This is a genomic window from Streptomyces sp. NPDC001617, assembly GCF_053596855.1.
This window is the reverse complement of record NZ_JBSFHA010000021.1, coordinates 1-57399: the sequence shown is the minus strand read 5'-3', so window position 1 is coordinate 57399 and position 57399 is coordinate 1. Positions and strand designations below refer to the sequence as shown.

The window sequence follows — 57399 nt, the reverse complement described above, 5'->3', positions numbered from 1 at the left end:
CACCAACCTGGTGGGCTGGTACGCCCAGGGCGCCTCCCCCGGTCAGGCAGGTACGGCGATCATCGCCGGGCACGTCGACACGACGACGTCGGCCGCCGTCTTCGCGGACCTGCGTGAGCTCAAGGAGGGGGACGTCTTCTCCGTGTCGCGCGCCGACGGCCGTACCGCTTCCTTCCAGGTCGACAGCGCGGAGACCTTCGCCAAGGACGACTTCCCCAGCGCTCGGGTCTACGGCGACACCGACCAGGCCCAGGTCAGGCTGATCACCTGCGCGGGCGACTACGACCGTACGGTGCGGGACTACACGGACAACCTGGTCGTCTTCGCGCACCTGGTGTGAGGCCACTGTCACCCACCCAGTGCACGCAAGTCGCGCGCCGAACAGGACGGGCACAGGATCGAGGAACGCCGACGTCGCTCCCCACGGCCGACGTCCACCTTCCGCCCAGACCGAGAAGGCCCCGCCCGAGAAGGAGATGTGTCCAGGATGACCACCACGTCCGAACGTACCCCGGGTCAGCCGACCCCCCAGGTGACGCCCCGTGTGTCCCAGTCCGTGTTCGACGGCTCCAGGCTGCGGGTCGTCCTGCTGGTGGACGTCTACGACGGCGCCCAGCAGCAGTTCCTGCAGGCGTACGAGCAGCTGTGCCACCAGGTCGCCTCCGTTCCCGGGCACGTCAGCGACCAGCTGTGCCAGTCCATCGAGAACCCCTCGCAGTGGCTGATCACCAGTGAGTGGGTGAGCGCCCCCCCGTTCCTCGCCTGGGTCAACAGCGAGGAGCACGTGCGGATGGTGGAGCCGCTGCACAGCTGTGTCCGGGACACCCGGTCGCTGCGCTTCCACGTCGTCCGGGAGACCGGCGGTCCGGCGTCGGACAACGATGTCGAGCGCCGGCTGCAGACCTCGCCCCGGATCGGCGACGGCATGATCCGCCACGCGCTCACCTTCACCGTCAAGCCGGGCAGCGAGAAGACGGTCGCCAAGATCCTCGCCGACTACGCCTCGCCTGAGCCGCGGGTCGACGACACCACCCGGCTGTGCCGCACGTCTCTGTTCATGCACGGCAACCGGGTGGTGCGGGCCATCGAGGTCAGGGGCGACCTGCTCGCCGCGCTGCGGCACGTCGCCCGCCAGCCCGAGGTCCGCGCCGTCGAAGAGCTCATCAACCCCCATTTGGAGCAGAACCGGGACCTCGACGACCCCGAGTCGGCCCGGATGTTCTTCACCCGTGCGGCCCTGCCCGCCGTGCACCATGTGACGGCGCAGCAGGATGTGCAGGCCGAGCGGCACGCCCTGTACTACCCGGCCCGGCCCGGCTGCGGCATGCGGCTCGCCGAGCTGCTCGCCCGGCACGACGAGGCGGCGGCCGGCGACCCGCGCAGCACCGTCCTGCGCAGCACGATCTTCCAGCGCGACGACGTCGTGGTCCGGCTGATCGATGTGCACGGCGCGCTCGACACCGCCGCCCCCGTGCCGTTCCTCGGTCTCACCGAGCCCGGGCAGGTGGCCGAGCTGACCACGTTCCCGGACGGCGATCTCACGCGGGTGCTCGAAGCGGCCCGTATGGACTTCGTCACCGACCGCCGTTCGCCCGACGCCTGATCGCCGGGCCTGCGACGGCCACGCCACCCACCTGCCCGTGCAGCGCATGATCGGAGCAATGTCGTGACTACATCCCGGCCCAGAATCGTGGCCTTGAGCGAGATCGAGCCCAACACCCGCCGCGGCGGCGATCTGCGCGCCCTGCTCTCCCCCGCGACGGTCGGCTCCACCAGCGGTTTCATGGGCGTGGCCATCGTGCAGCCCGGCGACCGCATCGGTGAGCACTACCACCCGTACTCCGAGGAGTTCGTGTACGTCCTGTGCGGGCAGCTGGAAGTGGATCTGGACGGCGAGCCGCATCCGCTGCAGCCCGAGCAGGGTCTGATGATCCCCGTCCATATGCGCCACCGCTTCCGCAACGTCGGCAAGGTCGAGGCCCGGATCGTCTTCCACCTCGGCCCGTTGGCGCCGAGCCCGCCGCTCGGTCATGTGGACACCGAGGGGACGGACGCCGCCCCGGTGGCGGGCCGAGAACAGGTCGCCTCATGAGCCGGCGTGTGGCGGTCACCGGCATAGGCGTCGTCGCCCCGGGCGGCATAGGCGTACCGGCGTTCTGGAACCTGCTGGCCGAGGGGCGGACCGCGACCCGGGGCATCACGTTCTTCGACCCTGCCGGACTGCGTTCACGGATCGCCGCCGAGTGCGACTTCGACCCCGCGGCGCACGGGTTGGACACGGAGCAGATCGCACGGAGCGACCGCTACATCCAGTTCGCGCTCGTGGCCGGGGAGGAAGCGGTCCGGGACGCCGGCCTCGAACTCGACCTGGAGGACCCCTGGCGCGTCGGGGTCTGCCTGGGCACCGCGGTCGGCGGCACCACCCGGTTGGAGCACGACTACGTCCTGGTCAGCCATCGCGGTCAGCTCTGGGACGTGGACCACCGGGAGGCCGACCCCCATCTGCACCGTGCCTTCGCGCCCAGCACGCTGGCCTCGGCGGTGGCGGAACGGTTCGGGGCGTCCGGGCCGGTGCAGACCGTCTCCACGGGCTGCACCTCGGGTCTGGACGCGGTGGGATACGCCTTCCACACCATCGAGGAGGGCCGGGCCGACGTGTGCATAGCCGGTGCGTCGGACTCGCCGATCTCTCCGATCACCATGGCCTGCTTCGACGCGATCAAGGCCACGTCCCCCAACAACGAGGACCCGGCCCACGCCTCCCGCCCCTTCGACGCCGACCGCAACGGCTTCGTCATGGGTGAGGGCGGCGCCGTACTGGTCCTGGAGGACCTCGAGCACGCGCGGGCCCGCGGCGCGCGCGTGTACTGCGAGCTCAGCGGCTACGCCACCTTCGGCAACGCCTACCACATGACCGGTCTGACCCGCGAAGGGCTGGAGATGGCCCGCGCCATCGAGCACGCCCTCGACCACGCCCGCCTCGACCCGACGGCGATCGACTACGTCAACGCGCACGGGTCGGGCACTCAGCAGAACGACCGGCACGAGACCGCCGCCGTGAAACGCGCTCTGGGCCCGCACGCCTACGACACGCCCATGAGCTCCATCAAATCCATGGTGGGCCACTCCCTGGGCGCGATCGGGGCGATCGAGGTCGCCGCCTGTGTGCTGGCCCTGGCCCACCAGGTCGTACCGCCCACCGCCAACTACGAGACCCCGGACCCCGAGTGCGATCTGGACTACGTCCCCCGCACGGCCCGCGAGCGCCGCCTGGACAGCGTGCTCTCCGTCGGCAGCGGGTTCGGCGGCTTCCAGTCCGCAGTGGTCCTGTCCCGGCCGAGGGAGCAGACACGATGAGCGAACCCCATCCACGACGTGTCGCCGTCACCGGAATCGGCGTGGTCGCGCCCAACGGGAACGGCACCGACGCCTTCTGGAAATCCACCGAGGCCGGCATCAGCGTCCTCGACCGGGTCACCCGCGAGGGCTGTGAACACCTGCCGCTCCGGGTGGCCGGCGAAGTCCGCGACTTCGAGGCCTCGTCCGCGGTCGAGGAGCGGTATCTCGTCCAGACCGACCGGTTCACGCACTTCGCGCTGACCGCTGCCGACCGGGCGCTGGACGACGCCGGGCTCGGCCGGGCCGACACCGAGGCCGCGCCGTTCTCCGTCGGCGTGGTCACCGCGGCCGGTTCCGGCGGCGGTGAGTTCGGCCAGCGGGAGCTGCAGCAGCTGTGGGGCAAGGGCAGTCGCTTCGTCGGCCCGTACCAGTCCATCGCCTGGTTCTACGCCGCCAGCACCGGCCAGATCTCCATCCGCCGCGGTTTCAAGGGCCCGTGCGGTGTGGTCGCCTCCGACGAGGCGGGTGGCCTGGACGCCCTCGCGCACGCGGCACGCGCGGTGCGCCGCGGCACCGACGCGGTGGTGGCCGGCTCCACCGAGGCGCCGCTCGCCCCGTACTCCATGGTCTGCCAGCTCAGTTATCGGGAGTTGAGCACCGAGGACGACCCGGCGCGCGCCTACCGCCCGTTCACGGCCGCGGCCTGCGGTTTCGTGCCCGCCGAGGGCGGCGCCATGCTGGTGGTGGAGGCCGAGCGGTCGGCCCAGGAGCGCGGCGTCGAGGCGCGGGCATGGCTGGCCGGGCATGCGGCGACGTTCACCGGGGCCGGCCGCTGGGAGCAGTCCCGGCACGGCCTCGCGCACGCCATCCGCGGCGCCCTGGCCGAGGCGGGCTGTGCCCCGGAGGAGATCGACGTGGTCTTCGCCGACGCCCTGGGAGTGCCGGAGGCGGACCGTGCCGAGGCCCTGGCGATCACCGACGCGCTGGGCGGGCACGGCCGGCGGGTGCCGGTCACCGCGCCGAAGACCGGGATCGGCCGCGGCTACGGCGCGGCGCCCGTCCTGGACGTCGCGGCGGCGGTGCTCTCGATGCGGCGCGGCGTGATCCCGCCCACCCCGAACGTCTTCGACGTCTGCCATGACCTCGACCTCGTGACCGGCCGCGCCCGCGCCGCCGAGCCGCGCACGGCACTGGTCCTCAGCCGAGGACTCATGGGGTCGAACTCGGCGCTGGTGCTGCGGCACGGCGCCACGAAAGTCCCGTGACGAACCGTCAAGGAGCAAGGGAGAACAACCGTATGAGTGACACCATCACGGTGGAAGAGCTGGCCGAACTGATGAAGAAGGCCGCCGGCGTCACCGTCACACCCGAGCAACTCCAGCAGAACTACGACTCCGGCTTCGACACCCTCGGCATCGACTCGCTCGGTCTGCTGGGCATCGTAGGAGAGCTGGAGAACCGCTACGGCACGCCGATGCCGCCGGACGCCGAGCGCAGCAAGACACCCCGGCTCTTCCTCGACCAGGTCAACAGCGCTCTGATGGCGGGGGCGTGACATGAGCGGGCACACCGAGAACGAGATCACCATCGGCGCGCCGGTCGACCTGGTGTGGGACATGACCAACGACGTGGCCGACTGGCCGCGACTGTTCAGCGAGTACGCCTCGGCCGAGATCCTGTCCCGGGAGGGGAACAAGGTCACCTTCCGGCTGACGATGCATCCGGACGAGAACGGCACGGTGTGGAGCTGGGTCTCGGAACGGGAGACGGACCGCGACGCGCTCACCGTCAAGGCGCGACGGGTCGAGACAGGGCCCTTCGACCACATGAACATCCTGTGGCGGTACGAGGAGGTCCCCCAGGGCACCCGGATGGTCTGGACGCAGGACTTCGCGATGAAGCCCGAGGCGCCGGTCGACGACGACTGGATGACCGACAACATCAACCGCAACTCCAAGGTCCAGATGGCCCGGATCCGGGACCGGATCGAGAAGGCCGCCGCCGAGCAGGGCCTCACGCCCGGCCTGGCCGACTGAGCCGGACGGAGGACATCCCATGCACCAGGCGTTGATCGTCGCCCGGATGGCCCCGGGCTCGGCCCCGGACATCGCCAAGATCTTCGACGAGTCCGACCGGGGAGAGCTGCCGCACCTCGTCGGGGTCGTCCGGCGCAGTCTGTTCCAGTTCGGCGACGTGTACCTGCATCTCATCGAGTCCGAGCGCGAGCCCGGACCCGCGATCGCCAAGGTCACCGACCACCCGGAGTTCCGGGGCGTCAGCGAGCGTCTCGCGTCGTACGTCAGCGCGTACGACCCGAAGACGTGGCGTTCCCCCAAGGACGCCATGGCGCACCGCTTCTACCTCTGGGAGCGCGACCCGGCCGGCTGACGACGCACCTCACCGGTCGCCGGACCCGCAGCGTCGCGGGTCCGGCGACCGGTGAGGTGACGAGGTTCAACCGGAGACGTGGCAGTCGAAGGCGTGCAGGTAGGGGTTGACGGGGCTGATGTCGTCGATGACCAGACCCGCCGCGGTCAGCCGGCTCACCATGCTGTCGGTGGTGTGCTTCGCGCCGCCGACGTTGAGCAGCAGCAGCAGATCCATGGCGGTGCTGAACCGCATGGAGGGTGTGTCGTCGACGAGGTTCTCGATGACCACGACCCGGGTTCCCGGGCCGCCCGCCTCGCGGACGTTGCGCAGAGTCCGGGCGGTGCTCTCGTCGTCCCATTCCAGGATGTTCTTGATGACGTAGACATCCGCCTGCACCGGGACGGCCACCCGGCAGTCGCCGCCCACGATGTCCACCCGGTCCGCGAGGGCGCCGCCGGGCCGCAGCCGCGCGTCGGCGTTCTCCACCACCCTCGGCAGGTCGAGCAGGGTGCCTCGCATCGACGGGTACTTCTCCAGCAGGCTGGCCACGACGTGCCCCTGGCCTCCCCCGATGTCGGCCACCGACGCGCTGCCGGACAGGTCGAGGAGCTGCGCGACGTCCTTGGCCGACTGCACGCTGGAGGTGGTCATGGCGCGGTTGAAGACGTCCGCCGATTCGGGGGCGTCCTCGTTGAGGTACTGGAAGAACTCCTTGCCGTACAGCTCCTGTACGACGTTGCGGCCGCTGCGCACGGCCTCGTCGAGTTTCGGCCAGGCGTCCCAGGTCCACGGCTCGGTGCACCACATCGCGATGGCGCGCAGGCTGTGCGGGTCGTCCTCGCGCAGCAGCCGGGACAGGTCGGTGTGCGCGATCGTCCCGTCCGGCTGCTCGGCGAAGACGCCGTAGCAGGACAGCGCCCGCACCAGCCGCAGCAGCGGCCGGGGTTCGGTCTTCACCGCGGCTGCGAGGTCCTGCACGGCCATGGGGCTGTCACCGAGGGCGTCGGCGACCCCCAGCCGGGCCGCCGCGCGGAGGGCGGCGGCGCAGGCCGCCCCGAAGACGAGTTCTCTCAGCCGCATGGACGGCGGGGTGGTGGTCTGTGCGGTCGTCATGTGCCGCCTCCCTTCCTGGGGTTGTGTGGTGCGGTCGGTCAGCACAGGCCCGCGGGCCTGGACGCCCGGCAGGTGTTGCCGTCGAAGGTGTTGTCCTTGCCGGTGTCCGTGTTGACGAGGTCCGCCGGGGCGTTGCCGTCCAGCGTGTTGTCGCTGATCCGGTTCCGGTCGCTGGTGACGCCCACGAAGCTCTTGAACAGGACGATGCCGCCCGACAACGGGGAGTTGCCGACGTTGCCGGTGATCGTGTTCCGGGTGACGAGCGTGTCCTCGGCGCCGGTCAGGACGATGCCGGAGCCCTGGATCGCGGGCAGCCGCTCGGTCTTGGGGCAGGACTTGTTGTTGCGCACGATGTGGTTGTCGCGCACGGTGAGGTCGCCGGCCTTGGGCTTGTTCTCGTCACCGACGACGAAGACCGCCGCGCAGTTGCCGGTGAGGTGGTTGCCGGCGACCGTGAGGTCCCGCAGGCGGCGGACGGTGATGCCGATCCGGTTGCCCTCCAGCCGGTTGCGTTCGACCACCGTTCCGAGGGTGTCGGTGGCGCCTTCCTCGCTCTTGATCGTGTTGGCGAGGAAGAGGCCCGCGTCGCCGTTGTCCTGGGCGTTGTTGCCGCGGATGACGCCGCGCACCGAACCTTCCTGGGCGATGCCCCACACCCCGTTCTTCACCGCGTTCACGTTCCGCACGGTCATCCCGTCGGTGGCCGTGCCGAACACGCCGGTGCGGGTGAAGCCGGTCACCGTCAGGGAGGCCACGGTGACGCCCTCGACGGCCTTGCCCTTGGTGCCCACCACGCAGATGCCGTTGCCGCCCTCGGCACAGCTGCTCGCGGCCTTCGTCGTGCCGGGTTCGACGACCGTCCTGCGGCCCACGCCCCGCAGGGTGAGGTGCGACGTGGTCACCGTCACGCTCTCGTGGTAGATGCCGGATGTCACCAGTACGGTGTCCCCGGGACGGGCGGCGTCGACCGCCTTCTGGATCGATTGCCCGGGGAACACCAGGTGGGTCCGGGGCACGGAGACCGGCGGAGCAGCACCGAGCCCCGCTACTAGGATCGCTGCGGTGCACGCGAGATACGCGATGCGGCATTTAGTCATATTCGACACGCTATGACCGTATGGTTCGCAGGCATGCCGGATGGGCCATCCGGCGGCGTGTCACGCGTGCACGGTGTGTCCGACGGCCGCCGCTCAGGACACGCCGGGCCATCTCGGGCAGCGCCGAGGCGTACTGTCCGCCGCGCTCCGGATCGTTGAGCGCCGAAGCACGGCGGAGGTCACTTTCGGTTTCGGTTCAGGCTCGTGCGGCAAGCGCCCGGGGGTACCCCCCGGGCGATGCGTCACAGAGTCGCGGTCGTCGCCTCCCCGGACGCACTGCCCGTGAGCCACTGGCTCCAGCTCAGATTGAAGTCGGCGTAGCCGTTGTCGGCCGGGGCCTTGCCGCGGGGCGAGCCGGTGATGGTGACGGGGTCGCCCTGCTTGACCTGGCTGTAGAACCACTTGGCATCCGACATGGACAGGTGGACACAGCCGTGAGAACCGCGGGCGCTGCCGCTGCCCGGATACGGGTCGCCGGTCGAGTAGTGCACGTACGTACCGGACTGGGTCAGGTGGACGTCCCAGGGCAGCGTCAGGTCGTAGTAGTTGGCGCTGCCCTTGTCGCAGCTGATGCCCACGCTGCAGGAGGTCATGTGGACCTTCTCCTGCTTGTCGATGACCGCCATGGTGCCGTCCCACGTCGGGTACTGAGCGCTGCCCGCGTTGATCGACAGGGTGCGCACCGCCGTGCCGTTCCGGGTCACCTTCATGGTGTGGCCGGTCACCGAGACATCGGCGCGCACATCGTCGCCGATCTTGAAGGTGTGGGTGTAACTGTGCACGCCGTAGCGTCCGTTGCCGTTGCTGACGCCCGTCATGTCGGCATCGATCTTCACCGTCGTACCGGAGGGCCAGAACGTCTTCGGCCGCCAGTCGGCGCGCCGGTCGCCCATCCAGTGCCAGGCACCGGCCACCGACTGCGAGGCGCTCACCTTCAAGTGCTTCTCGACCGTGGCCCGCGCCTTGGCCGCCACCGGGTTCGTGAAAATCACCGAGATCGGCATCGCCACACCGACCGTGGTTCCCGTCTGCGGGGTGATCGTGTCCAGCAGCATCGGCGGGCCCGCGGGCTTCGTCGGTGACGGAGAGGCGCTCGCGCCCGGCTTCCCCGACGCCTTCGCGTCGTCGCCGCTCGCCTTGTCGCTGCCGCCTCCGCCACAGGCGGTCACACCCACCAGCATCGCGACCGTGCCCAGTGCGACCCCTATGCCACCAGCCTTGCGCCGTCCCACGCTCTGCCTCACTCTCTCACCCTCGTCCTTCGGCCCCGACGGGCCCGACTCCCTGTCAGACAACGACGGAGCGGGTCGAAGTTCCCTGCGGCACGTAAAGCGTGCCTCAAGATTCGGAACGCAACACTCGATCACGGACCGTGAGGAGCGCACCGCTCGAGACGTCAACAGGTCTGGCGGACGTAGCCGCTGGAGCCCTTGGGCACGAGCAACTGGTCGCGGCGGACGACGCTGAGCGTGCCGGCCCAGACGGAGCACGCCTTCGAGAACCCCTTCGCCGTGTACTCGACCACGAACACGTTGTTGCCGAACGCCTCCGCGTACGCGCCGCACTCGTTCCACTCGGCGCACTCCTCCACCACGGCGAAGTCCAGACCCACGGAGGCTCGGTCGGCCACGAGTTCCACCGTGTTCTTCTGCGCGATGGCCAGGTGCCTGTCATGGGCGTGCGCCGACAGCAGCTTCATCAGCGCCTCGGCCTGGCCGGACTTGAGGTAGGCCGGGTAGCGCGTGAAGGTGTCGTAGTTGTCGGGCTCGACGGCCTTGAACCCCTTGGACGCGCACTCGTCGATCCAGCTGTTCAGCTTGGCGGCGATACGCTGCCGCTTGACAGCCGTGCGGATGTCCAGGATCGCCTCGTGCCAGTCCTTGTCGTAGACGACCTTCCCGTTGGCGTCGCGCAGCAACAGGTCGGCGGCCCAGTCGCCCTCCTCGTCCTCCTGCGCCTGGAAGGCGTTGATATTGCAGATGCTGTAGACACCCGGCGCGGGCGCGTCGTCATGGTCCCGGCTCACCACCCGCACGCCGGAAGGCAGGGGATACACGCCGCCTATCTGGTAGTCCCACGGCACGTGCTTCGGCGGCAAGGTCACTTGAGCGGACGCGGGGGCGGTGGGAGCAAAGGTGGGCGACACGGCGGCGCCGGACGTCGGTGCGGTGGACGACTGGGCGGAGTCCCCCCGGTCCGACGCGGCCTTCACCACCGCGATACTCACCCCGGTGACGGCCAGAGCCGCGGCGAGGCCGACGAGGACGCGCCGCTTTCGGCGCCCGTCACGGATCCGGGTGCTGTCCCCTCCCCCGTTCCCGCCGCTCGTCCCGTCCTCGGCCGCGCCCGGCGGAACGGGGCGCCCACGGGACACCCGGTGGTGGGTCGCCGCTTCGACGGACACTCCCGTCACGGCCGACGGATCGGAGTCCGGCAACGCCCGGAACAGACCGCGCAGTTCCTCGAGCTCGGGCCGGGCGGCCGGGTCCTTGTCCAGGCAGCGTTCGGCGATGCCCCGAAGCGGCTCGGCGACCCCGTCCAGGTCCGGCGCCTCGTACATGACCTGATAGCCCGTCATATAAGGGCTGCTCGCGTCGAACGGACGGTTGCCGCTGGCCGCGTAGACCAGGAGCGACCCGAGCGAGAAGACGTCCGAGGCCCCGGTGACGTCGCGCGGCGCGATGAACTGCTCCGGGGACATGAAGGGCGGGGTGCCGATCAACCGGCCGGTCATGGTGAGGGCTTCGTTGTCGACGGCGTACGAGATGCCGAAGTCGATGACGCGGGGTCCGTCCTCGGCCATCAGGACGTTGCTGGGCTTGAGATCACGGTGGACCACACCGGCCCGGTGGATGTCCCGCAGCGCCTCGACCAGGCCCAGGGCGAGCACGCGCAACTCGCCTGCGCCCAACGGCCCGTCCTTCGCGACGATGTCCGACAGAGTGCGGCCCGGGACGTACAGCGTGGCCATCCACGGCTGTACGGCGTCCGGGTCCGCGTCCACCACCGGGGCCGTGAACGCACCGCTCACCCGGCGGGCCGCCGCGACCTCCTGCCGGAAGCGAGTCCGGAACTCCTCGTCCTGCGCATACGCCGGGTGCACGAGCTTGACCGCGACCCGCCGCCCCGAGTCCGAGCTGCCCAGATAGACAACCCCCATGCCGCCGCTGCCGAGCCGGTCGATCAGCGTATAGCCGCCTATGGACTCCGGATCGCCGGGGCTCAGCGACATCGCGGGACACCTTTCCCAAGTGCTGGGTTCGAAAAGCTGTTCAGGTGCAGCAGATTAAACCGTGTCCGGCCGACCCCTTCCGCCGGGTCGACGGATCCGTCACCCTGTGGTGGGTTGTGTCTGCGATCTGGACGTGCAGGGGTGCAGCCTGGCGATCACGGCGCATCACTCGCGCTCTGTCGATCGCCCGCCATCGCCTCAGGTTCCCTCGGCGGCTTCCCCACCCCGTAGTCGGCGCCGCCGACGGCCTGTTGCCGCGACCCTGGGTGGAGACCGTCCCGGCACGCCGATTGCCAGCCGGCCCAGGTTTCGCCCTCGGGGGAACCACCGGCCACAGGCCGTGGACTCGGCGCTGCCCGGACCGGTCGGCGTCGGGACCGAGTCGGCCGTTCAGCAGAACGCCAGGCCCGGTGCACGGCCATCGGACGGCGTGGGCCCGAGCTCAGCAGGATCAGTGCCCCACCTGCGGATGGCGGGCCGCACCCACGACGCCTCGGACACCCTCCCTCGACGAGCGCGTCGGCCGACGGGCCGGTGTTGGTCCATACCTGTTCCGAGGCAGTGAATCGTTGGCGGCAGAGTCTGTCAATGCCTCAAGTTGCTTCTGTTCCAGTCGAGTTGACAATGGACTGGACGGGTTGACACGCGGTTCGGGGGCGCCCATCATCGGTGCCACTTCGGCGGGGCCCCTCGCACACTCACGATCCCATCAAGGCCCAAGCCGTAGCGGTCAATCGAATTGAATCGATTCAGGCAGCACAGCCTCTGCGTCCCCGCACCCCACCGGGAGGTCCTCATGCGCCGCCGCCGTCCCCCGTCGAACCGACCTTCCCGCCGTCGGCGTCTGCTCGGCCTCGCCGCGGCCGTGGCCGCCGTACTGGTCACGGCCGGCGCACCGTCCGCGGGCGCGTCCCCTTCCGCGGCCGTGGCGGCGTCGGCAGCCGCGGACGCCAGTCCCCGGGCGGAGGCCGACGCCCTGAACTACTCGCCGACCTCACGCACGCTCAAGCCGACCGCCGTGTATGCCACTTCCGGCACCGTGGCGAACCCACAGAACGTGCTGAGCGGGCAGGCGACGCGGATCTCCGGCTCGCAGTCGGCCATCACTCTCGACTTCGGCAAGGAGGTCGGCGGTCTGGCAACGTTGTCTTTCGGCAGTACCAGTGACAGCGGTCAGCGAGTCGGGCTGGCCTTCAGCGAGTCGTCGCTGTACGTGGGCAACACCAGCGACCGCAGCAACGGAGGCAGCGGCGACGACGGCGCGCTGTACGGCGCCGCTCCCGCGGGCGGCACCTACACGATGCCCACCGCGCAACTGCGGGGCGGATTCCGGTATCTGACGGTCTTTCTGAACAGCTCGGGCTGGGTGGATCTCACGGGCGTCACCCTCGACTTCACCGCGGCTCCGGGAAAGAGCTACCCGGCCGACTACGCCAACTACTTCCACTCCAGCGACGACCTGCTCAACCGCATCTGGTACGCGGGGGCGTACACCGTGCAGCTCGACACGATCGCCTCCGGGCAGGGCCGCGCCTGGCCCCCGCCGGCCTCCGGGTGGGACAACGGCGCGACCGTCGGCGTGGGTGACTCCGTCCTCGTCGACGGGGCCAAGCGCGACCGTACGGTGTGGCCGGGCGACCTGGGCATCTCCGTACCCACGCAGTACGCCTACTCCGACGACCTCACCTCGACCCGCAACGCCCTGACGACCATGTACAACGCCCAGTCGGCGGACGGGGAGATCCCCTGGTCGGGGCCGGTGATCAGCCTCACCGGCTCGGACACCTACCACATCTGGACGCTGCTGGGCACGACCACCTACTACACCTACTCGGCCGACCGGACATGGCTGGACTCCGAGTGGGCGAACTACAAGCGCGGGATGGCCTTCATCACCGGCAAGGTCGGCGGCGACAACCTGCTCAACGTCACCGGCACCCAGGACTGGGCCCGGGTCGGTCAGGGCGGCGAGAACATCGCGGCCAACGCGTTGCTGTATGCCGCCCTCAAGGCGGGTGCCACCCTGGCCACGGTCGAGGGCGACAGCGCGCTCGCCGCGAACTGGTCCGGCAAGGCGGCCGCGATCAGGACCGCGGCCAACTCCCTGCTGTGGGACGCCGCGAAGGGGATGTACAAGGACAACCCCACCAGCGCCCTGTACCCGCAGGACGGCAACTCGCTCGCCGTCTGGTACGGACTCACCGACTCCACGGCGAAGACCCGCAGCGTCATCAGACAGCTGGGGACCCGCTGGGGTGCCTACGGTCCCACCACCCCCGAGTGGGGCAGCAACGTGTCGCCGTTCGCCGGGGGGATGGAGCTCAACGCCCGCTTCACCGCCAATGACGACTACACCGCCCTGGACCAGATCCGCCGCACCTGGGGTCACATGCTGGACAGTGACATCGGCACCAGGAGCACCTTCTGGGAGGGCGTCAAGGCCGACGGCGGCCTCGCGTACGGCGGTTCGTACATGAGCCTGGCCCATGGGTGGTCCACGGCGCCCACCTCCACGCTCACCTTCGACGTACTGGGCACCGCGCCGGAGTCCGCGTCCGGCGCCTACCGCTTCGTCCCGCACCCCGGTGGTCTCACCAGTGCCGAGGGCCGGATCACCATGCCCCAGGGCGCCGTGAGCGCGTCCTGGTCGCGTGATCCCGCCGCCGGCACCTACTCGGCCCAGCTGACGAGCCCGTCCGGCACCACCGGCCGTATCGGCGTCCCGAAGTTCGGCGGCTCGAACGTTTCGGTGTCCGTGAACGGCACGGTCGTCTGGAGCAACGGAGCCTTCACCCCCACCACCGGTATCACCGGCGCGAGCCAGGACGACACCTATGTCTACCTCACCGGCGTCACCCCGGGCAGCTACACCGTGACCGCCACCGGACTGGGCAATCCGCCGGCGCCCGGCGATCCCGCGATCACCGGGGCACTGCGGGCGGGCTTCACCCGGTGCGCGGGCGAGGGCGGCACCTGCTCCTTCAGCGGGACCCGCGCGGTGGCGTACGGGGCCGGGACGTACACGTACAAGACGGTGACCGACAGCACCGCCTGCACCAACGCCTCCTTCGGCGGCGACCCGGCACCCGACGTCCTCAAGTCCTGCTACGTCGCCGACGCGGGCGGTCCGCCCGGATACACGGTCTGCGCCGCCGAGGGCAGCACCTGCTCCGTGCCCGGCTACAACCGCGACGTGGCGTACGGCGCGGCCGGCAACTTCGCCCATCAGGTCACCAACGGCTCGGTCACGTGCAGCAACGCGCACTTCGGTGATCCCGTCGACGGCATCGTCAAGTCCTGTTACCTGCCGCCCTCCGGCGGTCCTCCCGGGTACACCGTCTGCGCCGCCGAGGGCGGCACGTGTCCGGCGGCCGCGGGGCAGCCGGTCGTGTACGGCGCCTTCGGGGCGTTCACCACGATCACCGCCACCGGTGACACCCCGTGCGGCAACGCCACGTTCGGCGACCCGATCTCCGGCGAGTCGAAGGCCTGCTACACCGCCACCGGCGGCCCGCCCGGCTACGCCACCACGTGCTCCGACGAGGGCGGCACCTGCGCCTACGGCGGACTGCAAACCGTCGCCTACGGCGCGCGGGGCAGCTTCGTCTACAAGTCCTTCACCGGCGGCACCAGTTGCACGACCGCGGCCTTCGGCACCGATCCACTGCCGGGCGTACGCAAGACCTGCTACCTCACGCCCTGACCAGTGCCCCCGCCTCCCCAACAGCCCCCACGTCCATGGAGTTGGCATGACCTCAACGCCAAGACGCATCCGCGGCATCGGCATCGCCCTGACCGCGATGCTCGCCCTTCTGATCCCGGTCACCACCGGCACGGCGGCCGCCGCGGCGACGATCTGCAACAAGTACTGCGACACCCGCGACCCGGCCCTGTCCCCGGACGACCGGCAACCCGTCACCGCCACGATCTACTCCCGCAGCATCACCCTGCACTTCGACGACACCGACGCGATGGGCTGGGCCTCGATCACCAACGGCAGCCCGACCGACGAGGTCTGGCTCGACCGCTCCTTCGACGGCGGCCGCACCTGGAGCTCGGGCAGCAAGCTCGGCGACACCACCATCCCCTCGGGGCAAAGGGGTTGGCGCACGTTGATGTACAACGTCGACGACTGGAGCAACCTCGGCGTCGGCGCGCTGCGGGCCTGCGGCAAGGCGGGCGACCGGGACGAGATCGCCTGCACGGCTTGGGCCCGTACCACCTGGAACGCGTGGAGCCGCCCCACGGCGGCGGCCACCGCGCTGATGCAGTCGTACAACACCTCCACCGGCCTGTTCGACACCACGGGCTGGTGGAACTCCGCCAATGCCCTGACCGCGATCATCGACAACATCCGGGTCACCGGGATGGGCAGCTACTCATATGCCGTCGCCACCACTTACGACCGCCAACTCGGCGCCCAGGGCGGGCAGTTCCGCAACGACTACATCGACGACACGGGCTGGTGGGGGCTCGCCTGGGTCGACGCGTACGACCTGACCGGTGACAGCCGCTATCTGAACACCGCTCGCGCCGACGCCGACTACATGGCGCAGTACTGGGATTCGACGTGCGGCGGCGGAGTGTGGTGGAGCACGGCGAAGACGTACAAGAACGCCATCGCCAACTCCCTCTACCTGGAGCTGAACGCGGCCCTGCACAACCGGATCGGCGGTGACACCGTCTATCTGGGCCGGGCGAACGCGGAGTGGTCGTGGTTCCGGGGGACCGGCATGATCAACGGTTCGCATCTGGTCAACGACGGCATCGACCTGTCGACGTGCGGCAACAACGGGTCGACGGCATGGTCGTACAACCAGGGTGTTCTCCTGGGCGGGCTGGCCGAGTTGTACCGCGCGACGGGTGACTCGGCATTGCTGACCGCCGGCCGGCAGATCGGGGACGCCTCGACCACCTCCGCGTCCCTCAACTCCGGCGGGATCCTGCGTGAGCCGTGCGAGGCGGACGGCTGCGGGGGCGACGGGCCCTCCTTCAAGGGGGCGTACATCCGTGGGCTGAGTGCCTTCAACGCGCGGCTGTCGGACCGCCCTTACACCTCGTACATCGCGCGCCAGGCCGACTCCGCCTACGGATACGACCGCGATGCCCTCGACGCGTACGGGCTCCACTGGGCCGGGCCGATCGACTCCACCGACGCCGCCCGCCAGCAGAGCGCGCTCGACCTGATGAACGCGGCGTCCTGACGGACGTGTGTCACGCGAGTGACACGAGCATGTTCGTCGCCCCCACGGCAAGCACTGTTCCGACGAGGAGGAACAGTGCTTGCACCGTGGCGGTGACCGGCATCCGCAACCGTGCGTGGACGAACGTCGAGACCGCGAGCGCGCCGGGAATCAGCCAGGTCAGGGCCACGGCGAGGAACGAGACACCGTGGCTCGGCTCGACCGGGCCGCTCGGCGGCTCGCTGTGCGCCATTGCGCCCAGGACCATCCACAGACTCATGCCCGCCAGTGCGAGGGCGTCGGCCACCGCGAGCAGGAGGGCGACCGCGATGTCCGTCAGCCGCGAGGGCCGGTCCGGCCGGGCATCGACGCTTTCGCCTTCGCGGTAGGTCCGCCGGTCGACGAACCTCTCACGGAATCTGTCCCATCGGGCCACTGCTCGACTGCACCACGGAGGATTCGATTCCGCCATTGCCGGTCCATAACGACTCGAACTCGTGTACCCAACCTGCTGTCCGTTCCTGTCGAGCCACTCCCCCGTGGCGGCTCGACAGGGCCGCGCGCAGGGGCGCGGCCCGGCCGTGAACAGCGGTCCCTACGGGTGAACGGGCGATCAGTAGGAGCCGGTCGAGCCGCTCCACGTCCGCGCTCCGCCGTCGTAGAAGCCCTTCGCGTACGACTTCACGTCGATGTCGTTGACCATCTTGGTGTAGCAACCCGTGTCGCCGTTCGGCACGGAGCAGGTGTACTCCTTGCCGTCGCTGGTGCGATGGACGGTGACCCACGGGGTGGACTGGTCCTGCGGAACGTAGGTGGCTCGCGAGATCCGCGCCCAGGCGGCGCGACAGCTGGGGCTGTAGCGCAGTTCCACGTAGGCCGCGCCGAGCCAGATGGCGCCGTTCGAGGGTGTGATGGCGTCGCTCTGGCAGTAGGTGGCGGGGTCCTTGCCCTCGCAGGACGACCCGTAGCAGCCGGCGGCGTTCGCGGGAGTGGCGATCGCGGTCCCCGCCGCGGCGAGGCCCAGGACGGCCAGCGACGTGGCCCAGTTGCGAACCTTCACTGTCTTTTTCCCCTCTTCCACTTCACTGCCGCGCAGGACAGTTGGTCCGGTCGTCGGCCTGACGACCACTCATGTGAGGATCTAGGCTCCGTCTTGCGAAAATCTTGTGATGGAGGGGCGTTGAAGCTGCTTCTGCTCGGTCCGCTGGAATTGCGCGTCGCGGGGAGCGGGGTGGACCTGGGGCAGCCGCGCAGACGCGCGGTCCTCGCCGCGCTGGCGGCGGACGCCGGGCGGCCCGTCCCCCTGGAGACACTGGTCGGCCGGCTCTGGGACGGCGACCCGCCGGACGGCGCGCGCTCCGTCGTCTACTCCCACATCAGCCGCTTGCGCCGGCTCCTCGACGAGGCCGTGGAGGGCGGACAGGAGGTGCCCCAGGCGTCGATCCGGCTGGGAAAGGTCTCCGGCGGATATGTGCTGGAGGCGGACGACGGCGCGATCGATCTGGCACTGTTTCGCACTCTGGTCGCGCGCGGGCGTGAGCCGCTGCGCCCCGACGCGGAACGCGTCGACCTCCTCGACGAGGGGCTGCGACTGTGGCGGGGAGCTCCGCTGCCGGGACTGCCGGGGGCCTGGGCCGAACGGATGCGGACGGTCTGGGGCCAGGAGCGCGTCGAGGCGGCGCTCGTCTGGGCGCAGGCCTGTCTGCGGCAGGGCAGCCCGGAGCGGGTGCCCGAGCTGCTGCGGCCCGTGCTGGCCGATCATCCCCTGTCCGAGCAGCTCGCCGTGGTGCTGATGCGCTCCCTTGCCGCCGTCGGCTCGGCCGCCGACGCGACGCTCGTCTACTCCGAGATCCACAAGCGGCTGGCCGACGAGCTGGGTCTGTCGCCCGGGGCCGAACTGCGCTCGACGTACGAGGAGTTGTCGAGCCGCGGCGGGGGGCGGCCGCGGAGGGCCCCGCAGCAGTCCGCTGCCCCGGTCCCGGCCCAGTTACCCATGGACATACGGCCGTTCACCGGGCGCGGAGAGCAACTCGCCGATCTGACCCGGGCGTTGATTCCCGAGAGCGGCAGCGAAGGGGCCACCGCGGCGGTCGTGTCCGCGGTCTCCGGCACCGCCGGCATCGGCAAGACCGCCCTCGCGGTGCACTGGGCGCACCGCTCCCGGGAGGCATTTCCCGACGGGCAGTTGTACGTCGACCTGCGGGGCTACGACCCGCACGAGCCGGTGTCCGCGGGCCAGGCGCTGTCCGGTTTCCTCACCGCCCTCGGTGTTCCCCGGCAGGAGATCCCACTGCGCCTGGAGGACCGGGCGGCACGCTATCGGACGGCACTCAACGGCCGACGGCTGCTGGTGGTCCTGGACAACGCCGCGTCCGCCGCCCAGGTCAGGCATCTGCTGCCGGGCAGCCCCGACTGCCGTGCGCTGATCACCAGCCGGGACTCGCTGGGCGCGCTGGTCTCGGTCAGCGGGGCCCACCGCGTGGTGCTCGACGCGCTCTCCCTGGCCGAATCCCTCGCGCTGCTACGGGCGTTGATCGGCGAGCGGGCCGACGCGGAGCGCTCCGTCGCCGTCGACCTGGCCGAGCAGTGCGCACGGCTTCCGCTGGCCCTGCGGGTGGCGGCGGAGCTGGTGCTGTCCCGGCCCGCCGAACCGCTCGCCCATCTGGTCGCCGAACTCCGCGACCACCAGCGGCGGTTGGATCTGCTCGACTCCGGCGACGATCCCCGGGCCGCCGTGCGCGCCGTCTTCTCCTGGTCCTACGCCCGCCTCGCCGACCTGCCCGCCCGGCTCTTCCGGCTCCTGGGCCTGCACCCCGGCCCCGACACGGACATCCACGCCGCCGCCGCACTGGCCGGCGAGTCGGTGGACGCCGTACGGCGGGCGTTGGAGGTACTGGCCGGCGCGCACCTGCTCAACCGCACCGCCGCAGGCAGGTACGGCATGCACGACCTGCTGCGGGTGTACGCGGCGGAGCTGGCCGCCCTGCACGACCCGGCGGCGGAGCGCACGGCCGCCCTGACCCGGCTGCTGGACCACTCGCTGGCCGCGGCGGCCACCGCGATGGACGTCCTCTACCCCGCCGAACGCCATCTGCGCCCCGTCGTCGACCGGCCCGGCACCGGGCTGCCGCCGCTGCGGACCGCCGAGGAGGCCCGCGCCTGGCTCGGCGCCGCCCAGCCCACGCTGGTGGCGCTGTGCTCGCGCACCGAGGAACCCGGCCCCTCCGGACACACCGTACGGATCGCCACCACCCTGCACCGCCACTACGAGCGTTCCGGGCACTACACGGACGCCCTGACCGTGCACACGTACGCGCTGCGGACCGCTCGGGCGGTGGGGGACGCACGCGGAGAGGCCGACGTCCTGGTCTGTCTCGGCGCCGTCCACCGGCGGCTCGGGGACTACGACAGCGCACAGCAGCTGCACGACACCGCCCTCGCACTGTGCCGACGTACCGGGTACACGGCGGGCGAGGCCCGGCACCTCACGAACGTGGGCGTCCTGCACGAGCTGCGCGGGCGCTACCGGGAGGCGGCCGAGCAGCACGAGCGGGCGGTCGCGCTGTTCCGCTCGGTCGGTGACGCGCACGGCGAGGCGGACGTGCTCAACAACCTGGGAATCGTGCTGGAGTTGCTGGAGGACTTCGAGGCGTCGGTTCAACGCTACGAGCGGGCCCTGGAGTTGTACCGGAGCGTGCATCACCCCGTCGGAGAGGCCAGCGCCCTCGGCAACCTCGGCATCCTGGTGGCACGGCTGGGCGACCACGCGGCTGCGGCAGGGCACTTCGAGCGCGCCCTGGCGCTCTTCCGGCGGCTGGCGAACGCCTCGGGAACGGGGCACGCGCTCACCAACCTGGGCAACGCGCTCAGCGGTCTGGACCGGCACGAGGAAGCGGCCGGGCACCAGCGGGAGGCCCTGGAGCTGTTCCGCCGCATCGGCGAGCGCTACGGCGAGGCCGGCGCCCTCAATGGTCTCGGCGAGGCCCTGCACGGGCTCGGGCGGAACGTCGAGGCCCTGGAGGCCCATGCGGAGGCGCTGGAGGTCGCGGGTGAGATCGAGGAGCGGGAGGAACAGGCCCGCGCCCACGTCGGAACGGCCGCCGTGCTGCGGGCCGACGGGGAGGCGGACCGGGCCCGAGGCCATCTGCACGAGGCCCTGGAGCTCTACACGGAACTCGGCTCCCCCCGCGCGCAGGAGGTCCGGCAGGCGCTCGGCGAACGGTGACCACGGCCATCGGGCGGCGTCGACAGCGCACCCGCCCAAAGGGACTTGTCAGTCGTCACCCAAGGTACCGCGCACCGCAACTCAGCTCGGCCGACGCCCACCACTCCGATAGAGGCCGCACGCTCCGCATCCACTTCACGCCGCTCGAATTCGGGGCATGGCGCCACAGCGTCCGCCGACGCGTGACCAAGGACCGAGGTTCGACCTGTGGTGCGGGAGCGGTGGCGCTGTCGGGGACGGACCGTCCGTGGAGCCTAGGGGGAGGCGTTCGTCGACGGTGCGGTGACGGGGGAGATTTCCGGTGTCGGTGGGGATGCCTCCCCCGAGTCGGCCTGGACGACGAGGACGACCACGATGACCGCCGTGGTAACCGCCGTCATCGTGGCCAGCCACCAGATCCCGATCGCTTTCGCGTGAGCGGCCATGGCATCCTCCTTTCACGCGGAGCGTACGCGGGTATGCGGGGACGGTGCTCGGTTTTCACAGCACCTGACAGTCGCCGCACCACGCCAACCCCGTCTACCAGGAACGCCAGTGCTCTCCCGCCCCCAAGAGGTCGCCGGCGCCAAGTCGCTACGCCCGGTCCCCGGGCAACGCGGCCCGGCCCATCGGTTGGGCGGCCTCGGTGTGTTCGGCTCCCGTCGAGGCCCTGGTGGACGCCGTGATCACCTCGGAGTGTCGACCGCCCCGGTCCATGAGGCCGCCGACGAAAGCGAGGCCGAGTCCTGCCGCGGCCCCCGCGCGGCCTGACGACGCCACGTCACCCACGCGAGCGACCCCCACGACGATCAACGAAAACGGCCCTCGGCCTGACCCTGCAAACCGCCGCTCGGGTTGCTCCAGTTACGCTGTGCGAGGCGGCCGCTGGTCGCACGGTCGCAAGCTGACCGAAGTGTTGGGAGATCGAGGGTCAGCGCTCGGCGGCGGCCCTGGCTGCGCCGGGATCGGCGGAGAGCGGTCGTGGCGCGGGCCGCGACTCCAGCCGCAGGATGGCGTCCACTGACAAGCCTCCCGGTCCCGCGAAGAACAGCAGGACCAGTGCCGCGAAGAACAGCAGGTCGACCTCTGCTCCTCCCGAGCCCTTCGGTCCCAGGATGCCCAGGTCGAGGACGTGCATCTTGACCAGGAACGCGGTGAACAGCATCTCGATGCTGAGCACGGCGGCGGCCGGCCGGGCCAGCAGGCCGATCACGAGCAGTGCTCCCATGCCGATCTCCAGCGTGGGCACGGCCCAGCTCAGGACACCGGTGAAGGGCAGCCCGGTGGGCTGGAGCAAGTACAGCCGGAAGTTGCCCAGGCCCATGTTGATCTTGAGGAGGGCGTGCAGGATCATGAGCCAGCCGATCAGGGCCCTCAGAACCAGCAGCGGCACGTCGTCGAGGAGGGAGAGGTGGTTCGCGGCAGCGCGGTACAAGCGCATGGGTGTTCCTCGATTCCTTGCGTGGGGACGGGTTGTGAGACGGATCTCGTGAGGACGAGTGGGAGTGGGTGGCGGCCGGTCGGGGGTTACCGGCGGCGCGCGGCGGGCACGGCGACCGACGGGATGCCCGGGATGACGGTGTTGCTGATGGTTCCGATGCCCTGGACGGTCATGGTTACCGTGTCACCGGGTACGAGGGCGGGCGGCGTTCGGTGGCCGGCGCGGCCCCATAGTTCGGCGAGGCAGCCGCCGTTTCCGCAGGTGCCTGACCCGAGGATGTCTCCGGGCCGGACGGTCGTTCCCCGCGAGGCGTGGGCGGTCATCTCCTCGAACGTCCAGGCCATGTTGGCCAGGGTGTCCTCGCCTACCGTCGTGCCGTTGACTTCGACGGTGAGTGCGAGGTCGAGGAAGCCGTCCGCGGTGCGGTGCGGTTCGAGTTCGTCGGTGGTGACCAGCCAGGGGCCGAGCGTGGTCGAGCTGTCCTTTCCTTTGGAGGGGCCGAGTTTGACGCGCATCTCGCGGCCTTGGAGGTCGCGGGCGGTCCAGTCGTTGAAGATGGTGTAGCCGATGATGTGCTCACGTGCCTGTTCGGGCGTCAGATCACTGCCGGCACGGCCGATCACCGCGGCCACTTCCAGTTCGAAGTCGAAGAGGTGGCACCCTGGAGGCATCGGGACGTCGTCGTGTGCGCCGATCACGGCGTACGGGTTGGTGAAGTAGAACACCGGTTCGGCGTACCACTCCTCGGGCACGGCGTCGCCGAAGCCCTGGGCAACGCCTTGCAGATGGCTCTCGAAGGTCATGAAGTCCCGGACCGTGGGTGGTTGGAGCGGCGGCAGGAGCCGGACGTCCGCCAGGTCGTAGGACCAAGGGGCGACGTTGCCGGCTGCGGCCTCCCCCAGGGCGTCCGGGCCGCGTTGCAGGAGCTGGAGGAGGTCGCCCGTGCCCTCCTTGAAGGGGTGCACGGACGTGTCGCGCACGAGCCCGGTCCGTGTGATTCCCTGATGTTCGAAGGTGGCGAAGCGCATTCTGTTCCAGCTCCTGCGGTCCCGGGTGTGACGCCCGTTCGGGTTGGTGGCGTGGGCGTGTGGTGTCGATGTCTCAGTGGCCGTTGAGTGTGACGGGCTCAGGGGCGTCCGCGTTCTTGCGGAGGAAGACGGCGGAGATCGCGGCTGCTGCCAGGCAGGCGACGGCGGTGACGAGCAGTCCGGTGTTGTAGCCGCTCGCCAGCGAGTCCGCCGCGAGCGGGGCGACCTTGGCGCTGACCGGGCCGAGCGGCGCGGACAGCACGGCCAGCGGCCCGCCCTCTGCCGCGACCGCGCCGACGACGTGCTGCTGGGCCTCGGTGAGTCCGGCGCTGCCGAGCTTCGCCGCCAGATCGGTGGCGGCGATGCTGAGCGCGACGGCGCCGATGATGGCGGGACCGAGGGTCTGCCCGAGGTCGCGGACCAGGCTCGCGGTGGCGCTGGCCATGCCGGTCATGGTGTTGGGGACGGTGTTGACGGCGGCGGCGGTGAGGGCCGAGACCACGAGCCCGAAGCCGACACCGTTGAGGACCAGTGGGCCGAGGATCGGCAGCAGGCTCGTGTCGCTGATCGGGACGCGGCTCAGCCAGAGCTGTCCGGCGGCCATGCTGAGGAAGCCCACGAAGAGGATCAGCCCCGGGCTCACCCGCTGGAGCAGCCGGACCAGCAGCGGCCAGATGAACGGTGTGATGCCCTGGATGACCAGGAAGGGCATGGCCGCCTGCAGGGGGCTCTGGTGCTGTATGGCCCCCACCCGGATGCTGAGGTCGTACGCGCCGCCGAGGAAGCCGAACATCCCGATCACCGCGACCACCGCGGAGGCCGCGAAGGCGGGGATGCGGAACAGGTCGAGTCTCAGCATGGGCGACTCGGCGCGGGTTTCGACCGCGATGAAGGCAGTGAACAGCGCGAGGGAGGCGACGAAGGCACCGGTGATCGGCGCGGAACTCCAGCCGTCGGCCGGCCCCTGGATGATGCCGTAGAGGAGGGCCAGCAGGGCTCCGGTGATGGTGATCTGCCCCGGCCAGTCCAGCGACCGGCCGCGGGGCGCACTTGACTCCGCGGAGAACAGCGCGCCGACGATCACGCTCACCAGGGCCAGGACGCCCACCGCGCCGAACGCCCAGCGGAACGAGGTGTACTCGACGATCGAGCCGGAGAGCAGCGGTGCGATGAAAGCGCCCAGCGACAGGGCGGTGGTCCATGAGGCCAGACCTCTGGCACGTTCCCGCGGACCGGGGGTGCATGCCACCACCAGCGCCAGCGACGCGGGGAACAGCGCCGCGGCTCCCAGTCCGGAGACGGCCTGGCCGGTGATGAGTTGGGCCGCCGAGCCCGCGGTGGCGGAGATCAGATAGCCAAGGGCGGCGACGGCGCCGCCGAACACCAGCAGCCGCTTGCGCCCGAACAAGTCGCCCAGTACCCCGAAGGTCAGCTCCAGGATGGCGGTGGGCACCAGGAACGCGGCGCTGATCCAGGTGAGTTGGGATCCGCTGGTGTGCAGCGTCTGCTGGATGACGCCGTTGATCGCGGCGGGCAGGACCAGTCCGATCTGGGCCAGGCAGACGGCGAGACAGGCGGCGACCAGTGTGCCGGTGGTCTTGACCGGCGAGGTGGCGGGGGGTGTTTCGATGACGAGGTCTGCGGCGTTGGAGACCATGGTTTCCTCCTCAGGGACGGATGGGACGGTGGGCGAGTTCGGCCATGCAGCCGAAGAGGCCGGGGCCGTCGAGGGGCGTCAGACCGGGGTCGAGTTCCCGGTAGACGCTGTACACGTTGACCGCCAGGCGTTCGCTCTCTCCGAGTGACGCGAAGCGACCGAGTCGGATGTCTCGCGCCGCTTCCCGGGCGGGCATTCCGGCGGCGAATCTGGCGGACGCCTGTTCATGGACGTACTCCAGGTAGTTCCTGGTCTCCAGGACGGTGGCCTTGGTGGTCACCGGCCCGTGGCCGGGCACGATGGTGTCCACGTCCAGGCCGAGCAGCAGATCGCAGGCGTGGACCCAGTTGTCGAAGGGACCGTGCCAGACCACCGGTGTGCCTCCGGCGAAGACGATGTCGCCGGTGTAGACGGTCCTGGCGTGCGGGACGTGCACGATGGTGTCCCCGGCGCTGTGTGCCGGTCCGACGTCGATCAGCCGGACGTGGACGCCTGCGACATCGAGGACGAGTTCGCCTTGGTAGGTCCGGCTGGGATAGACCGGTTCGATCGCCTCGAAGTCGAAGGAGCCGAAGATTCGCCGGGCGAAGGGCCCGGCCGGGGCGGGGCCGTTCATCAGCTGCTTCATCTCTCCCGGGCCGACCTGCCGCATGTCCGTCACCGACCCGGCGGCCGCGATGATCTCGGCGTGGACGAGCAGTTGGTTGCCGAACCAGTGGTCGCCGTTGCCGTGGGTGTTGACCACGGTCGTGATCGGAGCGGACCGGGTCAGTGGCCGCAGCCCGTCGAGCATCTGCTGGGTGATCCGAAGGTCGTAGAGGGTGTCGACGAGCAGCGACTGCCCCGCGCCGATCACGAGGCCGGAGTTGCTCAGGCCCCATCCCCCACCCGGGTGCCCCCATAGATGACACCCCCCGCCGAGGTCCTGGTGTCGTGCCGTAATGGTCGAGTCCATGCGCAACCCCATCCGGTCCACCGATCGATCCACACTCCAATCCATTGTTAGACTGAAGTCTGGAAACGGATTGCAATCTAGATAGCCCCGATCGGGGAGTCAATAGCCGCACGGAGGCGTGTTTACTGTGGCCGTGACGAGTGAGCGAAAAGTGATCACCCCGGGGCCGGACGCCCCGCCCTACCCGGGCCGCCGGGAACGCAAGTGGCAGCAGGTGCACGACCGGCTCTACCAGGCCGCCGTGGCGCTGTTCATGGAACACGGCTTCGAGGCCACGACGATGGACGCCATCGGGGAACGAGCGGACGTCGCACGGGCCACGGTGTTCAACCACTTCCCCCAGAAGGTCGCCTTCCTGGAGGAGTGGGGAGTACGCCGTCGTGCGCGGGTGGCCGAGATCCTCAGCTCCGAGCACCCGGGGGAACTGCCGGCCGGATCCCGTCTCCGGCGCTACTTGCGAGCGCTGGCCGACCTCAACGAGGAGTCGCGCGCAGAGACCACCGTCCTGATGGATGCCTCGGCCCACTTCGGCCGACTACTCCAGGACCCGTCACTCGGCGCAGAGCTGGGCTCCATCGTCGAATCCGGGCAGCGGGCGGGGGAGATCCGACCCGACGCGGATACCTCACAGACCGGCTCGCTGCTGGCGGCTGGCTACTTCGTCACCATCACCCACTGGATCGGCACCGATCCCGCCCCCTTCGACCTCGCACAACGGCTCGACGGCATGCTCGGACTCGTACTGACCGGCGTCCAGGTGACCACGGCCGCCTGACCGGTGCGCTTGCCGCGAAGCGGGTCGGTCGGGTGGGAAGCATCGGCGGGCCCTTCCCCGTCCGGCCAACCCGGCGCGGCCGGACGGGGGATCGACGGGAAGCGCCACGGCCGACGCCACAACGGGCCCGTCCACGCACGGCAGTGCGGCAAGGGCCGGGCAGGCGCTCGACGGGTTCCTGTACACCACCCGCGCGAGCCTCAGGACCAGTCCAGGGCGCAGGTCGGCTGAAGGGTTGGTTCGCCTCTGCGCGCGGCGATGCGAGGGTGACGTCCGCGTCAGGCCGCTTCGCCGACGAGGAGGCCGAGCAGGATGATGTCGAGCGCGCCATCGAGTCGCTGATGGAGGTCGAAGGGGGCCGGTTCCTCACGGATCCAGCGCAGGATGGTCGTGAAGTAGCAGGCGGCCAGCAGTTGCCCGGCCTGGTCGCAGTCGACGTCCGCCCTGATCTCCCCCGGCTGCTGACCCTGTTCGACGATCTTGGCGAGTTCGATCTCCAGGGACGGATCCTGAAGGAGGCGGCCGTAGCGCGCGGAGGCGTCCATCAGGACGGCGGTCTCGGCGCGGGAGGCGATGTTGAGGTCGGCCATCTCCTTCAGGTAGCGGCGCAGCCGGTCGCCGACCGGCAGGTCCTCGGCGTGCTGGGAGCCGAGGATCTCGTTGACGCGGGCGCGGCGGCGGGCGCCCCATTCCTCCAGGAAGCCGATCTTCTGTGAGAAGTGGTTGAAGACGGTGGCCCGGGCGACGTCGGCGGTTTCGGCGATCTGGTCCATGGTCGTCGCCTCGTACCCCTGAGCGACGAACAAGTGCAGCGCCGCGGCATAGAGCTGGTCGCGCACCTGCTGTCGTTTGCGTTCCCGGCGTCCGGCGGGCGGCACTGCGGGCACGGGCGCGGGCACGACTTCGGCTCCTGCCTCCGGGATCTTCATGGCCTCCAGTACAGCACAGGGCTGCTCGCGTATTGACGTCGCCGCACCATGTTCTTAGATTGTCAGCCATTGATGGACTTCAGTCCAGACATGTACGAGCCGCCTCCAGGGATCGGCTCCCCAGGCGGCTGCCGGCGTCTCAGCCGACAGCGCCATAGGCCTTTCGCAGGGTGGAGCGGACCTCCCACTCGGTCCGCTCGCCCGCGTGCAGGCGTACGACGACGCCGGGGGCCGGCTCGATGTTCACCCCGGTCTCGAACCGCACGCTCGCGTCGCCCTCCAGCACGACGATGACCTGGTCGACCTCGACATCGCGGACCGTGCGTCGGCCGGCATGTTGGCGGTGGTCTCGTTTGTCCGCCGACCGGCAGGAGGGTGCCCATGCCCGCGGCCTCTTCCCCGGTCACCTCTCCGGTGCGGACGCGCTTGACGGCGAGTCCGCTGAACAGGTCGTCGCCGGGACTGCGTTCCTTCTCGTCCAGCAGCCCCATGAGGTAGTCGGCCAGAGCCTTGCGGGCGGCGACCACCTCATCGTTGGTCGCGTTCGTGTTCACGATGGTCGGGGAGTTGTGCTGGAAGACATCGCGATCGGCACACGGGACACCGAACAGTTCGCAGATCACCAGCGAGGGCAGTGGTAGCGCGAAGTGTTCGATCAGGTCGGCCGGTTGGGGGGAGGCGGGCCATTGTGTCCAGCAGTTCGTCGGCGATGCGCCGGATGGCCGGCCGAAGTCGCTCGATGCTCTTGACCATGAACGCCCGGCCGGACAGACCCCTCACATGTCCGGTGCCGTCCGAGCCGAAGGCGAGGCTGCGCAAGCCCGCCTCCGCTACGTGGGCGATCAGGCGGCCGGTCCGACGTCCCAGCCCCGGATGTCGCCCTTCCGTCCCGATATATCAGCGCCCGTCCCCCGTCCCACTGCCCTGGGTGGTCGATCCCGTCTTCCCCCAAGTGGACGGCGAAACACAGTCGGCACCCGGAGAGTGGAGCGCGAGCCGGGTCGTGAGCAGCGAAGCGGAGATGACCAGCGCCGAAGCCGGAGGCAAGGCTCGCTTTCGGACCGTCAGGCGTCGAGCGCGTCGATCAGGGCCTTGGTCACCTCATCCGTGGTGGCCGTTCCGCCGACGTCGCGGGTGAGGATGCCCGCGGCGGTCGTGACCTCGATCGCCTTGTTCAGGCGGGCCGCCTGGTCGGACAGGCCGAAGTGCTCCAGCATGAGAGCCGCGCTGCCGACCGCGCCGATGGGGTTGGCCAGGCCCTGGCCCGCGATGTCCGGGGCGGAGCCGTGGACGGGCTCGAACATGCTGGGGAAGCGGCGCTCGGGGTTGAGGTTGGCGCTGGCGGCCAGGCCCAGGCTGCCGGCCAGGGCGCTGCCGAGGTCGGAGAGGATGTCGGCGTTGAGGTTGGAGGCGACGACGACCGAGAGGTCCTCGGGGCGCAGGACGAACTTGGCGGACATGGCGTCCACGAGCACGCTCTCGGTCTCGACGTCCGGGTAGTCGGCGGCGACGCGCTTGAAGACGTCGTCCCACAGGACCATGCCGTACTGCTGGGCGTTGCTCTTGGTCACCGAGGAGACCTTCTTGTGCGCCCTGGTGCGGGCCAGGTCGAAGGCGAACCGCATGATCCGCTCGCAGCCCACCTCGGTGAACAGGGCCGACTGGACGGCGACTTCACCGCCGCGTCCGCGGGCGGAGAGGTTGCGGCCACCGAGGCCCGCGTACTCGCCCTCGCTGTTCTCGCGGACGACGACCCAGTCGAGTTCTGTGTCGTCGGCCTTGCGCAGGGGGCTCTGCACGCCGGGCAGGAAGTGCACGGGTCGGACGTTGGCCCACTGGTCGAAGTTCTGGCAGATCTTCAGGCGCAGGCCCCACAGGCTGACGTGGTCGGGGACGGTGGGCCAGCCGACCGCGCCGAAGTAGATCGCGTCGAAGTCCTTGAGCCGCTCCAGGCCGTCGTCGTCGATCATCTTGCCGGTGCGCTCGTAGAAGTCGCAGCCCCAGGGGAACTCCTCCCAGGCGAAGGCGAAGGGGGCCGCGGAACTCTTGGAGGTGTCGGCCAGGGCGTCCAGGACGGCTCGCCCGGCGGTGACGACCTCCTTGCCCACCCCGTCGGCGGGGATGGCGGCGATGCGGAACGTGCGGGGTGCGGCTGTCATGGGTGCCTCCGGCTCGCTGTCGTGCGGTCGGTTCGAGTCAACACACCGGCGTCGGGGCGCGTCCAAGACCTGGTTTCGATACGACGTATAGGCGTGGCCGATCGGTCCCGCGTCAGGCGGGCCGTGCCCGCCGCTCGGCCAAGGACCTGGTGAGAGCGAGGAACGCCCGCGCGGCCGGCGTCAGGTGCGCGGGCAGGCTGACCATTGCCACGTGGAGGTGGGCGGTCGGCTCGATGGGGGCGACCACGGCTCCGCAACGGCGGGCCAGACGGGTCCAGGAGGAGGGCAGGACCGCGACGCCCACCCCGGTGAGGACCAGCGGCAGGATCGACGTGCGGTGGTCCACGACCGTCACGATCTCCGTGCCCGTGCCGCCCGCGGTGACGTCGTCCACGATGCTGCGCATCAGGCTCCCGGTGCGGGAGGCGATGAGCTTCTGGCCGGCGAGATCCTCAGGCCGGATGGTGACGTCGTCCTGGATCGCCCCGCCGGGCGCGGCGACGACCACGAACGGCTGGTCCTCGACGTGCAGGACGTCCAGCCCGGACGGGTGCACGGCAGCGGCGCTGCCCAGCAGACCCAGTTCACAGGCGCCGCTGCGGACCAGGGAGACGACCTCGTCCGGGGTGAAGGCGGCCTGGGTGCTCACCGTCACCGACGGATGCCGTTCGGTGAAGCGGTGGATGAGGGTGGTGAGCGGCTCGATGCCGGGCGAGGGCATGGTGGCGACCTCGACGGTGCCGCCGTGCAGCCCGGCGAGCGCGGCGGCGGTGTCCCGTACGGCGGTCAGGTCCCGCAGCACGCGCCGGCTCGGCTCCAGCAGTTCCGCGCCGGCTTCGCTCAGTACGACGCCCCGCCCCACCCGGTGGAAGAGGGCCACTCCGAGATCGGCCTCCAGGTTCGCCATCGCCTGGGACAGCGACGGCTGGGCCACGTGAAGGGCGGCGGCGGCCTTGCTGAAACCGCCGTGCTCGACGATGGCGAGGAAGTACTCCAGTTGCCGGGCGTCCACGGCGCCTCCCCGCTCTGTGCTGGTACGACAGGCGGAGCGAGCCTACCTGCTGGTTTCCGTTCCTCCCCGCCCGATCCAGCGGTCGGCGAGAGTCCGCCCGCACTGGGCGAGCAGTCGCGCCGACAGGGCACTGTCGTTCGCGCAGTCCTGGTCGGTCAGGTCCGTCAGGGCTTGGACGGAGCGAAAGTAGGCGGCCGTCCTGTCGGCGGGGAGGGTGCAGCGGCCGGCCACCGCGTGCACCGCCGTGCCCCGCCGACGGGCCCGCCGGGCGAGCGCGACCGGCAGCTTGCCCGACAGGGACTGCTCGTCGAGGCTGCCTTCGCCGGTGACGACGAAGTCGCTCCCGGCCAGCAGGTCGTCGGCACCGAGCAGGGTGAGGAAGTAGTCGGCTCCGGACCGCACCCGCCCGCCCAGCAGCATCCCGGCATATCCGAGCCCGCCGGCCGCCCCGGCACCGGGGGCATCGGCAAGACCTGCTGCCTCTGGCACGCCCGCCGCCTCCAGCCGCCGTACGAAGCCGGCGAGCGCGTCGTCCAGTACCCGCACCTCGCTCGCGGTCGCCCCCTTCTGGGGCCCGTAGACGGCGGCCGTGCCGGTCGCTCCGAGCAGCGGGTTGTCCACATCGGTGGCGAGGACGAGGTCGACTCCCGCCAGAGCCGCGCGGGCCTCGGCGAGGTCGACCGTGCGGAGAGCGGCGAGTCCCTCGCCGCCCGGGCCGATCGGTGTGCCGTCCTCCCGGGCCAGTACCGCACCGAGGGACTGCAGCAGGCCCGCGCCGCCGTCGGTGGTGGCGACTCCGCCGAGCGCGAGGACGATCGTGTCGGCCCCGCCCGCCAGCGCGTACTGGAAGGCCTGGCCGATGCCCCGGCTGGTGGCCGAGAGCGGCGCCTTGCGGCCGCCCGGCAGGACGCCGAGTCCGCAGACGGCCGCCGCCTCGACGAGGACGGTACGGCCGTGCACCGCGACCTCGGCCGTGACGGGCCGGCCGGTCGGCCCGGTCGCCGTGATCTTCTCTGGGCTGAACCGGCCCGCGCAGGCGGCGGCCACGCTCCCCTCTCCCCCGTCCGCCAGCGCGAGGCGGCCGACCCGGGCATGCGGGGCGCCTTCCAGCAGGCCGCGCTCCAGTGCGCAGGCGGCCTCGTCGGCGCTGAGGGAGCCCTTGAACTTGTCCGGGGCGATCAGCACGGACACCATCAGGACGTCACCTCGGCCGTCTGCGGTACGGGGGCCGCGCCTACCGGCCGGACGTCCTCGGCCCCGGTGGTCAGCGGCACCTCGCCCGCCTTGTCCGCCAGTACCGCGCGTGCCCGCTCCAGGTCCAGGCCGTTCTCCCACCTGGCGACGAACAGCGTGGCGACGGCGTTGCCGAAGAAGTTCACCAGGGCCCGGCACTCGGACATGAACTTGTCGATGCCGAAGATGAGCATGATGCCTGCCGCCGGGACGGAACCGACCGTCGACAGCGTCGCGGTCAGCGCGATGAACCCGCCGCCCGCTACGCCCGCCGCCCCCTTGGACGTGAGCAACATGACGGCCAGCAGGCCGAGTTGCTGCCCCAGGGAGAGGGAGGTGTCGGTGGCCTGGGCGATGTAGAGGGTGGCGAGGGAGAGGTAGATCGCCGCGCCGTCGAGGTTGAAGCTGTAGCCGGTCGGGACCACCAGGCCGACCGTGGACCGCTCCGCGCCCATGAACTGCAGCTTGCGCATCAGTCCGGGCAGCGCGGGCTCGGCCGTCGACGTGCCGAGGATCAGCCAGAACTCCTCCTTGAAGTAGCGGAAGAGCTGGAAGATGTTCAGCCGCACGTACAGGGCGAGCACCGCGCCGAGCACCACCACGACGAACAGCGCGGAGGTGACGTAGAAGAGGAGGATCAGCGAGCCGAGGCTGGTCAGCGTGGACAGGCCGAACTTCCCGATCGCGTACGACATCGCGCCGAAGGCGCCCAGCGGCGCGGCCTTCATGATGAAGGACAGCACCTTGAAGACGACGTCGGTCAGCCGCCCCACAGCCGCGATGATCGGCTCGCCCGTCTTGCCGACCATCTTGATGGCTATACCGAAGACGACGGCCAGGAAGATCACCTGGAGGATGTTGCCTTCGACGAACGGGCCGAAGAAGCTGTTCGGCACGATGTTGGTGAGGAACTCCCACCAGTGCTGGTGCTCGCCCTGCGAGATGTACTGGCTCGCATCACCCGATGTCTTCAACGTGGACGGATCGGCGTGCACACCGTCGCCGAGCCGGAAGACGTTGATCGCCACCAGGCCCGTCAGCAGGGCGACGATCGTGCCGACCTGGAAGTAGGCCAACGCCTTGATCCCGGTGCGGCCGACCTTCTTCAGGTCCGCGACGCCGGCGATGCCGCCGATGATCGTCAGGAAGACGATCGGGCCGATCAGCATCTTCATCGCGGTGATGAACGTCGTGCCGATCGGCTCCATGTCCGTGGCCAGATCCGGCCACTGCCAGCCCAGCACGATGCCGATCACGATCGCCACCAGAACCTGGACGTACAACTGCCGGTACCACGGCTTCGCCGCGATCCGCGCGGCTTGTTCGGCTCGACCGTGGCTTGGGGTATGCGTCATTGCAGCCTCCCTGATCGCGCGACACCGAGCCCGATCGGTGCGCGCGGACTTTGGCCACAGTGAACCGGGCCACGGATGAGGGGTCCACGACCAAAAATCGATGCCCCGTATAGGCCGGACCTATCAGTAGCCGCACAGGCTCGCGGGCCACAGACCAGCGAGCCGGGCGGCCGGCACTCGACCGCGGGAGCGGAGCCGGCGGCCCGGACCCGGTCCCCGCGATCCGCGCACGTGCGCTACTTCGTCGCCTCCGCGCGGGCCTCGCTCGGGGTGAGCCCGAACCTGGAGCGGAAGAGGCGGGCGAAGTGGGCCTGGCTGGAGAAGCCCCACCGGTACGCGACATCGGCGATCCTGGTCTCCCGCGCCCCGGGCCCGGAAAGCTCCTGGTGGGCCCTGACCAGGCGCCGTTCCACGATGTGCCGTGCTGGAGACCTGCCGGTCGATTCGAAGATCCGCCCCAGGTGCCGCACCGAGATGCCCATGACACCGGCCACCTGCGCGGCTCCGAGTCCCGGGTCATGGAGATGCCGGTCGATGTAGTCCTCGGCCACGACGAGCTGCGACCGGTAGGCGTCCGACCCCGTCCTCCCTCCCGTACGCTCCTCGGCGAGTTGGCGGAGCAGATCGAGAACGGTGACCTCGGCGTCGGCGGGACCCTGCGTCACGTCACGCAACGCGGCCAGCCTGCCGAGTCGGGAACTCAACGCGGCCAGGAGCGCGCCCTCCCGCGCTGTGCTCCGCCCGAACAGCATCGGCCCGGGCAACCCGCCTCCCCCGCACGCCTGCGCGAACAGGTTGAGGGGCACGTCCACCAGGATCTGGCGCATCGAGGAGGAGAACCCGAACAGATACGGCCTTCGTGTGTCGTAGATGATCAGCTCGCCCGCCGTCCCGGCGAGGCAGCCGTTCTCGTGCAGGAACACCGCCTCTCCCCTGAGCAGGAGAGACGCGAACACCGAGTCCTTGGGTGCCGACCTGACGGTCTGCGGGCTGCGCTCGATGGCATGCGCGTTGCCGGTGATGTCGGCGAGGCGCAGACCGCCCAGTTCGATGTTGGTCTGCCTGGCCAGCAGGCCCTGCTCGGAATAGGAGGTGCAGGACAGGCCCACCAGCGCCCTGCGGTTGTAGTCCTCCCAGTAGTGGATGCGCTCGGCGGGTGCGATGTGCTCGGTGGTGGCCTGGGAGATCACGGAGGGGGCGGACAAGGGGCCTCCCATGTCGTGCATGTCAGGAGGGCTCAGCCTAGGTGACCGGTCTCGCTGCCAGAAGCCAGGGCGATCTCGCGGCCGGTTCGGCGGGCCCTTAGCTGCGTGCGCTTCGGGCGGGCACCAAAGGAACGGCAAAGGATATTGACTGTGCCCGGCGACCGGTGTTTACCTGACAAGGAAGAGTTTTAAGATTCAAGCTAACTGGTCGATCTTTCGATCCTCAAGTGTCTGGAGCGCACCATGCCCCCCACCCCCTCCGCCCGCAGGGCAGTCGTCGCCGTCCTCACAGGCGCCATTGTCCTGAGTGTCGCGTCCGTACCGGCCGTCGCGGCCCCGGGGAGCGCGGACGCCGGGTACGCGGCGCACGGCAACGGCGGGCGTGGCAGCTATGACGGCTATGGGGACTTCGCGCGCCTCGGCTACCAGAAGGCCGTCGCCGTCACGGTCGCCAAGGGCGTGTTCGAGCGTGGGGACATTAAGGTGGTGGACCGTTTCGTGCGGTCGGACTACATCCAGCACAACCCGACCGTGGGGGACGGGGCAGCGGCTCTGAAGGGCCTGGCGACCTCGATCCACAAGCAGTTCCCCGAGGCCAAGTACGACGTCAAGCGGGTCATCTCCGAGGGCGACCTCGTGCTGCTCCACTCCAACGTCGTGCTGGTCCCGGGCACCAAGGGCTCGTCGGTCATCGACATCTTCCGCTTCAAGGACGGGAAGATAGCCGAGCACTGGGACGTGATCCAGAGCGTGCCCGACACCACGGCCAGCGGCAACGACATGTTCTCGACGCTCAGCTCGCCGAAGACCTCACAGCCCCTGGATCACCGGCTCACCCAGGCCAACAAGGAGCTGGTCACCAAGGCCTTCGACGAGCTCATGGTCCACAAGGACCTGACCGCCCTCGACCGGTACTGGGACGCCGGCTACCTCCAGCACAACCCGCAGATGCAGAACGGCGTGGCTGCGGGCAAGGCGGGCCTCGGCGGTTACTTCGCGGCAGCCCCGCAGCTGACGGTCACACCGAAGCGGATCATCGCCGAGGGCGACCTGGTGGCCGTCCACAGCCTCTACGTGAACTACCCGGGGGACCGGGGCACGGTGATCCTGGACCTGTTCCGGGTCCGCAACGGCAAGATCGTGGAGCACTGGGACATCACCCAGACGGTGCCGGAGACCTCGGCCAACGGAAACGGGATGATCTAGACGAGTTCCAGGCCGCGCCTTGGTATGGATCATGGTCAGGTGATACGTCGCATCGAACTGTCCGATGCCGAGTGGCAGTTCGCCGGCCCCTGCAGGTGACAAGTCATTCTGAAGTGACGGCGATCGGGCGTAGCGATGCGTCAAGGGGTATTCAGTGGATGACGCTCGGCGCGCAGTAGCGGCCGGAGCCGGTGTGCTGCCTGTTCCTCACCGTGCCGAGCTCGTCCGCCTCGCAGTCGCCCAGGCGATGCTGGCTTCACCTCGGAGTCCAAGTGGCTGCGGTTCATCCGCTCCCGTCTCGGCGCGATGTTCCCCTTTCCTGTGAGCCCTCGCGAACCCGAAGCTGGGCGAGCACGAGATGCTGACGGCGATGTCGATCATGAGCCGGACACACTCACCGACCGTCCCGGCCTGCGGCTAATTACGGACAAGTGCTTCGCCTCCGGGGAGTTCGAGACCGATCTGGCCATGCGCGGGGCGGCGCCGCTGCGACCCTCGTTCAAGCGGGCGAGACGCCGCAAGGGCGCGTCCCTGCTGAATCGGTGCGGAAACTGATCGAGTCGGTGAACATCACTTCGGAGTGACTCGTCCAGGTGACCGGTCTCACTGCCGGCAGCCGAGGCGACCTCGCGGCCACGCCGACGCCCGGTTCGGCGAGGAGGAACGGCCGTGGGCACGCCCGTCCCCTCAGCGGAACAGGGAGTTGACGTAGTCGGCGCCGAGACCGACCTTCTCGTAGTGCTCGCGGCACATCTTGATGTAGTCGTGCACGTCGAAGAAGCCGTCGGGCTCACCGTTCTCGTCCAGCCAGACGAGCGGGCCCTTGACGATGAAGAACGCCTTCATCGGCTCGTCGCTGTCGTAGGCGACCAGTGTGTGCCCCTCTCCCGGGGCCTCGTAGACGAAGTCGCCCGCGGTCGCCGTCCAGGGCCGCTCCAGGTAGCCCCACTTGCCGGAGATGGTGTACGCGAACACCTCGTGAGGGTGGTAGTGCCGGTTGACCAGCCCCGCCTCCTTGGCCCGCAGGATGTCGGCCCAGCTGTTGTCCTTGACGTTGATCCACAGTGGGCGGGAGCCGACGGTCTCGGTGAACGGCACGTAATAGCGGTCGTCGTCCGTGGCCACCTTGGACAGGTAGACCTCGGGGAGGGCGTCGGGACGGAAGGAGTTCTCGATCGGCCTGAGGTCCTTCCAGAACTCTCCGGCGGGCAGGTCGGGCATGTGAACGGCCTCCTTCGTCGCGGGCTCCCCCGAGTGAATCCCGCACGGCGACGTGCCGTCTTTCCCGTGGCGGACCTGACCGCTTGCAGATTCCGGACATCCGCCAGTGACGGCCACGATCGGACTCACACCCTCAAGGACTCCCTCGACGACGGGCAGGCCGGGGCGGAGGCCTCAGGATCTTCCAGTCGCACATCGAACGCCCGGAGAACACCGTCCGCCGGCAGCGGATCGCGTCCGGGGCCTCCACCGCCCCGACGTCCGCCGTTCGGCCTGCGGTCATGGCTGGTCGGGGCCCGACGGGCGAACGCCTCGCCTGTCGGGCCCAGTGCGGTGCGACACCGGCCTGGCGCGGGTCGCGTCAGCGATCGACCGCTTCGTACTCGAACCAGTCGAAGTGGACGGAGCCGGCGCCGGCGAACATGCCGATCACCCGGCCGGTGAAACCGCCGGCGACCTCCGTCGAGAGGTACTTCCCGTCCAGGGAGGCGAGTTCGACGAAGGAGCCGTCCGGCTCCTCGATGCCGATCGTGACGGTGTCCGGGCCGGTGCGCGCATCGTTCACCGCGTGTACGGCGGTCACCTCGATGCGGAGGACCACAGGCCCCCGGGGTGTCGGACGGGACGTGACGACCGTGCTCAACGGGCCGATACGGGCCCGCACTTGTGCCTCGCCGGAGGAGGCCTCGATGTCGTAGTGATGCTGCTCGTCGAGGCGGACGGCCAGGCCGCCGCGGCCGTCTGCGACGTCGACCAGAGCCCGCACACGGCATGACACGTGCTGCTGCCGCCGGCCGACGAACGTCACGTCGGTGTCGTCGAGGGACCCGCCGCGCGCCTGAAGAGTGAGCCAGCCGGGCCGTTCCTTCGTGGTGCAGACCTCCGGCGGTCGGTGCCGCAATGAGATCCAGTGCGGGGCCGGCGCTGGCAGGTCGAAGTCGTCCCGGCCCGGCACCGCGGCCTGCGGTTGCAGCGGCCAGTTCGGGGCGGGCATCGAGGCCGACAGTTCGCCGACGACAGGCCAGCCGTCGGCCCAGTCGACCGGCACCAGGAACGTCTCCCGGCCCAGTACGTGCCACCCCGGGGTGCCGCCGCCCGGTCGCACGCCGAGCAGCACCATCCACCACGAGCCGTCCGGCGCCTGCACCAGGTCGGCGTGACCGGTGTTCTGAATGGGGTGGTCGGTGCCCCGGTGGGTCAGGATCGGATTGGCCGGGCACGGCTCGAACGGACCCGTGGGCGTGCGGCTGCGGGCGATCGAGACGCTGTGGCAGCGTTCGGTGCCGCCCTCGGCGATGAGCAGGTACCAGTAGTCGCCGATCTTGTAGAGGTGCGGTGCTTCGGGCGCCTTGGCTCCGGGCGCGCCGGACCAGAGCCGGCGTGAGGGGCCGAACGACTCCCCGGTGTGGGGGTCGATGCGGATCTGTCCGACTCCGGCGGTGGTGACCCAGCAGTTGCCGTCCTCGTCCCAGGCGAGGTCCGGGTCGATGCCCTGCACTCCGGGCAGCCGGACGGGATCGGACCAGGGGCCGGCCGGATCGGTGGCCGTGAAGAGCAGATTGCCGTCCCCGCTCACGTTGGTGACGATCAGCCAGAAGCGGCCGTCGTGGTGGCGAAGGGTGGGTGCGTAGATGCCGCCGGACGAAGGGGTGTCGAGCGGCAGGCGCAGCTGGCTCGGCCGGTCGAGCGCGTTGCCGATCTGGGTCCAGTTCACGAGGTCCCGGCTGTGGAAGACGGGTACCCCGGGGAAGTACTCGAAGCTGGAACAGGCCAGGTAGTAGTCCTGGCCCGCCAGGCAGACGGAGGGGTCGGGATGGAAGCCGGGGATCACCGGGTTCTCGATGGTGTTGGCCTTCTCGGGCTTGCTCGACACCCTCATCGAATCCTTACGTTGTAGGTGGGTTGGTTCAGCGGTGGAGCTGGACGACCACGATCGAGTAGGCGGGAACCGTCTGGCTGGTCGCGCTGCCCGTCGCCGCGGAACCGATCGAGGTGGCGTTCTTCAGGTACGAGTACACGGTCGGGGCGGCTGAGGACGGGCTGAACCCGCTGTACGACAGCGTGACCGTGGCGGCGTTGACGGGGTCCTTGTTGATGAGCATGACGCTGAGGTCGCCGCCTGCCCGCCGGACGGCGTGCGCGGAGATGACCGGGGTCGAACCGACGGCCCGGACCAGCGTGTCGCCGGGCGCACCCAGCTTGGTGATCATCCGGGTGCCGTAGTACGGCGCGAAGGGCGTGTTCAGGGGCGGCTCGCAGGAGGCGCCGCTGGACAGGATTCCTCCGTCGTCGTAGTCCGTGGCGCCTTCGACCGTGGTCACGTGGGCGCAGTCGGTGCCGTTGTGCAGGTTCCACCAGTCGACGGTGAACGCGCCGTTCTCCATCCAGGTCAGATACTCGTCCGGGGCGAACAGGCCGTTCGGGGAGGTGTCCTTGTAAGCGTTGGCGTTGGCCTCCGTCACCGCGATGCCCACGTCGGGTGCGTTGGTCCCGGCGTACTGGTTGATCAGTGAGCGCAGAGTGGCGGCCATGTTCGGGATCTCCGCCTGGGGCTTGCCCAGCAGGTCGGCCTGGCTGTTGCCGATCGGGTAGTGGTGCACGATCACGAAGTCGATCTTCGATCCGGCGATCGACAGGACCGTGTGGTTCCAGTCCATCGAGTCACCAGGGCCCGTGATGCCGTCCGGCCAGGCCCCGGGGGTGGTCAGCACCGCGCCGATCTTGATGGACGGGTCGACGGCCTTCATGGCGGTGGCGTACTGGACGAGGTTGGTCGCGTACGTCGTGGCGGTCTTGCCGGCATGGTGGTCGGTTTCCCAGGTAGCGCCGTAGAGGCCGTTGCCGTAGACCTCGTTGCCGATCTCCCAGTACTTCACGCCGTAGCCCTTGGTCACGTTGGCGTAGCGCACCCAGGCCGCCGCCTCCTCGGGTGTGCCCGAGCCGTAGTTGGCGGTGATGATCGGTTGTGCGCCGACGGCGCGTACCGTGCCCATGAAGGTGTCGAAGTCCGTGTTGGGCGCGACGTAGCCGCCCTCGACGGTGTGGGTCTGCCAGTGGTAGCCGTCGGCGTAGCTGCCGCCCGGGTAGCGGACCATCCCGGTACCGGCGTTCTTCAGCAGCCCGGGGACTTCGGGGTGGTTCATGTTGCCGTCGTAGACCGCGACGTTCATCCCGACACCGGTCGCCGGGATTGTCGCAAGCGCACGGCCCGCGTCGACCGACACCGAGGCGCTGATGGCAGCGGGAGCGGCCGCCGCTGACGGTGTGACAGCCACGGCCAGTGACACCGCTGCGGCCAGCCCGATGAGTCGGGCGCGATACCTGTGGACCAACCTCCGCATGAACTCCTCCAAGGGGATGCGACCGAGGTGGGTGGAGTGGGACGGCGTTCATGGTCCGGCGCGTCGCAGGCTTTTTCCAGCCTCGCGAGAAGAGCGAAACTTTCGCAGGTCAAAGTCAGATAATTTCTTCGCCGAGGTTAGCCAGGGGAACCACGGTGGTCAACGGTCACGCAGCCCGCTCGCCTCACAGGAAGCCTCGGACACAGCTAGCCCGCCGCCGACGGGCTGTCGGCGGCGGGCGTCTGTGCAGCTGATGAAGTGTGAAGCAGCGTGCGGCCGCTGGGGGTCAGCCCTTGGGGGGAGCCGTGCTGCCCCGGACCGTGAGGGTCGTCGCGATCTCCACCCCGACCTGAGGTGCCGCTTCACCACGACCGAGCGTGAGCGCCAGTTCGGTGGCCGCCACGGCCATCTCCGTCAGCGGCTGGTGGACGGTGGTCAGCGGCGGGTCCACCCAGGCCACGACCGGCAGGTCGTCGAAACCGACGACGCTCAGGTCGTCCGGGATCCGCAGGCCTGCCTCGCGCGCCGCCTGGTAAACGCCCAGCGCCTGCAGGTCGTTGGCGGTGAAGATCGCGGTCGGACGCTCCGGCAGAGCAAGCAGGGAACGGGCCGCCGCACAGCCGTCCTCGTGGGTGAGCGGGGCGTGCACGACGACTTCCGGATCGACCGGCAGGCCCGCGGCCTGCATCGCGGAGCGGTATCCGTCCAGCCGGGCGCAGCAGTACAGCTGGTCCTCGGGGCCGCCGATCATGGCGATGCGGCAGTGCCCGAGTTCGGTGAGGTGGCGGGTCGCGGCCCGGCCGCCGGACCAGTTGGTGGCGCCTACGAACGGGACGTCGTCGGGCAGCTCCGTGGCGGGGTCGAAGACGACGAACGGGATCCCCTTCGCTTTCAGTTGCTCACGCTCGGCCTCGGAGAGCTGGGCGACGGACAGGACACAGTTGGGACGTCTGGAGACGGTGTCGTCCCAGGTGGGCTCGGCCGTGTCGTGCAGTCCGAACTCGGAGACCATGAGGCCGACCCGGTGCTGGCGGGCAACCCGTTCGACACCCCGGATGATCTCGACGGCCCACATGTGCTGGAGCTCGCGGAACACGAGCTCCACTACGTTGTTCCTGTTGGCCCCCGAGGGTTTGCGATAGCCGTGCTCGTTGACGAGTGCCTCGACCCGGGCACGGGTGTCCGCGGAGACCCCCGACTTTCCGTTGATCACCTTCGACACGGTAGGGACGGAGACCCCCGCCGACTCGGCGATGAACGCGATGGTCACCGGCCGGGACGTGTCTCCCTGCCCGTCGCCCTTGCCCGCCGGCCCGTCAGCTGCGTTGTCCGCCAAGATCGCCTTCCCAGTCTTCGAATCGCTCGCACCAGGCGGGGCCGGATGCAAGAGACACCTCAACAGAACTGTGCCGGTATGCCCGGCCATTCTGGCATCTCTTGCTGACGAACCTGTGACCCCGAGCACATCTTCATGTTAATTTCTCCGCCGCACAGAGCGAAAGTTTCCTTCCCGAAGGCACGACTCGGCCGCAACGGGCCGATCTCCATCCACGTGCCGAGCATGTCCGACACAGGGACCCGCCTGGGTCTGCGCCGCCCCGACCGGAAGGTGCACGCGATGACGAGGCGATTGACACGGTTTCTCCCGCGACGGCGCCGGCCGTCGCGGCCTCCGCGGAGACTGGCGGCGCTCCTCCTGACGATCGTGCTGCTCCCGCTGTTGACCGCCACCGCACAGGCCGAGGATCCGCCCGCCCCACCGCCGAGTGCCCGCCGCCCGCAGCGCGGTGGCCGCCATGCAGCCCGGCTGGAACCTGGGCAACACCTACGACGCGATCCCCGACGAGACGTCCTGGGGCAACCCGCCCGTGACCCGGGCACTATTGAAGAAGGTCAGGTCGCAGGGGTTCAAGAGCATCCGCCTGCCCGTCACCTGGGGCGTCCACCAAGGGGCCGCCCCCGACTACACGATCGACCCGGCCTGGATGGCGAAAGTCCGGCGCGTAGCCGACATGGCGCTGGACGAAGGCCTGTACGTGCTGCTCAACATGCACCACGACTCATGGATGTGGGTCAACAACCTCTCGACCGACCACGACGCCGTACTCGCTCGCTATCGCGCCACCTGGACCCAGATCGCGGCAGAGTTCCGGGACGAGCCGTCACGACTCGTGTTCGAGAGCATCAACGAGCCGACGTTCAGCGGCACTTCGGGCGACGACGAGAACTACCGGCTGCTCGCCGAACTCAACCGGGCCTTCCACGCGATCGTCCGCGACTCCGGCGGCCAGAACACCAGCCGCCTGCTCGTGCTGCCCACCCTGTACACGAACGCCGACCAGGGCCGGCTCGACGCGCTGGCCGCCCAACTGACCTCCCTGCGCGATCCCATGATCGCCACGACGATCCACTTCTACGGCTGGTGGCCGTTCAGCGTGAACATCGCCGGCTACACCCGGTTCGACGCCACCGCGGAGCAGGACCTCACCGACACCTTCGACCGCGTGTACAACACCTTCGTCTCGCGCGGCATCCCGGTCGTCATCGGGGAGTACGCCCTGCTGGCCTACGACCACAACCGCCCCGGCATCATTGAACGCGGTGAGCAGCTCAAGTACTTCGAGTTCCTCGGCGACTACGCACGCCGGCGGAAGCTCACCACCATGCTGTGGGACGCCGGTCAGTTCCTGAACCGCAACACCCTGCAGTGGCGGGACCCGGAGCTGTTCGCCCAGATCAAGTCGAGTTGGACCACCCGTTCGGGAACCGCTGTCGTCTACCCGTTCATGCAGAAACACTTCAGGACCGGCGTGCTCACCGGAGCGATCAAGGGCTGACGGTATCTCGGCGTCCGCCGCGCCAGGAAGAGGCCGCCGTCCCCCTGACCGGCACGGAGACGCTGAGCACCGCGCCGGAGGTGGCAGTCGGGCTCTCCACCCCGTAGCGGGCCGTGGTGACGTAGAGGCGATTGTCGCCGGGATGCAGGCACACGGACGTGGGGTGCGGGGCGGGGACGGTCACGATGTGGAGCAGACGGCCATCGGGGTGGTACCGGCGGACCGCGCCCGCGCCCCACATCGCGACCCACAGGCACCCCTCGGCGTCCACGGTCATTCCGTCGGGGTTGCCTTCACCATCATGCAGTTGGGCGAAGGTCTCCGGGCCGCCGACGAGGTCGCCGGAGACGGGGTCGACCCGACAGCGGAAGATGGTGTCGGCGGCCGTGTCGGCGAGGTACATGGTCGTGCCGTCGGCGGTGAACGCGGGCCCGTTGACGATGGTCAGGCCGTCGAGAACGCGTACGACCGTGCCGTCGGGGTCCGTCCGGTAGAGCGAGCCCGCCCCGTGGGTGCCGTCGTAGGCCATGCTGCCCGCCCAGAAGCGGCCGGCGGGGTCGGCGACGCCGTCGTTCATCCGGCTGGGGACCGGGGTGCGGTCCTCGGGGTGGTCCAGCCAGTCGAGTGCGCCGTCAGCGGTGAGCAGTGCGATGCCGGTGCCCGCGGCGGCGATCCATGCGCCCGGCTGGTCGTGCAGGGGGGCGACGGCTCCCAACGGTACGTCGAGTCGGGCGAGTTGGCGCGGGGTCGGTTCGGTGTCGTCGCGCAGTTCGAAGAGCCGACCGCTGAGGATGTCGACGTACACGTACCGGTCGTCGATCCAGCGACCGCCCTCGGCGAGTTCGTACGCTCCGTCAACGACGATCGCCGCCGGTACTGACGGGGATGTCATGTTCAGTCCTCCGGATCAGCGGATGGTCGTGCCGTCGGGCTGGTCGAACAGGCCGAGTTCCTCCCGCGTGGGGAGGCCTTCCCAGTCGCCCCGGGTGGCGACGGCGAAGGCCGCGGTGGTGACGGCCCGGTGCAGCCGGGCGGGGATGTCGGCGCCGTCGAGGAGGCCGGAGAGGTATCCGGCGACGAAGGCGTCGCCCGCGCCGACCAGGTCGACGGCGTCGACCTGACGCGCCGCGCGGTCGGTCGCCCCGCCTGCGGTGAAACTGGTGGCGCCGCGTCCGCCGCGCTTGACGACCACCTCGTCGACACCTGCGGCCAGCATGCTGTGCACGGCCTCGGATTCGCCCGCGCCGGGTCGTTCCTGCACGAGCGGCAACTCGTCCTCGGAGGCGATGAGCAGGTCTGTGTGTTCCAGCAGCGGCCGGAGCACCGTGCGGGCATGGTCGGCGGTCCACAGCCGGGAGCGGTAGTTGACATCGAGGCATACGGTGATGCCGGCGGCACGAGCAGTCGTGGCGGCGACGAGGGTGGCCTCCGCCGCCGTCCCACTGAGCGCAGGCGTGATGCCGGTCAGATGCAGGATGCGGGATCCCGAAGCCAGCGCGGGCAGTACGTCGGCCGGTGAAACGGCCGAACCCGCCGAACCGACGCGGTAGTAGCTGACGCGGGTGAGCGTGCCCAGGCGCGGTTCCGTGAGCAGCAGCCCTGTCGGCCGGCCGGTGTCGTCGATGGCCGCGTGGTCGGTGTCGATGCCCTCGGCCCGTAGCGTGCGCAGCACCAGCGCGCCGAGTTCGTCCGCACCGACCCGCCCGGTCCAGCGCACCCGATGCCCGAGCCGGGCGAGGCCGATGGCGACGTTGGACTCGGCTCCCGCGACGGACAGGCCGAGGCTGCCGCCAAGCCGCAGCGCTTCCCGGGCTCGCAGCGCCGCCATCGTCTCGCCGAAGGTCACCACCTCGGGTGGGGCCGGTGTCTTCACGGCGTCTCCCCCGCCGCCACCTTGCGGAACTCGGCCGCGCGCGAGCGGAGTTGGTCCAGGTCGCCGCCGTCGGCCGCGTCCCCGACGAGGGGTGAGCCGACGCCCACGGCGAGGGCGCCCAGATCCAGGTAGTCGCGGGCGGCCGGTGCGTCCACGCCGCCGACGGGCACGAATGGCACCTCGGGGAAGGGGTCGCGCAGGGCCCGCAGATAGCCGGGTCCGCCAAGCGATCCGGGGAAGAGTTTGATCGCGTCGGCTCCCCGCGCGAGGGCGGTCTCGATCTCGGTCGGCGTCAGCGCGCCCATCAGTACGGGCACGCCGTACGGCTCCAGACCGTCGACCAGGGCCGGGGTGACGAGGTACGACGCACCGGCGTCCACGGCGCGGGCGGCGTCCGCGGCCGAGCGCACGGTGCCGGCGCCGACCAGCGCGTCGGGACCCAGTTCGGCGCGCGCCCGCCGGATCACGGTCAGGGCGTCGGCGGTGGTCAGCGAGACCTCGACGGCCGCGATGCCCTCTTCGGCGAGGACGACCACGGTACGCAGGGCCGCGGCGGAATCCTTGCCACGGACGATCGCGAGCAGGCGGTGGGCTCGTAGGGATTCCACCAGGTTCATGAGAGCTGTCCCTCCTTGGACGTTCGGTTCACGGGCGGCGGTCACCATTCGGTGAACGCCCCGTCCCGGCCGCGCCATACGGGGTTGCGCCAGCGGTGTCCGGTCTCGGCGGCGCGGCGTACCGCCTTCTCGTCGATCTCGACACCGAGCCCGGGGCGGGGGCTCGCGACGGCGTATCCGTCCTGGAAGCGGAAGGGCTCGGCGTCCATCACGTAGTCCAGCAGGTCGCACTGCTGGTTGTAGTGGATGCCCATGCTCTGTTCCTGGATGAGGAAGTTCGGTACGGAGAAGGCGATCTGGAGGCTCGCGGCGAGGGCGATCGGGCCGAGGGGGCAGTGCGGGGCGAGGGCGACGTCGTACGTCTCGGCCATGGCGGCGATGCGGCGGACCTCGGAGATGCCGCCGGCGTGCGAGAGGTCGGGCTGGGCGACGGCGATGCCGCTGGTCATGACCTCGCGGAAGTCCCAGCGGGAGTAGAGGCGTTCGCCGGTCGCGAGCGGGATGCTCGTGGACTCCACCAGGCCGCGCAGGTGACCCGAGTGTTCCGGCGAGACGGGTTCCTCGACGAACAGCGGGTGCAGCGGTTCGAGTTGGGGCAGCAGGCGGCGTGACATGGCGGTGGAGGCCCGGCCGTGGAAGTCGACGGCGATGTCCCGCTCGTCGCCCAGCACTTCACGGACGGCGGCGACGCGCGCGACGACCTCGGCGGTGCGGGCCGGGGTGTCGATCGGGGCGAGTTCGGCCGAGCCGTTCATCTTCACGGCCGTGAAGCCCGCCTTCATCTGTTCCTCGGCCAGCTCCGCGACCTCGCCGGGGCGATCGCCGCCGATCCAGGCGTACATGCGGACGCGATCGCGTACGGGACCGCCGAGGAGGCGGTGCACCGGGACGCCGTAGGTCTTGCCGGCGATGTCCCACAGTGCCTGGTCGATGCCGGCGACGGCGCTCGAGAGGATGGGGCCGCCACGATAGAAGCCGCCCTTGGTGAGCACCTGCCAGTGGTCCTCGATGCGCAGTGGGTCCCGGCCGACGAGGTAGTCGGCCAGTTCGTGGACCGCCGCGCGCACGGTCTCGGCGCGTCCCTCGACGACGGGTTCGCCCCAGCCGGTGACGCCCTCGTCGGTGGCGACGCGCAGGAACAGCCAGCGCGGAGCCACCAGGAACGTCTCAAGTCCGGTTATCTTCAAGGAACTTCCTTCGGCAGCGGGTCGGTCGCGACGTCGTCGTGTTCTTCCCGCGCTCGTACGGCCTCCAGGTCGTCGGAGGCCTGGGCCAGGAGTGACTCGACGGCGGCCACGGCGGCGTCCGGGTCGCCGGCTTCAATGGCGGCGAGCAGTTTCTGGTGCACCGGGATGGAGTCGGCGAAGTGCCGGGCGCCGTGCACGATCCGGTCGCGCACGCGCAGTCCGGCCTCGATGACGACCTCCATCCGGCTGAGGAGTTCGTTGTGCGCGGCGTCCAGCAGGGCGCGGTGGAAGGCCAGGTCCGCCTCGACCATCGCTTCCGCATCCGTTCCCGCCGCCGCCATCGCGTCCAACGCCTGCCGCAGCGCGTCCAGATCGGACGGGGTACGGCGGGTCGCGGCGAGCCGGGCTCCGGCGGGCTCGACGATGGCGCGGACCTCGGCGAGGTCCTCCAGGAAGCCGTCGGTGGGGGCACTGCTGCCCTGCCAGCGCAGCAGGTCACTGTCGAGCAGGTTCCAGTCGGCGCGAGGCCGGATGGTCGTACCGCGTTTCTGCTTGGACTCGAGCAGGCCTTTGGCGGCCAGCACGCGCAGCGCCTCTCGCACGACGGTCTTGCTGACACCGAGTTCGGTTTCGAACTTGGCCGGGTCGACGACGGAGCCCGGGGGGTAGTCGCCGCGGATGATGCGCCGGCCCAGTTCTTCCACCGCTTGGCCGTGCAGCCCCCTGCCGGGTTGGCTCACCACGTTCTCCGTTTCCGTATCGGTCCTGTTCGCAAACGCCGCGCACGGCGGCCTGCCGCGCGGTGCGCACTGCTCACGAGGACTCCTTCATGACGCTCCATCCTCCGTCGACCACCAGGCTGGCTCCGGTCACGTAGGAGGCGTCCGCCGATGCCAGGAAGGCGACGGCGGCGGCCACCTCCTCCGGCTGCCCGAAGCGCTTGGCGGCCGTGGCCGCCACACTGCGCGCCCGCTCGGACTCCGCTATGCCCTCCCAGGCAGCGGTGAGGATGGGTCCGGGCAACACCGTGTTGACCCGGATGTCAGGACCGTACTCGACGGCCAACTGCCGGCCCAGCGAGCACAGCGCGCCCTTCGCGGCGGCGTACGCGGCATGGCCGGGCAGACCGATGACCGCATGCACCGAGGAGGTCAGGACAACCGAGCCCCGCGCCTCACGCAGCATGGCCGCGAACGTCTTCACAGCCCGCCAGGCCGGCTTGAGCAGCACGGCCATCTGACCGTCCCACTCGGCCTCACTCAGTTCGTGGGCGGGCTTGTTGAGCTGGGCGAAGGCGTTGCTGTGCAGGACGTCCAGCCGCCCGTGGTGCTCCTGGACGTGGCGGGCCAGGTTCTCCCAGTCGGCGGCCGAGGTCACGTCGCACCGTACGTACTCCGCACGTCCTCCGCTCTCCTCGATGCCCGCCGCGACCGCCTTGCCCGCCGCATCGTCCACGTCCGTGACCACGACGGTCGCGCCCTCGTCCGCGAGCCTTCGGGCCGTGGCGGCGCCGATTCCGTGCGCGGCACCGGTGATCACCACCACCCGCCCCGCCATCCTGCGGCACTCCGTCATCGCGTGCGTCTCCCCTCTGATGGCTGCCGTCCGCACCCATCCTAGCTGTTTCAATTAATTATGAATATATCTTGACGCCGTGGCGATGACGCTCCAAAACTGACCCGCATGCAACAGGCACCTCCCGTACGAAGCTAGGAAGGACCTCCTCCCATGAGCCGCACCACACCCCGCCGCAGAAGCCGGGGCGCACTCGCCGTCACCCTTGCCGCCGCCTCCCTGGCGATCTCCGCCTGCGGGGGTTCGACCGGTTCGAAGGACCCCGCGGTCCAGGCACCTGTCAAGCCCGGCCAGAAGGTCGACCTGCGCTTCTGGTCGTGGGTTCCCGGTGTCGACAAGGCCGTCGACAAGTGGAACGCCACCCACCCGGACATCCACGTCAAACTGGAGAAGATCCCGGCGGGCAGCAGCGGCGGCTACGCCAAGATGCGCGCCGCGCTCAAGAGCGGCAACGCGCCCGACCTGGCACAGGTGGAGTACCAGGAGATCCCCTCGTTCCTGCTGGAGAACGGCCTGGTGAACCTCTCCCAGTACGGCGCGGACAAGGACCGGTCGAAGTTCGTGGACTGGCAGTGGCAGCAGGGAGTCTTCGACTCGAAGGTCTACGCGATCCCCCAGGCCTCCGGTCCGATGGGCCTCTTCTACCGCTCCGACCTGTTCAAGAAGTGGGGCATCACGCCGCCCGCGACCTGGGACGAGTTCGCCCAGGCGGCGCAGAAGATCCACAACGCCGATCCGAAGGCCTACATCAGCACCTTCCCCGCCAGCAACTCCGCCTGGTTCACCGCACTCGCATGGCAGGCCGGCGCCAAGTGGTTCGGCGTGAACGGCGACACCTGGACGGTGAACATCGCCTCCCCGCAGACCCTCAAGGTCGCCGCCTTCTGGGACGACCTGCGCAGCAAGAAAGTGATCAAGACCGAACCCGACTTCGCCAACGGCTGGTACAAGGACCTGCAGACCGGTGCCATCACCTCCTGGGTCAGCGCCCAGTGGGGCGACGCCATCATCAGCGGCAACGCTCCTCGGACCGCCGGCAAATGGGCGGTCGCACCCATGCCGCAGTGGACCAAGGGCTCGAACGTGTCCGCGAACTGGGGAGGATCCTCCACGGCCGTCCTCAAGGGCGCCAAGCACATCCCCGAGGCCCTGCAGTTCGCCGAGTGGCTCAACACCGACCCCGCGAGCGTCGACCTGCTGCTGCAGGGCGGATACGGCTGGCCCGCGGCGGCCGACGGGTACAAGGGCTCCTCGCTGGACAAGCCGTCACCGTTCTTCGGCGGCCAGAAGTACAACGAGGTCTTCGCGAAGTCGGACAAGAGCATCGACAACTCGTGGAAGTGGATACCCACGATCGACGCCACCTACCAGCACCTCAACGACGGCTTCCAGGCCGCCGTGGCCGGCAAGGGCACGTTCGTCTCCGCGGTCCAGCAGGCGCAGAAGCAGACCGTCGAGGACCTGAAGAGGAAGGGTCTGAAGGTTTCCACCGGCCAGTGACCGCCTCCGGAGGGGGCGGCACGGCCACCGCCGTTCTCCCCTCCGGACTCCAGAAAGAACCCTGATGCCCACCCGAGCGCCCCGCCGCCGCAGAAACCTGGCGCCCTTCGCTTTCGTCGCGCCGTTCCTCCTGCTGTTCCTCCTGACCTTCGCCGTCCCCATCGGCTACGCCGTCTACCAGAGCGTCATGGATGACGAGCACACCGGAGCCCTGGGGCTCGGCGGCACCCGTACCGTCTTCGTAGCCCTGCGCAACTACTCCGACGCGTTGTCCGACCACGCCTTTGTGCACAGCGTCGGCCGCGTACTGCTGTTCGCGGTCGTCCAGGTGCCGGTCATGGTCGCGCTGTCCGCCGGGCTCGCGCTGCTGCTGGACACCGCCTCGGCCAGAGGCGTGCGGTTCTTCCGCGCCGCCTTCTTCCTGCCCTACGGCGTCCCCGGGGTCATCGCGTCCGTCCTGTGGGGCTTCCTGTACGTACCGGGAGTCAGCCCTCTCGTGGACGGCATGCGCCACCTGGGGGTGTCGGTCGACCTGCTGGGCGGAAGCACCGTTCTGTGGTCCATCGCGAACATCGTCACCTGGGAGTTCGCCGGCTACAACGTCCTCGTTCTCGTCGCCCAGTTGCGCACCATCCCCGCGGAACTGTACGAGGCCGCCCGCATCGACGGCGCCAGTGCGTGGATGACGGTCCGGCACGTCAAACTGCCGCTACTGCGCCCGGCGCTGATCCTCACCACGGTCTTCACCATCATCGGCACGCTGCAACTGTTCGCAGAACCACTGGTGCTCCGGCCCGTCTCATCGAGCATCGACAGCGCCTACACCCCCAACCTCAGCGCCTACAACGAGGCGTTCACCAACGACAACTACCACCTCGCCGCCGCCGAGGCAGTGCTGCTCGCCCTCGCCGCGTTCGCGCTCTCCTTCGGTTTCCTGCGGCTGATCAACAAGAGAGGTGGGGACGCGTGAGTCTCCAGACACCGGCCCGCACGGTCCCGCCACGGGGCGAGACGCCGGCCTCCGACGACGGCACGACGCCGCACAGCGGCATCACCGGGGTCACCACGCGCAGTCGCATCCTGGTCACCGGCCTGCTCGTGGCGGCCGCCGGGTACTTCCTGCTCCCGGTGTACTGGCTGGCCGTGGCCTCCACCAAGTCCACCGGCAGCCTGTTCGGCAGCTTCGGGTTGTGGTTCTCCCACCCCCAGTTCCTGAGCAACCTGCACCGGGTGGTCACCTACGACCATGCGATCTACCTGCGCTGGGCCGCCAACAGCCTGCTGTACGCGGGCGTCGGCGCAGGCGTGGCAACGCTTCTGGCCGCGATGTCCGGCTACGCGCTGGCCAAGTTCTCCTTCGCCGGCCGCGACACGATCTTCAACATCGTGCTGGGTGGCGTCCTGATCCCCGCCACGGCGCTGGCGCTGCCCATGTACCTGCTGTTCAGCAAGGCAGGCCTGGCCAACACCTACTGGGCCGTCCTGCTGCCGAGCTTCGTCAGTCCCTTCGGCGTGTACCTGTGCCGGATCTACGCCGCGGCATCCATACCGGACGAGCTGTTGGAGGCGGCCCGTATCGACGGCGCGGGAGAGATCCGCATCTTCACGGTCGTTGTGCTGCGCATCATGACCCCCGCCCTGGTGACGATCTTCCTCTTCCAGTTCGTCGGCATCTGGAACAACTACTTCCTCCCGCTGGTCATGCTGTCCGACTCCAAGCTGTACCCCATCACCCTCGGTCTGACGTCGTGGCAGTCCTTCGCCGACCGCCAACCGCAGCTCTACCAGATGACCGTCGGAGGTGCCTTCGTCTCCGTCGTCCCTCTGATGATCGCCATGGTCGCCCTGCAGCGCTTCTGGCGCAGCGGTCTGACCGAGGGCAGCGTCAAGGGCTGACGCCGGGCGGTGTCACGGGCCGAGAACCAGATGGTTGGAGGGGGGAGGGGCGGTCCGCCCCTCCCCCCTCCAGCCGTTCGACACTTACTCGCCGCCCGGACCGGCGGCCTTGCGGAACGCGTCGTAGACGAGCTTGGGTCGCTCCTCGGCGAACGTGAGCAGGCCCATCACGGAGATGCCGTTGTAGGACTGGTTGTATCCGGCCCGCTCCTTGTAGTCCTTGAGGACCCAGTAGGTGAAACCGGCGACGAACTCGCTGCGTGCAGTCACCTGCGCCCAGTGGGCCGTGAAGCTCGCCGACTGCCATTCCTCGGTGCCCTGCGTGGTGTCGGGACCGTGGGTGCCGGCCACGGACCAGGTGCCGTTCTCGGTGATCAGGATCGGCTTGCCGGGGTACTTCGCGTGCACCGCGTCGAGCGTGGGGCCGAGGTCGGCGTCCTTGCCGTAGAAGTAACCGAAGTACTCGTTGAACCCGATCACGTCGGCGAGGTCGAAGGCGGGGTCGTTGCTGGTGTTGGACGCCCAGGTCACGGGGCGGGCGGTGAGGTCGACCGCCTTCACGGCCGCCTTGAGGTCGGCGAGCCAGGCCCGGTAGACGGGCGCGCCGTCGGCGTCGATCTCCGACTCGTTCTGGAGTCCCCAGAGGATCACCGAGGGGTGGTTGTGCTGGTTCCACGCCATGGTCAGGGCCAGGGCGCGGGCGAGGCCGTAACGCTCGGTCTGCAGCTTTTCCTGTGCGGTGTTGAGCCACATGGTGTCGATGTCGTCCATCACCAGCACGCCGTGCTCGTCCGCCCAGTCGTAGACGTACGGGTGGCGGTTGTAGACGCAGTTGCGGATGAAGTTGGCGCCCAGGGTCGTGAGGTGGCCCAGTTCCCGGTCGTACTCGGTCGGCGTCATCGCCCTGCCGTGCGCGGCTGTCTCCTCGTGCCAGTTGAGGCCCTTGAGGAACAGGGGCCTGCCGTTCAGCCGCAACTGGGCGTCGGCGACGGTCAGTTCGCGTACGCCGTACTTGGTGGAGAGCGTGTCCACCCGCGTCCCCGAGTACCGCCCGGCGGTCAGGGTGGCGCGGGCGGTGAGCGTGTGCGGCGAGGCCGGGCTCCATCGCGGGGCGCCTGGCACGCGGAGCACGACCCGTACGACACCCGCCGATCGGGCCGCGATCCGGGCCGGGACCACGGCGGGGCTGCCGCTGCTCTCCCGGCCGGGATCGAGTGTGACCTGGCCGTCGAAGTCGGAGGTCCCGTGGTTCTCGATGACCGCGTGTGCCTCTAGGCGCCCGTTCGCGGCGGACACGAGCAGTTTGGCGATGGTGACCTGCGGGACCGCCTCGATCCAGGCCGAGCGGGTCAGCCCCGCGTAGGGCCAGTAGTCGACGGGCTTGTACGGGAGTTCGTGGTCGTCGGTGACCGGCTGTGGAGCGGAGGCCGTGTAGTCGGTGTAGCTCGCCCGGCGGAAGACCCGCACGGCGATCGTCTGGCGCTTTCCCGGCCGGAGCGCCCCCGCGACCGGCAGCGCGAAGGGCGCGTTGGCGCCCTCATGCTTGCCGAGGTGCGTGCCGTCGACCCAGACCTCGGCGCTGTAGCCGGCGGCCAGGAAGGCGATACGGACGTGCCGGGCACGCCAGGACGCGGGTACGTCGACGGTGGTGCGGTACCAGGCGTAGCCGTCGGTGAATGCCGTGCCCTGGCCGAAGGGAGCGGTCTCCGAGCCGAAGCCGGGCGTGTCCAGCAGGTCCCAGGCCGCCGGAACATCGATGCGATCCCACCCCCGGTCGTCGTGGTGCGGGGACTGCCAGCCCTCGTCGAGCCCCTGGTCGGCGGGGTCGAACCGGAAGCGCCACCGCTTGTCCAGGGACAGGTAGTCGCGCGTGGGCTCATGGGTGCGCCAACCGTCGAAGGCCGGGAGCACCGTGCCGTACTGGAAGACGACGCTGGTGCCGCCGATGTCCCGCACATGGGTGCCGGAGGGTTCGGTGGCGGGGTGGGTGTCGAGCACCGGGCCGGTCGCGGCGGCCGCGGTCGTACCGTCTGCCGCTCGCGCCGTCTGAGGCCAGGCCGGCAGGGCGACGAAGGCGGCGGCGCCGAGCGCCGTGACGACGGTGCGCCGGGACGGATGGATGGATTCGGTCATGACGGGCGGCTCCTTGAGACACGTACGTGTTCGTCCGCCCCACAGCCTGGACAACCCCGCCACCCCCGGTCAAGGATTATTCATAAATAATGAATTGAGCTAGCGTGGTGCCGTCGAGCCGCCGACGGCGCCTTTCCGTACACGAACGACGGGTGACCCCATGACCACCGCATCGCAGCAAGCCACCACGCCCGGGCCCACCGACCGACTGGCCATCACCTTGTGGGACTTCAGCTGGTACACGCAGGCCGGAGCCGGTGAGCCCTTCGCCGACCTCGACCGCGCCTTCGCCGAGACGGTGGATCGGGGCTTCAACACGGTGCGGATCTGTGCCATGCCCTTCCTGTTGTTCTCCGGACGCGTCCACGAGTCCGAGACCCTCCAAGTACGCGGCCTGGGCGAGCAGTTCGGACAACGGACCCGCTGGTACGACGTGCGCGGCGGTTACCCGCTGGATGGCCGCCGCCGGCTCGTCGAGCTGTTCGAGGCGGCCGCCCGCCATGACTGCAAGGTGATCGTCTCCTCGTGGGAGTACCAGCAGTCCCCCAGCTTCGCCGACACCGACACCTGGCACCGCGCCCTGGCGGCGGTCCCCGGCCCGGACCGCGCCGAGGCGGTGGCCGACGCCCTCGCCGACCTGCTGGACTTCCTCACCGAGCGCGGACTGGCCGACCGCGTTGCCTACGTCGAAGTGCACAACGAGGTCGACAACTGCGACCTCGTACCGGCCGACGGCACCCCCGGCCACTACGCCCGGCTGCGCGGCCCCCTCGAACGCGCCGTGAAACTGCTGCAGGCCCGCCACCCCGCCATCCCCGTCACCTACTCACTGGGCGAACCCTGGCCCGACGAACTCGGCGACCTGCCCGAACAGGCTCAGATCGCCCACTTCCACTTCTACGTCTACGGCGTCCTCGGCGCGCTCTACGAGGCGGTGGGTCTCGGCCACGGCACCGAGGCGGCGCCCGAGACCGCCTCCTGGCCGACCCCCGAACTGGCCGCCATGCTGCGCCCCGACGCGCCGGCCTTCGCCGACTACCAGCCGGACGAACCGTGGCGCCTGGCCGCCACGGGCATCCCGCGCGAACTGTTCTACGCGCACGACTGGGTGGACCCCGACCGCTGGGACCTGTGGCTCTACGAGAACTATCCGACGCACCGGCAGGCCATGCGGGACACGCTGGCCGGGTGGGTCGACTCCGTCGCCGACTTCGCCCGCCTGCGCGGCATTCCCGCCGTCCTCGGTGAGGGCGTCGTGGGGTACACGCCTCTCCTGACACGCTTCGAGGAGGACGCCGTCGGCAAGGACATCGCCGAGTTCGTCGTCGACCGCTGCCTCGCGGCAGGCTTCCAAGGCGTCGTCCTGACCTCCAACGCCGCTCCGCACCACCCCATGTGGCACACCGACCGGGCCTGGATGCGGCGGGTCAACGCCCGCGTCACCGCGGGCTGAACACCAGGATCCACTTCGCCGCCGACGCAACCGATACCTGCCTGGGCAGGCGGTCCCTTCGATCGAAGGGACCGCCTGCCCAGTCACCGCCGGAGTGCGGGTCAGGCCCCCGGGTGCAGCCCGAGCGAGCCTGGCGACGGGTCTCCCTTGACCTCTCCGAAGTAGAGGGCGAAAGTCTGCTTCCAGCGCTCGACCGCCGTGCGGTCTGCCATGAAGCGGGGGAATCCGTCGAGGTTGCCGTTCGGGTACTGCCAGATGGGCTTCAGGCCCGCCGGCGGGGTGACATCCGTGCGGACGGACCAGCCGTTGGTGGCGACCTGCTGCTCTCCGGTGGACAGCCGCCAGTTGAGGTACAGCTTGGCCGCGGTCGGGTTCTTGGCCTGCTTCAGGATGGCGGCCCGCTGCCCCCAGGACATGAACGGCGTCTTCTCGTCGGGGAGCACCCACTTGACGGGCCCGGTGGCCAGGGCAGCGCCGGAGCCGCCGACGCCGATGGCCTTCTGCCCACTGGTGACGGCGTCGCGGGGAGTGAAGCTGCCGCGCGCGAACTGCACGTCCTGCGCGGCCAGCCGGGCCAGCCAGTCCCAGCCGTACTTCTGCACGTAGAGCGTGTAGAGGTAGAGGGCCGCGTCGTCGTCGTGGGGGTAGGACGAGGCGATCTTCCCCTTCCACTTGGTGTCGACAAGGTCGAGGGGGCTGGTGGGCGCGTCCGAACCGACCGCCGCCGGGCCGTACATGTAGCTGAAGGCGGCCACCTGGACGGCGACCCAGGCACCGTGCGGGTCCTTGAAGGGGGCGTAGACCTTGGAGAATCCGGCCGGCTTGTAGGCGAGCAGACGGCCCTGCTCCGTCCAGCGCACGAAGTCCTGGACGGTCTGCAGCTGTACGACATCGGGTACGAGGGTGTCGGTGGCGAACTGGTTGTCCACGCGGACGTCGTGGTACTTGCTGTAGTCGACGACCACCGTCAGGTCGATCCCGGGAAAACGACTCTTGAAGCCGCTGCGGAGGCCGTCCGCCTGCGTCGAGACGTCACCGCCCGCGTAGATCACGAGCTTTCCGCCCTCCGCGAGGGCGTCCTGGTACAGCTCGTCGAGCGTGCGGGTCTCCTCGACGCCTCCTGGCCTGCGGGCGTCGGTGGACGCTGCGGCGGGGGAGGCTGTGGCGGCGGCCGTACCTAAGCCGAGCACGGCACCCGCGCCGGTGACGAGCAGACGGCGTCGGCTGGGAAGGCTGGTCATGTGGGGGAACCTTTCTGAGGGGAAAAACAAGGGTCGGTGCGGCGGCGCCCGAGTGTTGTGGCACGCCGACACCACGAAGCACGGCACAAGACGGCCGCGAGCTGGTCGGATGAGCCAGATGCGGTGAGCGGCCGGAGGGGATGCGGACAAGGTGCGCGGCCTGAGCGGCCCGCTCCTCCCGGACGGCCGCCGGCCTGGCCGGGTCCGCCGTGGCCACGACGGGTGAGCGGAAGGCCGGCGGAAGCAACCGTGTACCAGGGACGAGGTGGCGTTCGCCCGGAGCATCCTCAACTCAAGTGCGGGCCGTGTGCCGCGACATGTGCCGCGACACACGGCGGGGTGGTGCAGAAGAAGGTGACGGCGGGTCGCTCGACTCGCGATGCGGGCCGGTCCCGGCGCCACTGCGGTCGCGGAACTCAGAACATGGTGTTGTCGTTGGCGCTCTTCTCGGGCACCTCCTGGATCACGTCCCAGTGCTCGACGATCTTTCCGTCGGCGAGTCGCCAGAAGTCCGCGACGGCCATGCCCCGGTCACCGGGCTTGAGATGCAGGTTGCTGTGGGTAACTACCAGGTCCCCTTCGGCGACGGCACGCTTGATGTCCAGGCGCAGGTCGGGGAACTGACCGCGCAGCCAGTGGACGTAACCGACGAACGCCTGCGGACTGTCCTGCGCCTCCGGATTGTGCTGGGTGTAGGTCTCGCCGAGATGCGCGGCGGCTGCCTCTTCCGGCTGGTAGTCGTTGAACGCCTGCTCGTAAAACGCGATGACGAGCGCCTTGTTGTCGGCTGCGGACATGTGCTTCTCCTGTCTTCGGGTGCTGGACTGTGTGTCTAGACGGTCATGGCCTCCCGCACGAGTGCGGTGTCGACGAACTGCTCGAAGCGGACGATGAGTCCACCCCGTACGACGAAGTGGTGGGCGACGCGCACATCGACCGGTTTGCCGGTGGCCTTGTTGACGGCGGTGTAGCGGGCCAGGACGACGACGTTCTCGCCGTCGACGACGTAGGTGTCGTCGTGGGCGGCCCAGC

General features: G+C 69.8%; 50 protein-coding genes and 2 pseudogenes (1 of these 52 only partly in view). 20 read left to right on the top strand and 32 right to left on the bottom strand.

Translation table 11 applies throughout. The features are described 5' to 3' along the window. From ACWC09_RS18285 to ACWC09_RS18250, 8 genes are all read left to right on the top strand, one after another. Positions 1–340: the 3' end of a class F sortase gene (locus tag ACWC09_RS18285; RefSeq protein WP_450851556.1), read on the top strand. The gene continues 344 nt to the left of window position 1, outside the view; 340 of the gene's 684 nt are visible here — the last part of the coding sequence; the start codon falls outside the window, past its left edge; it ends in the stop codon at positions 338–340. 147 nt (positions 341–487) lie between these two features. After that, the gene (locus ACWC09_RS18280; protein WP_450851555.1) at positions 488–1603 is read left to right on the top strand and encodes a SchA/CurD-like domain-containing protein; all 1116 of its coding nucleotides are present in this window, start codon (positions 488–490) and stop codon (positions 1601–1603) included. Between the two features lie 87 nt (positions 1604–1690). Continuing rightward, positions 1691–2092, top strand: coding sequence for a cupin domain-containing protein (locus tag ACWC09_RS18275; RefSeq protein WP_450851629.1), 402 nt, complete (start codon positions 1691–1693; stop codon positions 2090–2092). Further along, positions 2089–3357 carry a beta-ketoacyl-[acyl-carrier-protein] synthase family protein gene (locus tag ACWC09_RS18270; protein WP_450851554.1) on the top strand — a complete coding sequence of 423 codons (1269 nt, stop codon included), beginning with the start codon at positions 2089–2091 and terminating at the stop codon, positions 3355–3357. The genes ACWC09_RS18275 and ACWC09_RS18270 overlap by 4 nt, the downstream gene beginning before the upstream one ends. After that, positions 3354–4604 carry a ketosynthase chain-length factor gene (locus ACWC09_RS18265; RefSeq protein ID WP_450851553.1) on the top strand — a complete coding sequence of 417 codons (1251 nt, stop codon included), beginning with the start codon at positions 3354–3356 and terminating at the stop codon, positions 4602–4604. Before ACWC09_RS18270 ends, ACWC09_RS18265 begins: the two co-directional genes overlap by 4 nt. A 32-nt stretch (positions 4605–4636) precedes the next feature. Continuing rightward, positions 4637–4894, top strand: coding sequence for an acyl carrier protein (locus tag ACWC09_RS18260; RefSeq protein ID WP_450851552.1), 258 nt, complete (start codon positions 4637–4639; stop codon positions 4892–4894). Position 4895: 1 nt separating this feature from the next. Next, positions 4896–5375 (top strand): SRPBCC family protein, encoded by a 480-nt coding sequence (locus ACWC09_RS18255; protein WP_450851551.1) that lies wholly within the window; start codon positions 4896–4898, stop codon positions 5373–5375. Positions 5376–5394: 19 nt separating this feature from the next. Continuing rightward, positions 5395–5727 (top strand): TcmI family type II polyketide cyclase, encoded by a 333-nt coding sequence (locus ACWC09_RS18250; protein ID WP_450851550.1) that lies wholly within the window; start codon positions 5395–5397, stop codon positions 5725–5727. 66 nt (positions 5728–5793) lie between these two features. Here ACWC09_RS18250 and ACWC09_RS18245 read toward each other — a convergent pair whose 3' ends face one another. From ACWC09_RS18245 to ACWC09_RS18230, 4 genes are all read right to left on the bottom strand, one after another. Beyond that, positions 5794–6822, bottom strand: coding sequence for a methyltransferase (locus ACWC09_RS18245; protein WP_450851549.1), 1029 nt, complete (start codon positions 6820–6822; stop codon positions 5794–5796). 38 nt (positions 6823–6860) lie between these two features. Continuing rightward, complete coding sequence (locus ACWC09_RS18240; RefSeq protein WP_450851548.1) at positions 6861–7919, bottom strand: right-handed parallel beta-helix repeat-containing protein; 1059 nt, start codon at positions 7917–7919, stop codon at positions 6861–6863. 242 nt (positions 7920–8161) lie between these two features. Further along, complete coding sequence (locus ACWC09_RS18235) at positions 8162–9100, bottom strand: L,D-transpeptidase (protein ID WP_450851628.1); 939 nt, start codon at positions 9098–9100, stop codon at positions 8162–8164. A 215-nt stretch (positions 9101–9315) separates the two neighbouring features. Then, positions 9316–11151, bottom strand: coding sequence for an endo alpha-1,4 polygalactosaminidase (locus ACWC09_RS18230; RefSeq protein ID WP_450851547.1), 1836 nt, complete (start codon positions 11149–11151; stop codon positions 9316–9318). A 796-nt stretch (positions 11152–11947) separates the two neighbouring features. Between ACWC09_RS18230 and ACWC09_RS18225 the strand changes: the two genes are divergently transcribed. Next, the gene (locus tag ACWC09_RS18225; RefSeq protein WP_450851546.1) at positions 11948–14854 is read left to right on the top strand and encodes an alpha-L-rhamnosidase-related protein; all 2907 of its coding nucleotides are present in this window, start codon (positions 11948–11950) and stop codon (positions 14852–14854) included. A gap of 46 nt (positions 14855–14900) precedes the next feature. Then, positions 14901–16355 carry a glycoside hydrolase family 76 protein gene (locus tag ACWC09_RS18220; RefSeq protein WP_450851545.1) on the top strand — a complete coding sequence of 485 codons (1455 nt, stop codon included), beginning with the start codon at positions 14901–14903 and terminating at the stop codon, positions 16353–16355. 10 nt (positions 16356–16365) lie between these two features. On the opposite strand, the gene ACWC09_RS18215 is transcribed toward ACWC09_RS18220, so the two are convergent. Continuing rightward, the gene (locus tag ACWC09_RS18215) at positions 16366–16770 is read right to left on the bottom strand and encodes a hypothetical protein (RefSeq protein WP_450851544.1); all 405 of its coding nucleotides are present in this window, start codon (positions 16768–16770) and stop codon (positions 16366–16368) included. A gap of 177 nt (positions 16771–16947) precedes the next feature. Beyond that, complete coding sequence (locus ACWC09_RS18210; RefSeq protein ID WP_450851543.1) at positions 16948–17394, bottom strand: DUF2690 domain-containing protein; 447 nt, start codon at positions 17392–17394, stop codon at positions 16948–16950. Between the two features lie 120 nt (positions 17395–17514). Here ACWC09_RS18210 and ACWC09_RS18205 point away from each other — a divergent pair, with 120 nt between their 5' ends. After that, positions 17515–20559 carry an ATP-binding protein gene (locus ACWC09_RS18205; RefSeq protein WP_450851542.1) on the top strand — a complete coding sequence of 1015 codons (3045 nt, stop codon included), beginning with the start codon at positions 17515–17517 and terminating at the stop codon, positions 20557–20559. 254 nt (positions 20560–20813) lie between these two features. Here the strand turns inward: ACWC09_RS18205 and ACWC09_RS18200 are convergent, their stop codons facing one another. From ACWC09_RS18200 to ACWC09_RS18180, 5 genes are all read right to left on the bottom strand, one after another. Beyond that, the gene (locus tag ACWC09_RS18200) at positions 20814–20984 is read right to left on the bottom strand and encodes a hypothetical protein (protein WP_450851541.1); all 171 of its coding nucleotides are present in this window, start codon (positions 20982–20984) and stop codon (positions 20814–20816) included. 485 nt (positions 20985–21469) lie between these two features. Then, complete coding sequence (locus ACWC09_RS18195; RefSeq protein WP_450851540.1) at positions 21470–21979, bottom strand: DoxX family protein; 510 nt, start codon at positions 21977–21979, stop codon at positions 21470–21472. 86 nt (positions 21980–22065) lie between these two features. Next, on the bottom strand, positions 22066–23007 hold the full coding sequence (locus ACWC09_RS18190) for a fumarylacetoacetate hydrolase family protein (protein ID WP_450851539.1): 942 nt from the start codon (positions 23005–23007) through the stop codon (positions 22066–22068). Positions 23008–23080: 73 nt separating this feature from the next. Then, positions 23081–24664 carry an MFS transporter gene (locus tag ACWC09_RS18185; protein ID WP_450851538.1) on the bottom strand — a complete coding sequence of 528 codons (1584 nt, stop codon included), beginning with the start codon at positions 24662–24664 and terminating at the stop codon, positions 23081–23083. 10 nt (positions 24665–24674) lie between these two features. Then, on the bottom strand, positions 24675–25619 hold the full coding sequence (locus ACWC09_RS18180) for an MBL fold metallo-hydrolase (RefSeq protein WP_450851537.1): 945 nt from the start codon (positions 25617–25619) through the stop codon (positions 24675–24677). Between the two features lie 133 nt (positions 25620–25752). Here ACWC09_RS18180 and ACWC09_RS18175 point away from each other — a divergent pair, with 133 nt between their 5' ends. Next, positions 25753–26394 (top strand): TetR/AcrR family transcriptional regulator, encoded by a 642-nt coding sequence (locus ACWC09_RS18175; protein ID WP_450851536.1) that lies wholly within the window; start codon positions 25753–25755, stop codon positions 26392–26394. A 278-nt stretch (positions 26395–26672) separates the two neighbouring features. On the opposite strand, the gene ACWC09_RS18170 is transcribed toward ACWC09_RS18175, so the two are convergent. Both ACWC09_RS18170 and ACWC09_RS18165 read right to left on the bottom strand, forming a co-directional pair. After that, positions 26673–27323, bottom strand: coding sequence for a TetR/AcrR family transcriptional regulator (locus ACWC09_RS18170; RefSeq protein WP_450851535.1), 651 nt, complete (start codon positions 27321–27323; stop codon positions 26673–26675). Between the two features lie 139 nt (positions 27324–27462). After that, positions 27463–27645 (bottom strand): annotated as a pseudogene (locus ACWC09_RS18165) (cupin domain-containing protein); the annotation flags it as partial. A 31-nt stretch (positions 27646–27676) separates the two neighbouring features. On the opposite strand from ACWC09_RS18165, the gene ACWC09_RS18160 reads away from it, so the two are divergent. Beyond that, on the top strand, positions 27677–27964 hold the full coding sequence (locus ACWC09_RS18160) for a hypothetical protein (protein ID WP_450851534.1): 288 nt from the start codon (positions 27677–27679) through the stop codon (positions 27962–27964). A 423-nt stretch (positions 27965–28387) separates the two neighbouring features. On the opposite strand, the gene ACWC09_RS18155 is transcribed toward ACWC09_RS18160, so the two are convergent. The 5 genes from ACWC09_RS18155 to ACWC09_RS18135 form a co-directional block, all read right to left on the bottom strand. Next, positions 28388–29482, bottom strand: coding sequence for a tartrate dehydrogenase (locus ACWC09_RS18155; protein ID WP_450851533.1), 1095 nt, complete (start codon positions 29480–29482; stop codon positions 28388–28390). Between the two features lie 112 nt (positions 29483–29594). Next, on the bottom strand, positions 29595–30494 hold the full coding sequence (locus ACWC09_RS18150) for a LysR family transcriptional regulator (RefSeq protein WP_450851532.1): 900 nt from the start codon (positions 30492–30494) through the stop codon (positions 29595–29597). A 42-nt stretch (positions 30495–30536) separates the two neighbouring features. Next, complete coding sequence (locus tag ACWC09_RS18145; protein ID WP_450851531.1) at positions 30537–31688, bottom strand: glycerate kinase; 1152 nt, start codon at positions 31686–31688, stop codon at positions 30537–30539. Beyond that, positions 31688–33082, bottom strand: coding sequence for a C4-dicarboxylate transporter DctA (gene dctA / locus ACWC09_RS18140; protein ID WP_450851530.1), 1395 nt, complete (start codon positions 33080–33082; stop codon positions 31688–31690). The genes ACWC09_RS18145 and dctA overlap by 1 nt, the downstream gene beginning before the upstream one ends. A 236-nt stretch (positions 33083–33318) precedes the next feature. Beyond that, the gene (locus ACWC09_RS18135) at positions 33319–34287 is read right to left on the bottom strand and encodes a helix-turn-helix domain-containing protein (RefSeq protein WP_450851529.1); all 969 of its coding nucleotides are present in this window, start codon (positions 34285–34287) and stop codon (positions 33319–33321) included. A gap of 243 nt (positions 34288–34530) precedes the next feature. Here ACWC09_RS18135 and ACWC09_RS18130 point away from each other — a divergent pair, with 243 nt between their 5' ends. Both ACWC09_RS18130 and ACWC09_RS18125 read left to right on the top strand, forming a co-directional pair. Further along, positions 34531–35493 (top strand): nuclear transport factor 2 family protein, encoded by a 963-nt coding sequence (locus tag ACWC09_RS18130; protein WP_450851528.1) that lies wholly within the window; start codon positions 34531–34533, stop codon positions 35491–35493. Positions 35494–35818: 325 nt separating this feature from the next. Beyond that, positions 35819–36068 (top strand): annotated as a pseudogene (locus ACWC09_RS18125) (IS982 family transposase); the annotation flags it as partial. Between the two features lie 112 nt (positions 36069–36180). Here the strand turns inward: ACWC09_RS18125 and ACWC09_RS18120 are convergent. The 4 genes from ACWC09_RS18120 to ACWC09_RS18105 form a co-directional block, all read right to left on the bottom strand. Continuing rightward, the gene (locus tag ACWC09_RS18120; protein WP_450851527.1) at positions 36181–36714 is read right to left on the bottom strand and encodes a 2,4'-dihydroxyacetophenone dioxygenase family protein; all 534 of its coding nucleotides are present in this window, start codon (positions 36712–36714) and stop codon (positions 36181–36183) included. Between the two features lie 361 nt (positions 36715–37075). Further along, positions 37076–38593, bottom strand: coding sequence for a glycoside hydrolase family 43 protein (locus ACWC09_RS18115; protein ID WP_450851526.1), 1518 nt, complete (start codon positions 38591–38593; stop codon positions 37076–37078). 28 nt (positions 38594–38621) lie between these two features. Then, positions 38622–40055, bottom strand: a complete 1434-nt coding sequence (locus tag ACWC09_RS18110; RefSeq protein WP_450851525.1) for an LPXTG cell wall anchor domain-containing protein — start codon at positions 40053–40055, stop codon at positions 38622–38624. A gap of 286 nt (positions 40056–40341) precedes the next feature. Continuing rightward, positions 40342–41391 (bottom strand): LacI family DNA-binding transcriptional regulator, encoded by a 1050-nt coding sequence (locus ACWC09_RS18105; RefSeq protein WP_450851524.1) that lies wholly within the window; start codon positions 41389–41391, stop codon positions 40342–40344. Between the two features lie 430 nt (positions 41392–41821). Between ACWC09_RS18105 and ACWC09_RS18100 the strand changes: the two genes are divergently transcribed. Continuing rightward, positions 41822–42892: a glycoside hydrolase family 5 protein gene (locus ACWC09_RS18100; RefSeq protein WP_450851523.1), complete on the top strand. Its 1071-nt coding sequence runs from the start codon at positions 41822–41824 to the stop codon at positions 42890–42892. Here the strand turns inward: ACWC09_RS18100 and ACWC09_RS18095 are convergent. The 6 genes from ACWC09_RS18095 to ACWC09_RS18070 all read right to left on the bottom strand — a co-directional run bounded on the left by ACWC09_RS18095 (position 42882) and on the right by ACWC09_RS18070 (position 48144). Continuing rightward, on the bottom strand, positions 42882–43784 hold the full coding sequence (locus ACWC09_RS18095; protein ID WP_450851522.1) for an SMP-30/gluconolactonase/LRE family protein: 903 nt from the start codon (positions 43782–43784) through the stop codon (positions 42882–42884). The two genes, ACWC09_RS18100 and ACWC09_RS18095, sit on opposite strands and share 11 nt — an antisense overlap. A gap of 15 nt (positions 43785–43799) precedes the next feature. Next, complete coding sequence (locus tag ACWC09_RS18090; protein ID WP_450851627.1) at positions 43800–44720, bottom strand: sugar kinase; 921 nt, start codon at positions 44718–44720, stop codon at positions 43800–43802. Between the two features lie 41 nt (positions 44721–44761). Then, positions 44762–45382 carry a bifunctional 4-hydroxy-2-oxoglutarate aldolase/2-dehydro-3-deoxy-phosphogluconate aldolase gene (locus ACWC09_RS18085; RefSeq protein WP_450851521.1) on the bottom strand — a complete coding sequence of 207 codons (621 nt, stop codon included), beginning with the start codon at positions 45380–45382 and terminating at the stop codon, positions 44762–44764. A gap of 41 nt (positions 45383–45423) precedes the next feature. After that, positions 45424–46569 carry a galactonate dehydratase gene (gene dgoD, locus ACWC09_RS18080; protein WP_450851520.1) on the bottom strand — a complete coding sequence of 382 codons (1146 nt, stop codon included), beginning with the start codon at positions 46567–46569 and terminating at the stop codon, positions 45424–45426. Then, positions 46566–47312, bottom strand: coding sequence for a FadR/GntR family transcriptional regulator (locus ACWC09_RS18075; RefSeq protein WP_450851519.1), 747 nt, complete (start codon positions 47310–47312; stop codon positions 46566–46568). Before ACWC09_RS18075 ends, dgoD begins: the two co-directional genes overlap by 4 nt. Before the next feature lie 70 nt (positions 47313–47382). After that, entirely contained in the window at positions 47383–48144 is a 762-nt protein-coding gene (locus ACWC09_RS18070) for an SDR family NAD(P)-dependent oxidoreductase (RefSeq protein ID WP_450851518.1), read from the bottom strand. A 153-nt stretch (positions 48145–48297) separates the two neighbouring features. Here ACWC09_RS18070 and ACWC09_RS18065 point away from each other — a divergent pair, with 153 nt between their 5' ends. The 3 genes from ACWC09_RS18065 to ACWC09_RS18055 all read left to right on the top strand — a co-directional run bounded on the left by ACWC09_RS18065 (position 48298) and on the right by ACWC09_RS18055 (position 51540). After that, positions 48298–49644, top strand: a complete 1347-nt coding sequence (locus ACWC09_RS18065; RefSeq protein WP_450851517.1) for an ABC transporter substrate-binding protein — start codon at positions 48298–48300, stop codon at positions 49642–49644. Positions 49645–49708: 64 nt separating this feature from the next. Further along, complete coding sequence (locus tag ACWC09_RS18060; protein WP_450851516.1) at positions 49709–50614, top strand: carbohydrate ABC transporter permease; 906 nt, start codon at positions 49709–49711, stop codon at positions 50612–50614. Next, positions 50611–51540, top strand: coding sequence for a carbohydrate ABC transporter permease (locus ACWC09_RS18055; protein WP_450851515.1), 930 nt, complete (start codon positions 50611–50613; stop codon positions 51538–51540). Before ACWC09_RS18060 ends, ACWC09_RS18055 begins: the two co-directional genes overlap by 4 nt. A gap of 84 nt (positions 51541–51624) precedes the next feature. On the opposite strand, the gene ACWC09_RS18050 is transcribed toward ACWC09_RS18055, so the two are convergent. Further along, a complete protein-coding gene (locus ACWC09_RS18050; protein ID WP_450851514.1) occupies positions 51625–53673 on the bottom strand; it encodes a glycoside hydrolase family 2 protein in 2049 nt (682 codons plus the stop codon). 160 nt (positions 53674–53833) lie between these two features. On the opposite strand from ACWC09_RS18050, the gene ACWC09_RS18045 reads away from it, so the two are divergent. Continuing rightward, entirely contained in the window at positions 53834–55126 is a 1293-nt protein-coding gene (locus ACWC09_RS18045) for a cellulase-like family protein (protein ID WP_450851513.1), read from the top strand. A 101-nt stretch (positions 55127–55227) separates the two neighbouring features. Here ACWC09_RS18045 and ACWC09_RS18040 read toward each other — a convergent pair whose 3' ends face one another. From ACWC09_RS18040 to ACWC09_RS18030, 3 genes are all read right to left on the bottom strand, one after another. Beyond that, positions 55228–56367: an ABC transporter substrate-binding protein gene (locus tag ACWC09_RS18040; protein WP_450851512.1), complete on the bottom strand. Its 1140-nt coding sequence runs from the start codon at positions 56365–56367 to the stop codon at positions 55228–55230. 416 nt (positions 56368–56783) lie between these two features. After that, on the bottom strand, positions 56784–57164 hold the full coding sequence (locus tag ACWC09_RS18035; RefSeq protein ID WP_450851511.1) for a nuclear transport factor 2 family protein: 381 nt from the start codon (positions 57162–57164) through the stop codon (positions 56784–56786). Positions 57165–57199: 35 nt separating this feature from the next. Then, positions 57200–57399, bottom strand: a 200-nt coding sequence (locus ACWC09_RS18030) for a nuclear transport factor 2 family protein (RefSeq protein WP_450851510.1), incomplete at its 5' end; no start/stop codon positions are given.

Coding starts and splice junctions, on each gene's coding strand:
- ACWC09_RS18280 (WP_450851555.1), top strand. CDS start 488: ATGACCACCACGTCCGAACGTACCCCGGGTCAGCCGACCCCCCAGGTG.
- ACWC09_RS18270 (WP_450851554.1), top strand. CDS start 2,089: ATGAGCCGGCGTGTGGCGGTCACCGGCATAGGCGTCGTCGCCCCGGGC.
- ACWC09_RS18265 (WP_450851553.1), top strand. CDS start 3,354: ATGAGCGAACCCCATCCACGACGTGTCGCCGTCACCGGAATCGGCGTG.
- ACWC09_RS18260 (WP_450851552.1), top strand. CDS start 4,637: ATGAGTGACACCATCACGGTGGAAGAGCTGGCCGAACTGATGAAGAAG.
- ACWC09_RS18255 (WP_450851551.1), top strand. CDS start 4,896: ATGAGCGGGCACACCGAGAACGAGATCACCATCGGCGCGCCGGTCGAC.
- ACWC09_RS18250 (WP_450851550.1), top strand. CDS start 5,395: ATGCACCAGGCGTTGATCGTCGCCCGGATGGCCCCGGGCTCGGCCCCG.
- ACWC09_RS18245 (WP_450851549.1), bottom strand. CDS start 6,822: ATGACGACCGCACAGACCACCACCCCGCCGTCCATGCGGCTGAGAGAA.
- ACWC09_RS18240 (WP_450851548.1), bottom strand. CDS start 7,919: ATGACTAAATGCCGCATCGCGTATCTCGCGTGCACCGCAGCGATCCTA.
- ACWC09_RS18235 (WP_450851628.1), bottom strand. CDS start 9,100: ATGCTGGTGGGTGTGACCGCCTGTGGCGGAGGCGGCAGCGACAAGGCG.
- ACWC09_RS18230 (WP_450851547.1), bottom strand. CDS start 11,151: ATGTCGCTGAGCCCCGGCGATCCGGAGTCCATAGGCGGCTATACGCTG.
- ACWC09_RS18225 (WP_450851546.1), top strand. CDS start 11,948: ATGCGCCGCCGCCGTCCCCCGTCGAACCGACCTTCCCGCCGTCGGCGT.
- ACWC09_RS18220 (WP_450851545.1), top strand. CDS start 14,901: ATGACCTCAACGCCAAGACGCATCCGCGGCATCGGCATCGCCCTGACC.
- ACWC09_RS18200 (WP_450851541.1), bottom strand. CDS start 20,984: ATGGCCGCTCACGCGAAAGCGATCGGGATCTGGTGGCTGGCCACGATG.
- ACWC09_RS18195 (WP_450851540.1), bottom strand. CDS start 21,979: ATGCGCTTGTACCGCGCTGCCGCGAACCACCTCTCCCTCCTCGACGAC.
- ACWC09_RS18190 (WP_450851539.1), bottom strand. CDS start 23,007: ATGCGCTTCGCCACCTTCGAACATCAGGGAATCACACGGACCGGGCTC.
- ACWC09_RS18185 (WP_450851538.1), bottom strand. CDS start 24,664: ATGGTCTCCAACGCCGCAGACCTCGTCATCGAAACACCCCCCGCCACC.
- ACWC09_RS18180 (WP_450851537.1), bottom strand. CDS start 25,619: ATGGACTCGACCATTACGGCACGACACCAGGACCTCGGCGGGGGGTGT.
- ACWC09_RS18170 (WP_450851535.1), bottom strand. CDS start 27,323: ATGAAGATCCCGGAGGCAGGAGCCGAAGTCGTGCCCGCGCCCGTGCCC.
- ACWC09_RS18155 (WP_450851533.1), bottom strand. CDS start 29,482: ATGACAGCCGCACCCCGCACGTTCCGCATCGCCGCCATCCCCGCCGAC.
- ACWC09_RS18145 (WP_450851531.1), bottom strand. CDS start 31,688: ATGGTGTCCGTGCTGATCGCCCCGGACAAGTTCAAGGGCTCCCTCAGC.
- dctA (WP_450851530.1), bottom strand. CDS start 33,082: ATGACGCATACCCCAAGCCACGGTCGAGCCGAACAAGCCGCGCGGATC.
- ACWC09_RS18130 (WP_450851528.1), top strand. CDS start 34,531: ATGCCCCCCACCCCCTCCGCCCGCAGGGCAGTCGTCGCCGTCCTCACA.
- ACWC09_RS18120 (WP_450851527.1), bottom strand. CDS start 36,714: ATGCCCGACCTGCCCGCCGGAGAGTTCTGGAAGGACCTCAGGCCGATC.
- ACWC09_RS18115 (WP_450851526.1), bottom strand. CDS start 38,593: ATGAGGGTGTCGAGCAAGCCCGAGAAGGCCAACACCATCGAGAACCCG.
- ACWC09_RS18110 (WP_450851525.1), bottom strand. CDS start 40,055: ATGCGGAGGTTGGTCCACAGGTATCGCGCCCGACTCATCGGGCTGGCC.
- ACWC09_RS18095 (WP_450851522.1), bottom strand. CDS start 43,784: ATGACATCCCCGTCAGTACCGGCGGCGATCGTCGTTGACGGAGCGTAC.
- ACWC09_RS18090 (WP_450851627.1), bottom strand. CDS start 44,720: ATGGCGGCGCTGCGAGCCCGGGAAGCGCTGCGGCTTGGCGGCAGCCTC.
- ACWC09_RS18085 (WP_450851521.1), bottom strand. CDS start 45,382: ATGAACCTGGTGGAATCCCTACGAGCCCACCGCCTGCTCGCGATCGTC.
- ACWC09_RS18070 (WP_450851518.1), bottom strand. CDS start 48,144: ATGACGGAGTGCCGCAGGATGGCGGGGCGGGTGGTGGTGATCACCGGT.
- ACWC09_RS18065 (WP_450851517.1), top strand. CDS start 48,298: ATGAGCCGCACCACACCCCGCCGCAGAAGCCGGGGCGCACTCGCCGTC.
- ACWC09_RS18060 (WP_450851516.1), top strand. CDS start 49,709: ATGCCCACCCGAGCGCCCCGCCGCCGCAGAAACCTGGCGCCCTTCGCT.
- ACWC09_RS18050 (WP_450851514.1), bottom strand. CDS start 53,673: ATGACCGAATCCATCCATCCGTCCCGGCGCACCGTCGTCACGGCGCTC.
- ACWC09_RS18045 (WP_450851513.1), top strand. CDS start 53,834: ATGACCACCGCATCGCAGCAAGCCACCACGCCCGGGCCCACCGACCGA.
- ACWC09_RS18040 (WP_450851512.1), bottom strand. CDS start 56,367: ATGACCAGCCTTCCCAGCCGACGCCGTCTGCTCGTCACCGGCGCGGGT.
- ACWC09_RS18035 (WP_450851511.1), bottom strand. CDS start 57,164: ATGTCCGCAGCCGACAACAAGGCGCTCGTCATCGCGTTTTACGAGCAG.